This is a genomic window from Acidovorax sp. LjRoot66 (assembly GCF_964253305.1).
In the GTDB taxonomy this organism is placed as follows: Bacteria; Pseudomonadota; Gammaproteobacteria; order Burkholderiales; family Burkholderiaceae_C; genus Acidovorax.
This window is the reverse complement of the sequence record NZ_CAXUQU020000001.1, coordinates 55,211-109,037: the sequence shown is the minus strand read 5'-3', so window position 1 is coordinate 109,037 and position 53,827 is coordinate 55,211. Positions and strand designations below refer to the sequence as shown.

General features: G+C 68.1%; 57 protein-coding genes (2 of these 57 cut by a window edge). 38 read left to right on the top strand and 19 right to left on the bottom strand.

What is annotated here, in order from left to right; genetic code table 11:
* Window positions 1-2,615, bottom strand: the 5' portion of a protein-coding gene (locus tag ACSQ3Y_RS00550) for a DUF2339 domain-containing protein (RefSeq protein WP_436176094.1). 295 nt of this gene lie to the left of the window's left edge; 2,615 of the gene's 2,910 nt are visible here — the first part of the coding sequence; it begins with the start codon at window positions 2,613-2,615; the stop codon falls past the left edge of the window.
* Between the two features lie 358 nt (window positions 2,616-2,973).
* Window positions 2,974-3,456 (bottom strand): Lrp/AsnC family transcriptional regulator, encoded by a 483-nt coding sequence (locus ACSQ3Y_RS00545; protein ID WP_436176093.1) that lies wholly within the window; start codon window positions 3,454-3,456, stop codon window positions 2,974-2,976.
* Between the two features lie 188 nt (window positions 3,457-3,644).
* Here ACSQ3Y_RS00545 and ACSQ3Y_RS00540 point away from each other — a divergent pair, with 188 nt between their 5' ends.
* The 5 genes from ACSQ3Y_RS00540 to ACSQ3Y_RS00520 all read left to right on the top strand — a co-directional run bounded on the left by ACSQ3Y_RS00540 (window position 3,645) and on the right by ACSQ3Y_RS00520 (window position 13,202).
* Complete coding sequence (locus ACSQ3Y_RS00540; protein WP_436176092.1) at window positions 3,645-7,220, top strand: indolepyruvate ferredoxin oxidoreductase family protein; 3,576 nt, start codon at window positions 3,645-3,647, stop codon at window positions 7,218-7,220.
* A 301-nt stretch (window positions 7,221-7,521) separates the two neighbouring features.
* The gene (gene yajC / locus ACSQ3Y_RS00535) at window positions 7,522-7,857 is read left to right on the top strand and encodes a preprotein translocase subunit YajC (protein ID WP_436176091.1); all 336 of its coding nucleotides are present in this window, start codon (window positions 7,522-7,524) and stop codon (window positions 7,855-7,857) included.
* A gap of 84 nt (window positions 7,858-7,941) precedes the next feature.
* On the top strand, window positions 7,942-9,828 hold the full coding sequence (gene secD, locus ACSQ3Y_RS00530; protein ID WP_436176090.1) for a protein translocase subunit SecD: 1,887 nt from the start codon (window positions 7,942-7,944) through the stop codon (window positions 9,826-9,828).
* Between the two features lie 12 nt (window positions 9,829-9,840).
* Window positions 9,841-10,797, top strand: coding sequence for a protein translocase subunit SecF (gene secF / locus ACSQ3Y_RS00525; protein WP_436176089.1), 957 nt, complete (start codon window positions 9,841-9,843; stop codon window positions 10,795-10,797).
* Window positions 10,798-10,814: 17 nt separating this feature from the next.
* Window positions 10,815-13,202: a DUF1631 domain-containing protein gene (locus ACSQ3Y_RS00520; protein ID WP_057200658.1), complete on the top strand. Its 2,388-nt coding sequence runs from the start codon at window positions 10,815-10,817 to the stop codon at window positions 13,200-13,202.
* A gap of 27 nt (window positions 13,203-13,229) precedes the next feature.
* On the opposite strand, the gene dprA is transcribed toward ACSQ3Y_RS00520, so the two are convergent.
* Window positions 13,230-14,399 (bottom strand): DNA-processing protein DprA, encoded by a 1,170-nt coding sequence (gene dprA, locus ACSQ3Y_RS00515; RefSeq protein WP_436180068.1) that lies wholly within the window; start codon window positions 14,397-14,399, stop codon window positions 13,230-13,232.
* A gap of 95 nt (window positions 14,400-14,494) precedes the next feature.
* Entirely contained in the window at window positions 14,495-15,721 is a 1,227-nt protein-coding gene (locus tag ACSQ3Y_RS00510) for a LysM peptidoglycan-binding domain-containing protein (protein WP_057200659.1), read from the bottom strand.
* Window positions 15,722-15,921: 200 nt separating this feature from the next.
* On the opposite strand from ACSQ3Y_RS00510, the gene def reads away from it, so the two are divergent.
* The 12 genes from def to ACSQ3Y_RS00450 all read left to right on the top strand — a co-directional run bounded on the left by def (window position 15,922) and on the right by ACSQ3Y_RS00450 (window position 25,963).
* Window positions 15,922-16,428 (top strand): peptide deformylase, encoded by a 507-nt coding sequence (gene def / locus ACSQ3Y_RS00505; protein WP_436176088.1) that lies wholly within the window; start codon window positions 15,922-15,924, stop codon window positions 16,426-16,428.
* Entirely contained in the window at window positions 16,428-16,922 is a 495-nt protein-coding gene (locus ACSQ3Y_RS00500) for a hypothetical protein (protein ID WP_436176087.1), read from the top strand. Before def ends, ACSQ3Y_RS00500 begins: the two co-directional genes overlap by 1 nt.
* A 23-nt stretch (window positions 16,923-16,945) precedes the next feature.
* Window positions 16,946-17,935, top strand: a complete 990-nt coding sequence (fmt, locus tag ACSQ3Y_RS00495; protein WP_436176086.1) for a methionyl-tRNA formyltransferase — start codon at window positions 16,946-16,948, stop codon at window positions 17,933-17,935.
* A gap of 65 nt (window positions 17,936-18,000) precedes the next feature.
* Entirely contained in the window at window positions 18,001-18,765 is a 765-nt protein-coding gene (locus tag ACSQ3Y_RS00490; RefSeq protein ID WP_436180067.1) for an AzlC family ABC transporter permease, read from the top strand.
* Window positions 18,762-19,097, top strand: coding sequence for an AzlD domain-containing protein (locus tag ACSQ3Y_RS00485; RefSeq protein ID WP_057200664.1), 336 nt, complete (start codon window positions 18,762-18,764; stop codon window positions 19,095-19,097). Before ACSQ3Y_RS00490 ends, ACSQ3Y_RS00485 begins: the two co-directional genes overlap by 4 nt.
* 85 nt (window positions 19,098-19,182) lie before the next feature.
* Window positions 19,183-20,379, top strand: coding sequence for a phosphoglycerate kinase (locus ACSQ3Y_RS00480; RefSeq protein ID WP_436176085.1), 1,197 nt, complete (start codon window positions 19,183-19,185; stop codon window positions 20,377-20,379).
* A 137-nt stretch (window positions 20,380-20,516) separates the two neighbouring features.
* A complete protein-coding gene (pyrF, locus tag ACSQ3Y_RS00475; RefSeq protein WP_436176084.1) occupies window positions 20,517-21,341 on the top strand; it encodes an orotidine-5'-phosphate decarboxylase in 825 nt (274 codons plus the stop codon).
* Between the two features lie 45 nt (window positions 21,342-21,386).
* Complete coding sequence (locus ACSQ3Y_RS00470) at window positions 21,387-22,283, top strand: LysR family transcriptional regulator (protein ID WP_057267109.1); 897 nt, start codon at window positions 21,387-21,389, stop codon at window positions 22,281-22,283.
* A gap of 76 nt (window positions 22,284-22,359) precedes the next feature.
* The gene (locus ACSQ3Y_RS00465) at window positions 22,360-23,391 is read left to right on the top strand and encodes a Bug family tripartite tricarboxylate transporter substrate binding protein (RefSeq protein WP_369818179.1); all 1,032 of its coding nucleotides are present in this window, start codon (window positions 22,360-22,362) and stop codon (window positions 23,389-23,391) included.
* Between the two features lie 5 nt (window positions 23,392-23,396).
* On the top strand, window positions 23,397-24,398 hold the full coding sequence (locus ACSQ3Y_RS00460) for a succinylglutamate desuccinylase (RefSeq protein WP_436176083.1): 1,002 nt from the start codon (window positions 23,397-23,399) through the stop codon (window positions 24,396-24,398).
* A gap of 118 nt (window positions 24,399-24,516) precedes the next feature.
* A complete protein-coding gene (locus tag ACSQ3Y_RS00455; protein WP_436176082.1) occupies window positions 24,517-25,269 on the top strand; it encodes a tyrosine-protein phosphatase in 753 nt (250 codons plus the stop codon).
* 118 nt (window positions 25,270-25,387) lie between these two features.
* On the top strand, window positions 25,388-25,963 hold the full coding sequence (locus ACSQ3Y_RS00450; RefSeq protein WP_436176081.1) for a hypothetical protein: 576 nt from the start codon (window positions 25,388-25,390) through the stop codon (window positions 25,961-25,963).
* An 18-nt stretch (window positions 25,964-25,981) separates the two neighbouring features.
* Here ACSQ3Y_RS00450 and ACSQ3Y_RS00445 read toward each other — a convergent pair whose 3' ends face one another.
* The gene (locus ACSQ3Y_RS00445) at window positions 25,982-26,497 is read right to left on the bottom strand and encodes a hypothetical protein (RefSeq protein ID WP_436176080.1); all 516 of its coding nucleotides are present in this window, start codon (window positions 26,495-26,497) and stop codon (window positions 25,982-25,984) included.
* Window positions 26,498-26,626: 129 nt separating this feature from the next.
* Between ACSQ3Y_RS00445 and ACSQ3Y_RS00440 the strand changes: the two genes are divergently transcribed.
* Window positions 26,627-27,262 (top strand): class I SAM-dependent methyltransferase, encoded by a 636-nt coding sequence (locus tag ACSQ3Y_RS00440; RefSeq protein ID WP_057267114.1) that lies wholly within the window; start codon window positions 26,627-26,629, stop codon window positions 27,260-27,262.
* An 8-nt stretch (window positions 27,263-27,270) separates the two neighbouring features.
* Window positions 27,271-28,029 carry a tRNA-uridine aminocarboxypropyltransferase gene (locus tag ACSQ3Y_RS00435; protein WP_436176079.1) on the top strand — a complete coding sequence of 253 codons (759 nt, stop codon included), beginning with the start codon at window positions 27,271-27,273 and terminating at the stop codon, window positions 28,027-28,029.
* Between the two features lie 12 nt (window positions 28,030-28,041).
* Here ACSQ3Y_RS00435 and ACSQ3Y_RS00430 read toward each other — a convergent pair whose 3' ends face one another.
* The gene (locus ACSQ3Y_RS00430; RefSeq protein ID WP_436176078.1) at window positions 28,042-28,875 is read right to left on the bottom strand and encodes a hypothetical protein; all 834 of its coding nucleotides are present in this window, start codon (window positions 28,873-28,875) and stop codon (window positions 28,042-28,044) included.
* A 230-nt stretch (window positions 28,876-29,105) separates the two neighbouring features.
* Here ACSQ3Y_RS00430 and ACSQ3Y_RS00425 point away from each other — a divergent pair, with 230 nt between their 5' ends.
* The 3 genes from ACSQ3Y_RS00425 (at window position 29,106) to ACSQ3Y_RS00415 (ending at window position 30,888) form a co-directional block, all read left to right on the top strand.
* A complete protein-coding gene (locus ACSQ3Y_RS00425) occupies window positions 29,106-29,981 on the top strand; it encodes a PA4780 family RIO1-like protein kinase (protein ID WP_436176077.1) in 876 nt (291 codons plus the stop codon).
* A gap of 69 nt (window positions 29,982-30,050) precedes the next feature.
* Window positions 30,051-30,566 (top strand): GNAT family N-acetyltransferase, encoded by a 516-nt coding sequence (locus ACSQ3Y_RS00420; protein WP_436176076.1) that lies wholly within the window; start codon window positions 30,051-30,053, stop codon window positions 30,564-30,566.
* A 70-nt stretch (window positions 30,567-30,636) separates the two neighbouring features.
* Window positions 30,637-30,888 carry a hypothetical protein gene (locus tag ACSQ3Y_RS00415; RefSeq protein WP_436176075.1) on the top strand — a complete coding sequence of 84 codons (252 nt, stop codon included), beginning with the start codon at window positions 30,637-30,639 and terminating at the stop codon, window positions 30,886-30,888.
* Between the two features lie 9 nt (window positions 30,889-30,897).
* Here the strand turns inward: ACSQ3Y_RS00415 and ACSQ3Y_RS00410 are convergent, their stop codons facing one another.
* Entirely contained in the window at window positions 30,898-31,806 is a 909-nt protein-coding gene (locus tag ACSQ3Y_RS00410; protein ID WP_436176074.1) for a DMT family transporter, read from the bottom strand.
* A 70-nt stretch (window positions 31,807-31,876) separates the two neighbouring features.
* Window positions 31,877-32,761, bottom strand: coding sequence for a helix-turn-helix domain-containing protein (locus tag ACSQ3Y_RS00405; protein WP_436176073.1), 885 nt, complete (start codon window positions 32,759-32,761; stop codon window positions 31,877-31,879).
* Window positions 32,762-32,810: 49 nt separating this feature from the next.
* Here ACSQ3Y_RS00405 and ACSQ3Y_RS00400 point away from each other — a divergent pair, with 49 nt between their 5' ends.
* A complete protein-coding gene (locus ACSQ3Y_RS00400) occupies window positions 32,811-33,383 on the top strand; it encodes a DUF1439 domain-containing protein (RefSeq protein WP_436176072.1) in 573 nt (190 codons plus the stop codon).
* A 58-nt stretch (window positions 33,384-33,441) separates the two neighbouring features.
* Here ACSQ3Y_RS00400 and ACSQ3Y_RS00395 read toward each other — a convergent pair whose 3' ends face one another.
* A complete protein-coding gene (locus ACSQ3Y_RS00395; RefSeq protein ID WP_436176071.1) occupies window positions 33,442-34,410 on the bottom strand; it encodes a LysR family transcriptional regulator in 969 nt (322 codons plus the stop codon).
* Between the two features lie 125 nt (window positions 34,411-34,535).
* Between ACSQ3Y_RS00395 and ACSQ3Y_RS00390 the strand changes: the two genes are divergently transcribed.
* Window positions 34,536-35,321 carry an SDR family oxidoreductase gene (locus ACSQ3Y_RS00390; RefSeq protein WP_436176070.1) on the top strand — a complete coding sequence of 262 codons (786 nt, stop codon included), beginning with the start codon at window positions 34,536-34,538 and terminating at the stop codon, window positions 35,319-35,321.
* Window positions 35,322-35,415: 94 nt separating this feature from the next.
* Window positions 35,416-36,288, top strand: a complete 873-nt coding sequence (locus tag ACSQ3Y_RS00385) for a hypothetical protein (protein ID WP_436176069.1) — start codon at window positions 35,416-35,418, stop codon at window positions 36,286-36,288.
* Between the two features lie 13 nt (window positions 36,289-36,301).
* On the opposite strand, the gene ACSQ3Y_RS00380 is transcribed toward ACSQ3Y_RS00385, so the two are convergent.
* Complete coding sequence (locus tag ACSQ3Y_RS00380) at window positions 36,302-36,811, bottom strand: SRPBCC family protein (RefSeq protein WP_436176068.1); 510 nt, start codon at window positions 36,809-36,811, stop codon at window positions 36,302-36,304.
* 149 nt (window positions 36,812-36,960) lie between these two features.
* Window positions 36,961-37,935 carry a LysR family transcriptional regulator gene (locus ACSQ3Y_RS00375; RefSeq protein ID WP_057200683.1) on the bottom strand — a complete coding sequence of 325 codons (975 nt, stop codon included), beginning with the start codon at window positions 37,933-37,935 and terminating at the stop codon, window positions 36,961-36,963.
* A 154-nt stretch (window positions 37,936-38,089) separates the two neighbouring features.
* Between ACSQ3Y_RS00375 and ACSQ3Y_RS00370 the strand changes: the two genes are divergently transcribed.
* Window positions 38,090-38,959 (top strand): oxidoreductase, encoded by an 870-nt coding sequence (locus ACSQ3Y_RS00370; protein ID WP_436176067.1) that lies wholly within the window; start codon window positions 38,090-38,092, stop codon window positions 38,957-38,959.
* Window positions 38,960-38,977: 18 nt separating this feature from the next.
* On the opposite strand, the gene ACSQ3Y_RS00365 is transcribed toward ACSQ3Y_RS00370, so the two are convergent.
* Entirely contained in the window at window positions 38,978-39,736 is a 759-nt protein-coding gene (locus ACSQ3Y_RS00365; protein WP_436176066.1) for an SDR family oxidoreductase, read from the bottom strand.
* A gap of 114 nt (window positions 39,737-39,850) precedes the next feature.
* Between ACSQ3Y_RS00365 and ACSQ3Y_RS00360 the strand changes: the two genes are divergently transcribed.
* Complete coding sequence (locus ACSQ3Y_RS00360) at window positions 39,851-40,747, top strand: LysR family transcriptional regulator (RefSeq protein ID WP_057200686.1); 897 nt, start codon at window positions 39,851-39,853, stop codon at window positions 40,745-40,747.
* Here the strand turns inward: ACSQ3Y_RS00360 and ACSQ3Y_RS00355 are convergent, their stop codons facing one another.
* Together ACSQ3Y_RS00355 and ACSQ3Y_RS00350 are read right to left on the bottom strand one after the other, a co-directional pair.
* On the bottom strand, window positions 40,748-41,263 hold the full coding sequence (locus ACSQ3Y_RS00355; RefSeq protein WP_436176065.1) for a hypothetical protein: 516 nt from the start codon (window positions 41,261-41,263) through the stop codon (window positions 40,748-40,750).
* A 25-nt stretch (window positions 41,264-41,288) separates the two neighbouring features.
* Complete coding sequence (locus tag ACSQ3Y_RS00350; RefSeq protein ID WP_436176064.1) at window positions 41,289-42,023, bottom strand: NIPSNAP family protein; 735 nt, start codon at window positions 42,021-42,023, stop codon at window positions 41,289-41,291.
* A 125-nt stretch (window positions 42,024-42,148) separates the two neighbouring features.
* Here ACSQ3Y_RS00350 and ACSQ3Y_RS00345 point away from each other — a divergent pair, with 125 nt between their 5' ends.
* Entirely contained in the window at window positions 42,149-43,135 is a 987-nt protein-coding gene (locus tag ACSQ3Y_RS00345; RefSeq protein WP_436176063.1) for a helix-turn-helix transcriptional regulator, read from the top strand.
* 6 nt (window positions 43,136-43,141) lie between these two features.
* On the opposite strand, the gene ACSQ3Y_RS00340 is transcribed toward ACSQ3Y_RS00345, so the two are convergent.
* Entirely contained in the window at window positions 43,142-43,807 is a 666-nt protein-coding gene (locus ACSQ3Y_RS00340; RefSeq protein WP_057267153.1) for a TetR/AcrR family transcriptional regulator, read from the bottom strand.
* Between the two features lie 106 nt (window positions 43,808-43,913).
* Between ACSQ3Y_RS00340 and ACSQ3Y_RS00335 the strand changes: the two genes are divergently transcribed.
* The 7 genes from ACSQ3Y_RS00335 (at window position 43,914) to ACSQ3Y_RS00305 (ending at window position 47,710) form a co-directional block, all read left to right on the top strand.
* A complete protein-coding gene (locus tag ACSQ3Y_RS00335; RefSeq protein ID WP_057200691.1) occupies window positions 43,914-44,348 on the top strand; it encodes a VOC family protein in 435 nt (144 codons plus the stop codon).
* 29 nt (window positions 44,349-44,377) lie between these two features.
* A complete protein-coding gene (locus ACSQ3Y_RS00330; protein ID WP_057200692.1) occupies window positions 44,378-44,725 on the top strand; it encodes a GFA family protein in 348 nt (115 codons plus the stop codon).
* A 23-nt stretch (window positions 44,726-44,748) separates the two neighbouring features.
* On the top strand, window positions 44,749-44,853 hold the full coding sequence (locus ACSQ3Y_RS00325; RefSeq protein WP_436176062.1) for a DUF1579 family protein: 105 nt from the start codon (window positions 44,749-44,751) through the stop codon (window positions 44,851-44,853).
* Entirely contained in the window at window positions 44,850-45,236 is a 387-nt protein-coding gene (locus ACSQ3Y_RS00320) for a DUF1579 domain-containing protein (RefSeq protein WP_436176061.1), read from the top strand. The genes ACSQ3Y_RS00325 and ACSQ3Y_RS00320 overlap by 4 nt, the downstream gene beginning before the upstream one ends.
* 279 nt (window positions 45,237-45,515) lie before the next feature.
* Window positions 45,516-46,562 (top strand): pirin family protein, encoded by a 1,047-nt coding sequence (locus tag ACSQ3Y_RS00315; protein WP_057267158.1) that lies wholly within the window; start codon window positions 45,516-45,518, stop codon window positions 46,560-46,562.
* A gap of 117 nt (window positions 46,563-46,679) precedes the next feature.
* A complete protein-coding gene (locus ACSQ3Y_RS00310) occupies window positions 46,680-47,150 on the top strand; it encodes an FKBP-type peptidyl-prolyl cis-trans isomerase (RefSeq protein ID WP_057267162.1) in 471 nt (156 codons plus the stop codon).
* Between the two features lie 8 nt (window positions 47,151-47,158).
* The gene (locus ACSQ3Y_RS00305) at window positions 47,159-47,710 is read left to right on the top strand and encodes a prolyl hydroxylase family protein (protein WP_436176060.1); all 552 of its coding nucleotides are present in this window, start codon (window positions 47,159-47,161) and stop codon (window positions 47,708-47,710) included.
* Between the two features lie 12 nt (window positions 47,711-47,722).
* Here the strand turns inward: ACSQ3Y_RS00305 and ACSQ3Y_RS00300 are convergent, their stop codons facing one another.
* Window positions 47,723-48,139 (bottom strand): rhodanese-like domain-containing protein, encoded by a 417-nt coding sequence (locus tag ACSQ3Y_RS00300; RefSeq protein ID WP_057267164.1) that lies wholly within the window; start codon window positions 48,137-48,139, stop codon window positions 47,723-47,725.
* Between the two features lie 101 nt (window positions 48,140-48,240).
* On the opposite strand from ACSQ3Y_RS00300, the gene ftrA reads away from it, so the two are divergent.
* The gene (gene ftrA / locus ACSQ3Y_RS00295) at window positions 48,241-49,215 is read left to right on the top strand and encodes a transcriptional regulator FtrA (RefSeq protein ID WP_436176059.1); all 975 of its coding nucleotides are present in this window, start codon (window positions 48,241-48,243) and stop codon (window positions 49,213-49,215) included.
* Here the strand turns inward: ftrA and ACSQ3Y_RS00290 are convergent.
* Window positions 49,199-50,116, bottom strand: a complete 918-nt coding sequence (locus ACSQ3Y_RS00290) for a LysR family transcriptional regulator (protein WP_057267168.1) — start codon at window positions 50,114-50,116, stop codon at window positions 49,199-49,201. The genes ftrA and ACSQ3Y_RS00290 overlap by 17 nt on opposite strands.
* Window positions 50,117-50,226: 110 nt before the next feature.
* Here ACSQ3Y_RS00290 and ACSQ3Y_RS00285 point away from each other — a divergent pair, with 110 nt between their 5' ends.
* On the top strand, window positions 50,227-50,871 hold the full coding sequence (locus ACSQ3Y_RS00285) for a glutathione S-transferase family protein (RefSeq protein WP_057267170.1): 645 nt from the start codon (window positions 50,227-50,229) through the stop codon (window positions 50,869-50,871).
* Window positions 50,868-51,839 (top strand): flavin-nucleotide-binding protein, encoded by a 972-nt coding sequence (locus ACSQ3Y_RS00280; RefSeq protein ID WP_436176058.1) that lies wholly within the window; start codon window positions 50,868-50,870, stop codon window positions 51,837-51,839. The genes ACSQ3Y_RS00285 and ACSQ3Y_RS00280 overlap by 4 nt, the downstream gene beginning before the upstream one ends.
* On the opposite strand, the gene ACSQ3Y_RS00275 is transcribed toward ACSQ3Y_RS00280, so the two are convergent.
* Window positions 51,808-52,677: a TIGR03915 family putative DNA repair protein gene (locus ACSQ3Y_RS00275; RefSeq protein WP_436176057.1), complete on the bottom strand. Its 870-nt coding sequence runs from the start codon at window positions 52,675-52,677 to the stop codon at window positions 51,808-51,810. The genes ACSQ3Y_RS00280 and ACSQ3Y_RS00275 overlap by 32 nt on opposite strands.
* Before the next feature lie 11 nt (window positions 52,678-52,688).
* On the bottom strand, window positions 52,689-53,827 hold the 3' portion of the coding sequence (locus ACSQ3Y_RS00270; RefSeq protein ID WP_436176056.1) for a putative DNA modification/repair radical SAM protein. 139 nt of this gene lie beyond the right edge of the window; the window shows 1,139 of its 1,278 coding nt (coding positions 140-1,278); its start codon lies beyond the right edge, outside the window — the gene reads right to left on this strand; the stop codon is at window positions 52,689-52,691.

The following is a 53,827-nucleotide window of genomic DNA, read 5'->3' as shown; positions in this document are numbered from 1 at the left end:
CCGGTCTGCACCACGAAGCTGTCGAACAGCGCCGACGCACCCCAGGGCACGCCGAAGAAGTGGTGGGCCACACGCAACCACACGGTGTTGATCACGATGAACGCCAGCAGCGCCAACGCCTGCAGCGCATGGCGCCCGGTGACCCAGCCCGAGCGGGCCGGGAGCGGCAGCGCCGAAAGCAGTACCCGCCGCCAAAACACCAGGCCGCCCAGCGCGAGCGCGAGCGTCAGGTCGGTGGGGTTGAACAGTGGAATGTAGGGCAGCGGCGCGGTGTGGCCCGACGAATGCACTGCCGCTAACAGCGCGCCCCAGAACACCATCACCGCCAGGGGCAGGGCCGCCAGCCAGTAGTAGGCCTCGGCATGTGGGTTGAGCGGCCATGGCAGTGCTGCACGCGCTGCCAGCCGGTTGCCACGACCCGCCCACAGCGCCAGCAGCATCAACACCGCAATGGCGCTGACCAGCAGGACCACACCGGCCCAAGAGGTACGCCACAGCTCAGCCTTGCCGATGCCGGACCACAGGCAGTCGGCCAGCAGCAAAGTCACCAGCCACGCTGTGGCGGCATGGAACCAGCCAACGAGCGAGGTGGGCGCACCTGGCTTGCCATCCACATCGGCCGTCACCTGCAGGCGGTCCGTCTGCCGCAGCATCCACACATGCAGCGCCAGCACGATGGGCCACACGGCCCAGGCGGGGGTGGCGAGCACGCGGTAGCCGTCGGCCACCTGCACGACCAACCCCAGCGCCAGCACGGCAACGGTGCCGCGCGCCGGCCAGGTAGCCACTGCCCAGCGCGTGCGAAGGCCCAGCACCATCGACAGCGCGGCGCTGAGCACGACGGCCAGCATGGCCAACAGTCCGGTCACCTGTTCGGAGAACACCGATATGGGCCACTGGCCGGCTTCCAGGCCGGGCACACGCCGCGTGATTTCCATGAGCCAGGCCAGGCACCAGAACACAAAGCCGTAGAGATAGGCCGGGTTGGACAGCCGCGCCTCAAGACCCGCATAACCCCGGGTCCAGGCCGAGCCGCTGTGCGGCAGCGGCTGGCGCAGCCACCAGGCCAGCAGCAGCGAGGGCAGCGCGATCAGCAACGCGCCCAGGAAGGCAGGGTTGACCAGCGGCAGCGGCGAGATGCTGGAGGTGCTGCCTAGGAAAGCCAGCATGGCCACGACCTGCAGCACAAGCCCGAATGCGCGCGGCATCCAGCGGGCCTGGCGCATGCCCACCCAGAAAGCGCCTGCGCCTTCGAGCGCCCAGACCGCAGACGTCCATTGAGCGTCCAGCGCCAGCGGCACGGCCAGTGTGGCAAAGCCCACGCCAACGGCAATGAAACATTCGACGAGCAGGCGCCAGCTGTCCAGCGCGCGGCGCGCCAACACTGTCGCTGTCACCAGGTACAGCGCGGCAAAGGCCATTGAGGAGAAGGCGGCGCCCAGCTCGAAAGGCTGTACCAGCCCGGCCTGCAGACCAAAACCCACCAGCGGCGTACCGAAGACCAGCATGGTGTCGACGGCATTGCCCAGCTTGGTGGGTGTGTTGCGGGCATAGAGGATGGCAGCACAAAGGTAGATCAGCACAAAGCCCGCAAGGAAGGGCTGCGTGCTGGCGTAGTTCTCGGGCTGGTACTTGAGCGCACCCCATGCCGAGGCGACGCCAAAGGTGGCGACAAAGCCCACCACGTTGAGCATGCGCCAGGAGCGCTTGTGCGCAATGAAGAGAATGGCCAGGTTCAGCAGGGTGTAGTAGCTGAACAGGCCCACATGACTGCCCTGACCCGTGGACAGCAGGATGGGTGCGGCAAAGCCACCGGCAAACGCAGCCACGGCAAGTGCGCGCGAGTCCTGCAGCAACGCCAGCGCGCAGCTAGCCGCGCAGGCCGCGATCATCAGACCGAAGGCATAGAGCGGTGGCAGCAGCCCGTAGAGCCGGAAGGCGGCGAACACGGTGAGGTACATGACCGCCACGCCACCGCCCTGCAGGGCCAGCGCAAAAGCGGGCTTGTCAGCGCGCTTGCGAAAGCCCACCACCAGCAGCGAAATGCCCACAGCTGCGACCGCAGCCAGGCGGAATTCGACCGGCAACAGCCCGGCCGAAGCGGCATACCGTGCAAGGAAGGACAGGCCAATGAACAAAATCACCAGGCCTACCCGCACGATGGTGTTGCCGCCCAGCAGCCAGTTCCTGGCTGCAAGCACGGCCTGCTCCAAGGGGTTGGGTGGGGCGGGCTGGCGAAGTGCATCGGGCCGGGCAGGCACCGGAGCCAAGGTGGAGGCCGAGGTCGGGACGAGCGGCAGGCCGTGCGGCGTGAGTTCGCCCGTCCAGAACGGATCGTCCGTGTCCGGGCGTTCGTCCAGGGTCGCCGGCGGGGGGGGCGGTGAGGGCGAGGCCACTTGTGCCCGGTCTTCGGCCGTGGGCGCCGCCGCAGCCGGCGGTGCGACAGCCTTCGGAGCCTGCGCCTGCAACTCGGTACGAATGGCGGAGCGCACCGCCCAGCGCAACGACAGCGCGGCAAAAAAGCCCAGGATGGCGCCGACGAACGGTCCGAAGTCGCCATGGCCGCCAAACCACGAACCCAGCACCGCGCCCCAAAAAATGCCCCAGATGATCATGCCGCTCGCTCCCTCTTTGGGACTTCCTTCGACAGGCCGCCGGCCGGTACCAAAGAAGCCATCGTATTTTTAGCCCCATCGGCCAACGCGCAGCCCCTGAGCATTGCGGCAAAGCGCACCGATCGTGGAGAGGGTGCGCGCGCAGCTGGGTGGTTCCGCGGTGGTTGTGCCGTGGCGTCGCTGGCTTATACAGCACACCCTGTGGTGAGTCCACGCCCGAACGCCTTGTTACCTTGCAGTGCATCGGGCATCGGGCAGCGTACCAGCCCTGTGCGCAGCGGCATGTCAGCCCCGACGGCAAAAATAGGCCCTGGCGCATTTCCATCAAGCGCAATTTGCTACAAAATCAGTAGCATCATCATTTCGTCCGGGCCAGGTGCGTGAGCGGCAGCGCCCCGCTGGCCTTGACTTCGCCCAGGGAGAAGCTGGTGTGCATGTCTTTCACATTCGGCAGGTTGAGCAGCACGTTGCGCGCGAACTGCGAAAAGCTCTCCAGATCGCGCGCCACCACCTGCAGCTCGAAGGTGCCGGTGCCGCTGATGTAGTGGCAGGCCACGACCTCGGGGATCAGGGCGATCGCGTCTTCCATCTTGCGCGTGAGGTTGCCCGTGCTGCGGTCGGCGTCCAGGCGCACGAAGGCCAGTACCCCGAGGCCGATCTTGTTGCGGTCGATCTCGGCGCGGTAGCCTTTGATGAAGCCCTCTTCCTCCAGCGCACGCACGCGGCGCCAGCATGGCGCGGCCGACAGGCCCACACGCTGGGCCAGCTCGGCATTGGTCAGCCGGGCATCGGTCTGCAGCTCGTTGAGGATGGCGATATCGAATTTGTCGAGAGTGTTCACAAAATGGCCGTATCGAGAAAGATCCTTTCTCAGAATAGCCCAAATGCGGCACACAACGCAAAGACTTATCAGCGAAGCAGGCATACACTTATCTCACATTGGAGGCGCTGCACTCAACGTGCGGTGCGGCCGTGAACCCCGCCCTCACAAGGGGCGTACCCCACAAAAAAGCCATTGGAGACATAGCCATGAACGCACCACTGCCCGAGCACATCCGCAAGGCCCTAGAAACTGTCACTCTGGATGACAAATACGCCTTGGACAGTGGCCGGGCCTTCATGAGCGGGGTGCAGGCCCTCGTTCGCTTGCCCATGCTGCAGCGCCAGCGCGATGCGATGGAGGGGCTCAACACGGCCGGCTTCATCAGCGGCTATCGCGGCTCCCCCCTGGGTACCTACGACCAATCCCTGTGGGCCGCCAAGAAGCACCTGGCGGCGAACAACATCGTCTTCCAGCCCGGGGTGAACGAGGAACTCGGCGCGACGGCCGTGTGGGGCACGCAGCAGCTGGACCTGTACCCGCAGAGCAGGAAGTTCGACGGCGTCTTCGGCATCTGGTACGGCAAGGGCCCGGGCGTGGACCGCTGCTCGGACGTGTTCAAGCACGCCAACATGGCCGGCACGGCCAAGCATGGCGGGGTGATCGCCATTGCCGGCGACGACCACATCAGCAAGAGCAGCACGGCCGCGCACCAGAGCGATCACATCTTCAAGGCCTGCGGCACGCCGGTGTTCTTTCCGAGCAGCGTTCAGGAAATCCTGGACATGGGTCTGCACGCCTTTGCCATGAGCCGTTTTTCGGGCGTGTGGTCGGGCATGAAGACCATCCAGGAAGTGGTCGAATCGTCGAGCAGCATCTCGGTGGACCCGGATCGCGTGAAGATCGTGATGCCCGAGGACTTCGTGATGCCGCCCGGCGGCCTGCACATCCGCTGGCCCGACGCGCCGCTGGAGCAGGAGGCGCGCCTCATGGACTACAAGTGGTACGCAGCCCTGGCCTATGTGCGCGCCAACAAGCTCAACTACAACGTGATCCAGGGGCCCAACGACCGCTTCGGCATCATCGCCAGCGGCAAGGCCTACAACGACACGCGCCAGGCCCTGGTGGACCTGGGCCTCGATGACGACACCTGCCGCCAGCTCGGCATCCGCGTGCACAAGGTCAACGTGGTCTGGCCGCTCGAGGCCACCATCACGCGCGATTTTGCCCAGGGCCTGCAGGAGATCCTGGTGGTCGAGGAAAAGCGCCAGGTCATCGAATACCAGCTCAAGGAAGAGCTGTACAACTGGCGCTCGGACGTGCGCCCCCATGTGCTGGGCAAGTTCGACGAGCCCGAGGGCGATGCCACCGGCGGCGAATGGTCCATGCCCAACCCCAGCCAGAACTGGCTGTTGCGCGCCAAGGCCGACCTGACGCCCGCCATCATCGCCAAGGCGATTGCCAAGCGCCTCAAGAAGCTGGGCGTGTCGAGTGACATCATCGCGCGCATGGATTCGCGCATCGCCGTCATCGAGGCCAGCGAGCGCGCGATGACCGAGCTCAAGGTGGACACGGGCGAACGCGCCCCCTGGTTCTGCAGCGGCTGCCCGCACAACACCAGCACCCGCGTGCCCGAAGGCTCGCGCGCCGTGGCCGGCATTGGCTGCCACTACATGGCCAACTGGATGCCCGACCGCAACACCTCCACCTTCACGCAAATGGGTGGCGAGGGCGTGACCTGGGTGGGCCAGGCACCTTTCACCACCGACCAGCACGTGTTTGCCAACCTGGGCGACGGCACCTACTTCCACAGCGGGCTGCTGGCCATCCGCCAGAGCATCGCCGCGGGCACCACCATCACCTACAAGGTGCTCTACAACGACGCCGTGGCCATGACCGGCGGCCAGCAGGTGGGCGAGCGGCCCGAGGGCCATTCGGTGCTGCAGATCATGAACAGCCTGAAGTCCGAGGGTGTGGTCAAGCTCATCATCGTGACCGATGAACCGCAGAAGTACGACGGCGTGGCGCTGGCCGAAGGCGTGACGGTGCACCACCGCGACGAACTCGACATGCTGCAGCGCCAATTCCGCGAGATCAAGGGCTGCACGGTCATCATCTACGACCAGACCTGCGCCACCGAAAAGCGCCGCCGCAGGAAGCGCGGCACCCTGGCCACGCCCGACAAGACCGTGGTCATCAACGACCTGGTGTGCGAGGGCTGCGGCGATTGCTCCACCAAGTCGAACTGCCTGAGCGTGGAGCCGGTGGAGACGGAATTCGGCCGCAAGCGCCGCATCAACCAGAGCACCTGCAACAAGGACTACTCCTGCGTGAACGGCTTCTGCCCGAGCTTCGTCACGGTGGAAGGCGGCAAGCTCAAGAAGCCCAAGAAGGAAAAGAAGGGCGACCTGGCCAGCCTGCCGGCCATCCCGGACCCGGTACTGCCGGTGGCCGAGACGGCCTGGGGCATCGTGGTCGGCGGCGTGGGCGGCACGGGCGTGATCACCATCGGCTCTTTGCTGGGTATGGCCGCGCACCTGGATGGCAAGGGCGTCATCACCCAGGACGCCGGTGGCCTGGCCCAGAAGGGCGGCGCCACCTGGAGCCACATCCAGATCGCCAACCGCCCCGAGGCCATCTACACCACCAAGGTCGATACCGCCAAGGCCGACCTGGTGATCGGCTGCGATTCCATCGTCGCCGCGCACAAGTACACCCTGGCCGTGATGCAGCCGGGCCGCACCTTCGTGGCCCTCAACACGCATGGCACGCCCACGGCGGCCTTCGTGACCAACCCCAACTGGCAGTTCCCCGGTGCCAACTGCGACAGCGCCATCGAGGCGGCCGTGGGGGCCGGTGGCGTGGGCAGCTTCGATGCCGAGCAGGTGGCCACCCAACTGCTGGGCGACAGCATCTACACCAACCCGCTGATGCTGGGCTACGCATGGCAGAAAGGCCGTGTGCCGCTGACGTTCGCCTCGCTGATGCGCGCCATGGAACTCAATGGCGTGCAGGTGGACAACAACAAGGCAGCGTTCGAATGGGGCCGCCGCTGCGCCCATGACCTCAAGGCCGTGCAGTCGCTGTTCCAGGCCGCGCAGGTAATCGAGTTCGTCAAGAAGCCTTCGCTGACCGAGATGCTGTCCAAGCGTGTGGATTTCCTCACGGGTTACCAGAACGCCGCCTATGCCTCCGAATATACGGCCTTCGTGGAAAAGGTGCGGGCCGCCGAGGGCAAGCTGGGCGCCGGCACCCGCCTGTCGGAGGCGGTGGCCCGCTATCTGTTCAAGCTCATGGCCTACAAGGACGAGTACGAGGTGGCGCGCCTGCACACCGACAAGGCCTTCACGGACAAGATCGCGAACATGTTCGAAGGCGATTACAAGCTGGTGCACCACCTGGCACCGCCCATGACGGCCAAGAAGAACGACCGTGGCGAGTTGGTCAAGCAGCCGTTCGGCCCGTGGATGCGCAGCGCCTTCGGCGTGCTGGCCAAGCTCAAAGGCCTGCGCGGCACCGCGTTCGACGTGTTTGGCCGCACCGAGGAGCGCCGCATGGAGCGCGCGCTGATCGTGGAATACCGCGCCTCGATCGACGAGCTGCTGCAGGGCCTGACGGCCGACAACCTGGGGCTGGCCGTCGACATCGCGCGCATTCCCGAAGACATTCGCGGCTACGGCCATGTGAAGGAGCGCCACCTGGCCACGGCCCGCCCCAAGTGGGATGGCCTGATGGCCCAATGGCGCCAGGGCGGTGCCGTGCGGTCCGAGCGCCAGGCCGCTTGAAGTTGGGCGGTGTGGCCGCACCTTTCTCGCAGAGCCCGCGCTTGCGCGGGCTTTTTGCTATCAGGAGTGTAGCGTCACCTCCTTTGCTGCATTGCCCTTGGCGGCATTGCGCAGCGGGGCGTGGCGGCGACGCCCGGCAGGCCGGTGGCAGGCAACAAACACCCGCCGCCAGCTTGGGTCATACCCCTTGGGGGCGTGGCAAGGGCCCGCATACAATGTCCTGTTGCGCCCAGCGCGCGCCTTGGCGCTCGCTGCAGGCGGTTTTCAGTGTGTTTTGACCATCCGTTGTGGAGTTTCGTCCGTGTTTATTTCTTCTGCTTTTGCCCAGACTGCTCCCGCCGCCGCTGCGGGCGGTGGTGACATGATGTCCTCGCTCACCGGCATGCTGCCCCTGGTGCTCATGTTCGTGGTGCTGTACTTCGTCATGATCCGCCCCCAGATGAAGAAACAGAAGGAGCACCGCTCCATGATCGACGCCATTGCCAAGGGCGATGAGGTGGCGACGGCCGGCGGCATTGTGGGCAAGGTCACGCGCCTGTCCGAAGGTTTCCTTCACATCGAGATCGCCAGCGGCGTCGAAGTTCAGCTGCAGCGCAGCGCCGTGGTGCAGGTCCTGCCCAAGGGCTCGGTCAAGTAAGGCCTTCAAGCCCCCTGTATCCGGGGCGTTCCGGCCTGCAAGGGCGGCGCCCCCTGAAGCTTTCCAAGAGGCAAGAGCGCGATCATGAACCGATATCCGGTGTGGAAGTACGCGATCCTGGTGATCGTGCTGCTGGTGGGGACCCTGTACACCCTGCCCAATTTCTTCGGCGAGGCGCCTGCGGTGCAGGTGTCGTCCGCCAAACCCTCTGCCGTGAAGGTGGACTCCGCCGTACTGCAGCGCGTGGAAGAGGCGCTCAAGGCGGCCAATATCACGCCGGTGTCGGTGAGCCTGGAAGGCAATTCCGTGCGGGCGCAGCTCGATTCGGTGGAGACCCAGGGCAAGGCCAAGGACGCCATCCAGAAGGTCCTGGTTCCCAACGAGTCCGACGTCTCCTACGTGGTGGCGCTGAACATGTTCTCGTTGTCCCCCAAGTGGCTGACCTCAATCCATGCCATGCCCATGTACCTGGGCCTGGACCTGCGCGGTGGCGTGCACTTCATGCTCCAGGTGGACATGCAGGCCGCACTGACCAAGAAGGCCGAGTCGTATGCCGGCGACCTGCGCACCCTGCTGCGCGACAAGAGCATCCGCCATGGCGGCATCAGCCGCGATGGCCAGACCGTCGAAGTGCGCCTGCGCGACGAAGCCACGCTCACGGCGGCGCGCAACCTCATCAGCGACCAGTTCCCCGACCTGGTGAGCACCAGCGTGCCGGACGGCAGCGAATTCAAGCTGCGCGCCAGCATCAAGCCCGAGGCCACGCGCCGCGTGCAGGAGCAGGCGCTCAAGCAGAACATGGTCACGCTGCACAACCGGATCAACGAACTGGGCGTGGCCGAACCCGTGATCCAGCAGCAGGGGCTGGACCGCATCGTGGTGCAACTGCCCGGCGTGCAGGACACGGCCAAGGCCAAAGACATTCTGGGCCGCACCGCCACGCTCGAAGTGCGCATGGTCGATGAGGGCACTGAAGCCCGCGCCGCCGAATCGGGCCGCGGCCCGGTGCCGTTCGGCTCCGAGCGTTACCCCGAGCGCAACGGCCAGCCCGTGGTGGTCAAGAAGCAGGTCATCCTGACCGGCGAAAACCTGACCGATGCCCAGCCCGGCTTTGATGGCCAGACCCAGGAGCCCACCGTGAACCTCACGCTGGACGCCAAGGGCTCGCGCATCTTCCGCGACATCACGCGCGAGAACATCGGCAAGCGCATGGCCATCGTGCTCTTCGAAAAGGGCAAGGGCGAAGTGGTCACGGCCCCTGTGATCCGCAGCGAAATCGGTGGTGGCCGGGTGCAGATCTCGGGCCGCATGACCACGGCCGAAGCCAACGACACGGCGCTGCTGCTGCGCGCCGGTTCGCTGGCTGCGCCCATGGAGATCATCGAGGAATACACCATCGGCCCGAGCCTGGGTGCCGACAACATCGAGCGCGGCATCCACAGCGTGGTCTGGGGCCTGGCGGCCATCGCGGCCTTCATGTGCTTCTACTACATGCTGTTCGGCGTATTTTCCAGCATCGCGCTGGGGGTCAACGTGCTGCTGCTGATGGCCGTGCTGTCCATGTTGCAGGCCACGCTCACGCTGCCGGGCATTGCGGCCATGGCGCTCGCCATCGGCGTGGCCATCGACTCCAACGTGCTGATCAACGAACGCATCCGCGAGGAACTGCGCGCGGGCATGTCGCCACAGGCGGCTATCAATACAGGTTACGAGCGCGCCTGGGCGACCATCCTGGACTCCAACGTGACCACACTGATCGCCGGCCTGGCCCTGCTCGCCTTCGGCTCCGGCCCGGTGCGCGGCTTTGCCGTGGTGCACTGCATCGGCATCCTGACCAGCATGTTCTCGGCCGTGTTCTTCTCGCGCGGCCTGGTGAACCTGTGGTACGGACGCCAGAAGAAGCTCAAGAGCGTATCGATCGGCCAGGTCTGGAAGCCGGACGCCGATACCGCTGTGGCCAAAACGAACTAAGGGGCAACGGCCATGGAATTCTTCCGCATAAAAAAAGACATCCCCTTCATGAAGCACGCGTTGATCTTCAACGCGATCTCCTTCATCACCTTTGCGCTGGCCGTGTTCTTCCTGCTCACGCGCGGGCTGCATCTGTCGGTGGAGTTCACGGGCGGCACGGTCATGGAGGTGGCCTACAGCCAGCCGGCCGAGCTGTCCAAGGTGCGCGAGACGGTATCGGCGCTGGGCTACCCGGACGTGCAGGTGCAGACCTTCGGCTCCGCACGGGATGTGATGATCCGCCTGCCCGTGCAAAAGGGCGTGACCTCCGCGCAGCAGAGCGAGGGCGTTCTGAAGGCCCTCAAGGCTGCGGACGCAGAGGTGACGCTGCGCCGTACCGAGTTCGTCGGTCCGCAGGTCGGCGAGGAGCTCGTGCACGGCGGCCTGATGGCGCTCGGGATGGTGGTGGTGGGCATCATGATCTACTTGGCCTTCCGCTTCGAGTGGAAGTTCGGGGTGGCGGCCATCATCGCCAACCTGCACGACGTGGTGATCATCCTCGGGTTCTTCGCGTTCTTTCAGTGGGAGTTCTCGCTGTCGGTGCTGGCCGCCGTGCTGGCCGTGCTGGGGTATTCGGTCAACGAATCGGTCGTGATTTTCGACCGGATCCGCGAGGCCTTCCGCAAATACCGCAAGATGACAACGCACGAGGTGATCGACCACGCCATCACCAGCACCATGAGCCGGACCATCATCACCCACGCCTCCACCGAGGCGATGGTGCTGTCGATGTTCTTCTTCGGTGGCCCGAGCCTTCATTACTTTGCACTCGCGCTGACCATAGGTATCCTGTTCGGAATCTACTCGTCGGTGTTTGTGGCTGCGGCAATCGCCATGTGGCTGGGCGTCAAGCGCGAAGACCTGATCAAGACCACCACCACCAAAAAGGACGGCGATCCCAACGATCCCAACGCCGGGGCCACCGTCTGAACCGCTAATATTGGCGCATGCAAAACTCCCCTGCTCCCTCACCGCAGCGCCGCCTGGCACGCCTGGCACGCCAGCGGTTCGTCGAGGGGATGGGTGCAGGGATGGCGGAGCTGGACAAGACCGTCGCTGATTTCCTGGGCGCCCTGATCGCGCAGACCGGTACCGCGCGCGAGATGCAGTCCCGGCGCGACACCTGGATGCTGTACCAGCAACTGCATGCCAAATGGGTGTCTGCCACCACCCACGCCTGGCAGGAGGCGCTGGCGCCCCATGCCAGCGCGCGGCCTGGCCTGACGGCTTCGGCTGGCAGCAACAACAACCTGTCGTTCGAGCTGCTCAGCGACGACGTGGTGGAAAACAAGATCGTCGCCTCGCGCATGGCGCTGACCGTGGCCGAACAGGCGGGAGCGCAGTTCGATGCGCTGCGCCAGCGCACCCAGTCGCTGGAAGGCCAGGAGATCGACAGCAATGACATTCTTCGCCCCGAAACCATCTGCCTGCTGCTGGTGCAGCAGTGGGTGGATGCGGGGCTGCCGCGCACCGACCTGCTCATCGTGGTCGACCCCCTGCAGCGCGAGCTGGCGAATGTGCTGCAAAAGCAGTACCAGGCCGTGAATGCCTTCTACGTGGAGCAGGGCGTGGCCGTGCCGTCCGACCTGCGCTCGCGTGTCAAGCGCACGGTAGGTGGCGCTACGGGCGCAGGTGGTGGCATGGGCGGCGATTCCGGTGCCGGTGGCCTGGCGTCGCAGGCGCTGGCCCAGTCGCGCGAGGCGATGGCTGCAGGCCGCCAGGCGGCGGCAGGCATGTACCCGCAACAGATGCACCCCCAGCACATGCAGGCGCGCATGCACCAAGGCCAGGGTTACCCCATGCCCCCTGGTGGCATGGGCTTTGCAACCGGCATGACGCCGCTGATCCGGGCGCGCCAGCGGGCGCAGGGCGTCATGGGCCAGCTGCGCCGGTTGCTCACGCAGCCTGCCACGGGCTTCGACATGATCAAGGCGCCGCCGGCTTCGGCCGCCCTGGCGCATGCACTGTCGGCGCAGCGCGTGCAAGCAGACACCTACTACAGCGGCATCGCCACGCTGATGGAGGACTACAGCCCGGCGGCCGTGGTGCAGCTGGCCGGGGCCGTGCGCGAGCGCTCCACCGAGTTCAAGAACAAGGCCTCCACCGCCGGTGAAAAAGCCATCATCGAGGTGGTGGCCCTGATGTTCCAGAGCATCCTGGCCGAAGACCGCATCCCGCCCGCCGTTCGCGTGTGGTTCGCGCGGCTGCAGGTACCGGTGCTGCGCGTGGCGCTGGCCGAGCCCGAGTTCTTCAGCAACCTGGACCATCCCGCGCGCCAGCTGATCGACCGCATGGGCGCCTGCGTGATGGGCTTTGACTCCACCAGCATCAACGGAAGCGCCCTGGAGGCCGAGATCCGTCGGGTGGTGCAGGTGATCGAGCAGTACCCGGAAACCGGCCGCCGCGTGTTCCAGCTGGTCTACGACGAGTTCGAGAAATTCCTCTCCAAGTTCCTTACCGAAAAGCAGGCCACTTCGCGCCTGGTCTCCGTGGCCCAGCAGGTCGAGCAGAAGGAAACCCTGGCCATCCAGTACACCATCGAGCTGCGCACCATGCTCAAGGACATGCCGGTGCGCGACGAGATCCGCGAATTCCTGTTCAAGACCTGGGCCGAGGTGCTGGCCCTGTCGGCCGTGCGCGATGGTGCCCAGCATGCCGACACCATCACCCTGAAGCGCACCGCCGCCGACTTGGTCTGGGCCGCCAGTGCCAAGCCCAACCGCAGCGACCGGGCGCAGGTCATCCAGAACCTGCCCGGCTTGCTGCAGCGCCTGCGCCAGGGCCTGGCGCTGATGGGCATCCACGATGCGCCGCAGGACGCGCTGATCAAGACGCTGACCGACACGCTGGCAGATGCCTTCCTGTCCAAGACCGCGTCGATCCCGCAGGCGCACATCGACGCCATGGCCAAGCGCCTGGCCAATCTCGAGGATTTCATCAACGACGCCACGCTGGGAGACATGCCGCTCAATGCCGACAACATCGAGATGATGCTGGGCATCGATGCCTCGTCCATCCACGTGGTGGCCGACAACGGGGCCCCCGTGGACGAGGGCATGGTCGTATGGGCCCAGGAACTCAAGCCCGGCACCTGGTACACGCTCGACCACAACGGCTCTTCGGCCCAGGTGCAGTACGCCTGGCAGAGCCAGCGCAAGCAACTGCACCTGTTCGCCGCGGTGGATGGCAGCAGCTACCTGATCCAGCTGCGGCGCCTGGCCGCCTACCTGCAGGCAGGCCTGCTCGTGGCACAGGACGAGGAAGGTATCACCACCCGCGCCACGCGCGATGCGCTGGCCAAGCTGGACGCCAACCCGGAACGCCTGCTGGGCTGAACTGTCCAGCCGCTTCGGCGGTTGGGGTCACGCCATGCCCACGCGCTGGAACAAGCCGCCCGGCAGGCGCGCGACGTTGCCCGCCAACTCCAGCTCCAGCAGTTGCACCTGCAGCCCTGCGGCATCCATGCCGGTGCGGGCGAGCAGTGTATCCAAGCCCATAGGGTCATATCCCAGGGCCTGCAGCAAGGGGCTGTCCTGCCGCGAATGCTCGCGGCCAAGGCCTTGCGGGCCAGAGGCGGCGGCCGAGGAGGTGGCCGCAGCAGGCAGGCTCAATTCCTCCAGCACGTCCTGGGCGGACTCCACCAGCTTGGCGCCCTGGCGGATGAGCGCGTGGCATCCCCGGGACTGGGGTGAGTGGATGGAGCCCGGGATGGCGAACACCTCGCGGCCCTGCTCCGCCGCCAGCCGGGCCGTGATCAGCGAGCCCGAGGCGAGGGCTGCCTCGACCACCAGCGTGCCCTGCGAAAGCCCGGAAATGATGCGGTTGCGCTTGGGGAAGTTGGGTGCCAGCGGTGGTGTGCCCAGTGGGTACTCGCTCACCAGCAGTCCCTGCCGGGCGATGCGGTGTGCCAGCGCCCGGTTGGCTGCCGGGTAGACCCGGTCCAGGCCCGTTCCCACCACGGCGATGGTCGCGGGGTGGTCTTCCTCCAGGTCTGCGCTCTCCAGTGCGCCCTCATGGGCGGCAGCGTCCACCCCCAGCGCCAGGCCGGAGACGATGGTGAGGCCGGCACCTTGCAAGGCCCTGGCGAACTGCCGGGCATGTTCCGCGCCCTGGGCCGTCGGATTGCGGCTGCCCACCACGGCCAGGCAAGGGCGTTCGCCCAGCGGCTGCTCGGATGACAGGCGTGCCGCAGGACCCATCAGGTACAGCAGCAACGGGGGATCATCGGTGTTCAGAAGGATGCGGGGATAGCCGACATCACCCAGCGTGAGCAGGGTCCGGGCGGCAGCCCCGGGCTCGGGCGCATCCTGCAGCCATTCCCAGGTGGTTTCCACCAGGTCGGCCAGGGTGGGCGGAATGGCGCGCAAGGCCTTGGCCTGGGCGGGGGTCACGCACTCCAGCAAGGCCGCTTCCGATTGCTCGAAGATGGCCTGCGGCAGACCGAACCGGGCCAGCAGAAGGCGCGCGGCGGCATTGCCTACGCCGCGCGACAGCGTCAACCTGAGCCAGGCCTGCAACTCATCGTGGTCCATGGGCATGGCGTTGCCTGGATGGCTTCAGGGAGAGGGTTGGCGCCATCCTCCCGTGCACCTGGGCGATAGCACCCAGGTGGGGGAGGGATGGCAGTTCACTCCTGCGGGCTGACCAGCCGGTCGCCCACGCGCACGCCGGTGCGGATCTCCAGGATCAGCGCGTACGAGACCCGGTCGAAGGTGCGGAACACCATGGCCAGGCCATTGATCTCGCTGGGCAGCTTGACCATGGGGAGCTTGGGATCGGTCTTGTCCTTGATGGTGTCGCCCTTGGTCATCAGGCGCATCACATGGCCGACTTCCATGCCGTTGCGCGTGCCCAGGTTGATGGCCACCACCTGGTTCTGGCCCGCCGAGCCAGCCGAGGCCCCGGAGGCGGAGCTGCCGTAGATGGACACCACGCGGGCCTCGACACCGTCCTGGGGTGCACGGGGCACATAGCTGATGAATTCGCGTGCGGGCGCGGGCAGCAGCCGGTCACCGGCACGGATTTCTTCCTTGGCGCCCGTCAGGTCCACGGTGGCGGGGACGTAGTCGGTCTGGATGCCGCCCTTGCCGTTGGAGGACTTCTCGAAGCTTTCGCCGCGCACCAGTTCGGCCTTGCCCAGGTACTGGGCTTCATACCCCAGGACCTCGCCGGTCTGGGGGTCCTTGAGGGCGACCGCATCACGGAACACGCGGAACTGGCGCGGCTCGCCCGGCTCCATCGTCAGGGGCGTGGCCGCGTCGCCGCGCACATAGGCGCGGTCGCCGCTGGCCATGAGCACGCGCTCTTCCACGGTGGCAATCACGCGCGGGGCGCGCTGGAGCACGCTGGCGTCCACCACCATCGGCTCCACGAGGAAAGGCTCGATCAGGTGCGGCTTTAGCGTAGGCAATGCCGTGCTGGACAGGCTGTCGCTGCGGGTGCTAGGGGATACGCGCACGGTGTCCGAGGATCCGCTGCCGCCCGGTGCCGTGGTGCGCAGGCGGGCAAAGCCACCGTCCTTGTCCAGGTACAGCGTCTGGCCGGGGAAGATCAGGTGCGGGTTGGGCAGGGCCTGCATGTTCATGCCCCACAGTTCGGGCCAGCGCCAGGCGCTCTTGAGGTACAGGCCGGAAATGCCCCACAGGGTGTCACCGCGCTTGACCACGTACACGTCGGGCGCATTGGGTGCCAGATCGGCCACGGGAATGCCGCGCTGCGACACCTCCTGCGCCTTGGCACGCTGCTGGCCGGAAACGGGGTGATTTTGCGCCTGGACCGGTGCGACGAGCAAAGCGCCTGCGGCCACGGTCAGGGCGCCCAGGGCGGTAAGCCGCGCGCTGGTGAATGCCGTCATGTTGTTCCTTTTCTGATGCATTGTGAAACGCCCCCTCACTGGCGTCCGCGCTGCACAGCACATGCAGGCAGCCGGACAAATACGTTACAAACCATCTGAGATTCTCTGCTCAAGCCCTTGATTCGGCAACGATTATTGAGTTGAGTATCTGCAGCATGGGGTAAAAGTGGCGAAAATAGCGACATCTATTACCCGATTCCATGGCAATTCTCCCCATTCTCTGTTATCCGGACCCCCGGCTTCACAAGGTCGCCCGCCCGATCGAAGCCGTGGATGCGCGCCTGAAGACCCTGGTGACCGACATGCTGGCCACCATGTACGACGCCAATGGCATTGGTTTGGCGGCCACCCAGGTGGACGTGCACGAGCGCCTTGTGGTCATCGACGTCTCCGAAGGGCGCAACGAGCCCCTGGTGCTGATCAACCCCGAAATCGTCTGGGCCAGTGCCGAGAAGCACGTCAATGACGAGGGCTGCCTCTCGGTGCCCGGCATCTACGACGGGGTCGAGCGCCACGATGCCGTGCATGTGAAGGCGCTGGACGCCGAGGGCCAGTCGCGCACCATCGAGGCCGAGGGCCTGCTGGCGGTCTGCATCCAGCACGAGATGGACCACTTGCTGGGCAAGGTCTTCGTCGAATACCTCTCGCCCTTGAAGCGCAACCGCATCAAGACCAAGATGGTCAAGCAGCAGCGGGAGACCCGCTGATGCGTCCACCCCGCCTCCTGCGCGGCGCCGCTGTGCTGGCGCTGGTGGCGGGCCTGGCCGCTTGTGCCGTGCCCTCGCGCGAGCCCCTGGGGAGCCCGCGCGACCAAGTCGTGGCGCACCTGGGGCCGCCCACCGCGGTCCACACCCTGCCGCAGGGCGAGCGCCTGCTGTATTCGCAGTTGCCTGCCGGCACCGAGGTGTACAACCTGGATTTCGACGCTGCTGGCCGCCTGGTGCGCACCGAGCAGGTCCTGACCCAGGCCCGGCTCGAAAGCATCCCGCTGGGCCAATGGACCCGGGCCGACCTGCAGCGCACCTTCGGCCCGCCGCTGCGCGTGGAGCGGGTGGCCCGCTGGGACGGTGATATCTGGACCTACCGCTTCAAGCAGGGGTCCGATCCGCGTTTTGCCCACGTCCACCTGGACCCTGCAGGCACAGTGCGCCGCATCGGCTTCACCGACGACATTCCCAATACCGACAAAGGACGAGACTGATCGTCTGTGTTGCAGAAAGCCCCATGAACGTCATTTTTGCCGGCACGCCCGAGTTCGCCCGCGTGGCCCTCGAGCGCTTGCTGAAGGCCGGCTTCACCGTCCCTCTGGTTCTGACCCAGCCTGACCGCCCCGCCGGCCGGGGCATGAAATTGCAGGCCTCCCCCGTCAAACAGTGCGCCCTGGACCACGGCATCCCCGTGGCGCAGCCCAGGAGCCTGCGGCTGGACGGCAAGTACCCCGAGGATGCCGCCGCCGCGCGCGAGGCCCTGCTGGCCGCCCGGGCCGACACCATGGTGGTGGCCGCCTATGGCCTGATCCTGCCCCAATGGGTGCTGGACCTGCCGCGCCTGGGTTGCCTGAACATCCATGCCAGCCTGCTGCCGCGCTGGCGTGGTGCGGCGCCCATCCACCGCGCCATCGAGGCCGGGGATGCCGAGACCGGCGTCACCATCATGCAGATGGATGCCGGGCTGGACACGGGTGACATGCTGTTGACCGAACGCACGGCCATTTCCGTCACCGACACCACCGCTGCGCTGCATGACCGGCTCGCGGACCTGGGTGGACGGATGATCGTGGAAGCGTTGGAGATGGCCGCCTGCGGTGGCCTTGCCCCTGTGGTGCAGCCTGCCGAGGGGGTGACCTATGCGCACAAGATCGAAAAAGCCGAGAGCAGCGTCGACTGGTCGCTGCCGGCCCAGGCCATAGACCAGCGCATCCGCGCCTTCGATCCCTTCCCCGGTGCCAGCACCCGTCTGGGGGCTGAAACGATCAAGCTGTGGGGTGCATCGCCCGAGTCGATGGATGCACCCGCAGGTGCCGTGCCCGGGCAGGTCCTGGCCGCCGATGCTTCCGGTGTCATTGTGGCCTGCGGCATAGGCTGCCTGCGCCTGACCACCCTGCAGCGCGCAGGCGGCAAGCGCTTGGCGGCCGCCGATTTCCTGCGCGGTTTCGACGAGCTGCAGCCCGGCGCCGTGCTGGGCAGTGCCTCTGACGCCAGCGGCACGCCATGAGCACGCTGGCGCAGAAGGTCTCCCGCACGGTCCGCGATCCCCATTTCCGCCTGGCTGCCGTGGACATGGCGGGCACCTCCCTGGGCATTGCCGCCTGGGGCCTGGTGACCGGCGTGGCCATGGTCAAGAGCGGCATGTCCGTGTCGCTGGCGCTGTTCATGTCGCTGGTGGTCTATGCGGGCAGCGCCCAACTGGCCGTGATCCCGCTGCTTACCGTGGGAGCGCCGCTGTGGGTGATCTGGCTCACGGCCTCGTGCGTGAACCTGCGCTTCGTCATTTTCAGCAGCATGTGGCGCAGCTATTTTGCCCACCGGCCCCTGCGCGAGCGCCTGGCCATCGGCTACTTCAGCGGCGATGTCATCTACGTGGCCTTCATGAAGCGCTTCCCCGAGCCCAGGCCCCAGCCCGAACAGATGCCTTACTTCTGGGGTGCCGCCGCGACCAACTGGGTGGCCTGGCAGGTGCCTTCCATCGCCGGCATCCTGCTGGCCAATGCCGTGCCGCTGTCCTGGGGCCTGGGCTTTGCGGGTGTGCTGGCGCTGCTGGGCGTGCTGCTGTCGCTGCTGTTCGACCGGGCCACCTGGCTGGCCACCGGCGTGGCGGCCACGGCCGCCGTGGCCGCCTTTGCATTGCCGCTCAAGCTCAACATCCTGGTGGCCATTGCGGCTGCCGTGGCGGTGGGGCTGATGATCGAGGCGGTGGACCGGCGCCGCAAGAACCGCCACCCCGAAATGTTGCTGGTGCCCGCCAACAGCGTCATGCCGCCCGAGGAGCGCCAGCACATGAAGGATGGCGACGTGGTGCCCCTGCGCGAGGAGCGCCACCCATGAGCGGCCACTGGATCGAGACCACCATCGCCATCCTTGGCCTGGCCATCATCACCGTGGTGTCGCGCGCCTTCTTCATGATCCCCGAGCGCGAGCTGCCCCTGCCCGACTGGCTCAAGCGCGGCCTCAAGTACGCACCGCTGGCCGCACTCACGGCCGTGATCGCGCCCGAAATCCTCATGACCCAGGGCGAACTGCTCGACACCTTCAAGGACGCGCGCCTGCCGGCCGTGCTGCTGGCGAGCGCCTACTACTTCTGGAAGCGCGGCATCCTGGGCACCATCGTCGTGGGGATGGTGGTGTACCTGCCGCTGCACATCGGCTGGGGCTGGTAGGACAGGGATCCGGCAGGGGCGGACGGGCCGCCCGCCTAAAATGGCGGCCCTGATCTCAGTGCCCCCATCCAGGAATCCTTTTCCCATGAACATCCTCCGCTTTTCCGATCTGTGCGCCCAGGGCAAGGCCCAAGGCCAGCGCGTCTTCATCCGTGCCGACCTGAACGTGCCGCAGGACGACCGTGGCGCCATCACCGAGGACACGCGCATCCGCGCCTCCATCCCCTGCATCCAGATGGCGCTGGACGCCGGCGCCGCCGTCATGGTCACCAGCCACCTGGGCCGCCCCACCGAAGGCGAGTTCAAGCCCGAGGACACCCTGGCCCCTGTGGCCGCGCGCCTGGGCGAACTGCTGGGCCGCGAGGTGCCCCTGGTCTCCAACTGGGTCGACGGCGTCAGCGTGGCCCCCGGCCAGATCGTGCTGCTGGAGAACTGCCGCCTCAACGTGGGCGAGAAGAAGAACAAGGAAGAGCTGGCGCGCAAGATGGCCGCACTGTGCGATATCTTCGTGAACGACGCCTTTGGCACGGCCCACCGTGCCGAGGGCACCACCTACGGCATCGCCCAGTTCGCGCCCATCGCCTGCGCCGGCCCGCTGCTGTCGGCCGAGATCGACGCGCTGACCAAGGCCCTGGCCCAGCCCCAGCGCCCGCTGGTGGCCATCGTGGCGGGCTCCAAGGTGTCGAGCAAGCTCACCATCCTCAAGGCCTTGGCCGACAAGGTGGACCAGCTCATCGTGGGCGGCGGCATCGCCAACACCTTCATGCTGGCCGCGGGCCTGCCCATCGGCAAGAGCCTGGCCGAACCCGACCTGGTGGAAGAAGCCCGCGCTGTCATGGCTGCGATGAAGGCCCGTGGCGCCGACGTGCCGATCCCCACCGACGTGGTCACGGCCACGGCCTTCTCTGCCGACGCTCCCGCCACGGTCAAGGCAGCCGCCGATGTCGGTGCCGACGACCTGATCCTGGACATCGGACCCGAAACGGCCGCCCGCCTGGCCGAAAAACTGAAGTCGGCCGGCACCATCGTCTGGAACGGCCCGGTGGGGGTGTTCGAGTTCGCTGCCTTCGAAAATGGCACGCGCGCGATTGCCGCTGCCATTGCTGAATCGCCCGCATTCAGCATTGCCGGGGGTGGAGATACTCTGGCCGCCATCGCCAAATACGGTATCGAGAAGCAGGTGGGCTATATCTCTACCGGCGGGGGCGCGTTTCTGGAAGTGCTGGAAGGCAAAACGCTGCCGGCTTTCGAGATATTGGAAAAACGCGCAGTTACAAATTAATGAATTTGGTTGCATTTATCGCGCGCTGAAAAAGGCCGTTTCGACGGCCTTTTTTTGCGCCCGTGCGAGGGGTTCGCAGGGATGAAGGCACCACCGCCAGCCCTTTCCCGGGCCGGGCCCGCCTAAAATCGGGCCCCATGACCTTTCTAGACATGCTGCGCGACGCGTCCGCACAGAACAACTCCATGCTGTGCGTGGGCCTGGACCCCGAGCCCACCCGCTTTCCCGCCGCGCTCCAGGGCGATGCGCGCAAGATCTACGATTTCTGCGCTGCCATCGTCGATGCCACGGCGGATCTGGTCTGCGCCTTCAAGCCCCAGATCGCCTACTTTGCCGCCCACGGAGCAGAAGACCAGCTCGAACGCCTGATGCAGCACATGCGCGCCAATGCGCCGCATGTTCCGGTGATCCTGGATGCCAAGCGCGGTGACATCGGCTCGACGGCCGAGCAGTACGCCAAGGAGGCGTTCGAGCGCTACGGTGCCGATGCGGTCACGCTGTCGCCCTTCATGGGCTTCGATTCCATCGAACCCTACCTGGCCTACCACGGCAAGGGTGCCTTCCTGCTGTGCCGCACCTCCAACCCCGGGGGGGACGACCTGCAGATCCAGCGCCTGGCCAGCGTGGAAGGCCAGCCCCTGCTGTACGAGCATGTGGCGCGCCTGGCCCAGGGCCCGTGGAACCGCAACGGCCAGCTCGGCCTGGTGGTGGGCGCCACCTACCCGCAGGAGATCGAGCGCGTGCGCGCCATCGCCCCCACGCTGCCCTTGCTGATCCCGGGCGTCGGTGCCCAGGGTGGCGACGCTGTGGCCACCGTGCGTGCCGGCCTGCGCGAGGGCGGGCCGATCATCGTGAATTCGTCGCGCTCCATCCTCTATGCCTCGGGCGGCGAGGACTTTGCCGCCGCGGCGCGCACCGAAGCCGAACGCACCCGGGCGGTGCTGGAAGCGGCCCGCGGCTGATCGCCCTGCGCGCCCCCGGCGCGCACTGACCGCAAGGATCCCTCGATGCAACTGAAGTGGCTGGAGGATTTCATCGTGCTCGCGCAGGAGCGCAGCTTCACGCGCGCAGCCGAGCTGCGGCATGTCACCCACCCGGCCTTCGGGCGGCGCATCCGGGCGCTGGAGGAATGGGCCGGAACCCCCCTGGTAGAAAAGGGTGGCGGCCCGGTGACACTGACCGCTGCCGGCAAGCGCTTCCTGGAGACGGCGGGTCAGATGGCGCGCAGCCTGGCCCAGTCGCACGAAGAAATGCAGAGCATGGCCGGGCGCACGGCGCGCACCGTGACCATCGTCACGGGCCGCACGCTGGCGCGCACCCTGCTGGCCGACTGGCTGGTGCGGCTGCCGCGCGCACTGCACGCCAGCGAGCTGTGCATCCGCACCGGCTCCCTGGCCGAGACGGTGGCCCAGCTCGAACGCAGCGAGGCCGACTTCTCGCTGGTCTACCACCACACCGCCCTGGCCGTGCGGCTCGATGCCCGGCAGTTCAGCCACGTGACGGTGGCCAGCGACCGGATGGTGCCTGTGTCGCGCGCTACCACCCAGGGCCTACCGCAACACCGTTTTGACCCCGAAGGTCCCGCCACGGCCTACCTGGCCTATGCGCCACAGCTTGCCCTGGGCCGGCTGGTGGAGGACCACCTGGCCAACCACCCCCATGCGCCCCGACTGCAGCGCGTGGTGGAATGCGACTCGCCCGATGCCCTGTACGAATACACCTTGCGTGGGGTCGGTGTGGCCTGGCTGCCGTGGTCCCTGGTGCATGCCGACTGCAAGGCCCAGCGCCTGGCGCTGGCAGGCGATGCGCGCATGGAGGTGCGCTTCGATGTGCGCCTGTACCGCCCCAAGCGCCGATTGATGCCGCTGGCCGAGGCGTTCTGGCAGGCGTTCGCGCAACGCTGAGCGCAACTGCAGTCGAGCCAAGACGGCACGGATCGGTGCCATTTCGGCACCATGATGGCATGGCTACTTTCTCACAATGGCTTACATACCAAGCCCCAAACCCCACCCGATCAGGAGTCCCATTGTGAAAAACCCGACCCATTTCGCTCGCCGCACCGCACTGTTGTGTGCCCTGGCCTCCTGCTTCGCCGTGGCCCCGGCTCTGGCGCAGGACGCTTTCCCCTCCAAGCCGATCACCATCGTCGTGGGCTATCCGCCGGGCGGCAGTACCGACCTCACAGGGCGTGCGGTGGCGCAGGAACTGGGCGCCAAGCTGGGCGTGCCGGTGGTGATCGAGAACATCGGCGGAGCCGGCGGCTCCATTGGTGCCCAGAAGGTGGCCAGCGCCGCGCCCGACGGCTACACGCTGCTGGTCGGTGCCAGCAACGAGATTGCCATCAACAAGCTGGTGACCAAGAAGGTCAAGTACGACGTCAAGGATTTCACGGCCATCGGTCTCGTGGCCTCCCAGCCGTTGGTGCTGGTGGCATCCACCGGTGCGGGCGTGAAAAACGTCGCCGAATTCACGCAGAAGGTGGCCAAGAGCCCTGGCAAGTACAGCTACGGCAGCTCGGGCGTGGGCACCTCGCTGCACCTGGCCGGTGAAATGGTCAAGGAGCAGGGCAAGCTTTTCATGGCCCACATCCCCTACCGGGGCGTAGCGCCGCTGACCAACGACCTGCTGGGCAACAACCTCGAGTACGGCGTGTTCGTGCTCTCCAGCGGCCTGCCCCACATCAAGAGTGGCAAGGTGATCGCGCTTGGCACCACCGAGGCCAAGCGGTCCGCTGCGACCCCGGATATCCCTGCCCTGGCCGAATCGCCCCAGTTCAAGAGTGTGGACATCGGCGTGTGGTTCGCCCTGCTCGGCCCGGCCAACCTGCCCAAGCCGGTGTTCGACAAGATCAAGAAGGCGCTCAACGAGACGCTGCAATCGCCCGACTTCCGTAAGAAGATGGAGGCCAGCGGCTCCACCGTGGCGGCCACGAATGTGAACCTGGACCAGTACTTGGCGGCCGAGGTGGCCAAGTACAAGAAAATCGTCGAGTTCGCCAAGATCGAGGAATGATGGGCATGACTGCAGTGACGACATCCCCGCAGCCCCTGGTCTTCGAACTGCCCGCGCCCGACATCAGCGCCTGGCGCGCGGGCAATACCGGCACCGAAGGCGTCTGGCACTTCGATTCGGGCCTGGGCGGCCGCCACGTGATGATCAGCGCCCTGGTGCATGGCAACGAGCTGTGCGGTGCCTGGGCCCTCAAGGGCCTGCTGGAAGCCGGGCTGCGCCCCGCACGCGGAAAGCTCACGCTGGCGTTCTGCAACATCGAAGCCTTCGACCGGTTCGACCCGCTGAGCCACGATGCTTCGCGCTTCACCGACGAAGACCTCAACCGCCAATGGCTCGACGAGCGCATTGACGCTGGCGACACCATCGAGCGCCGCCGTGCCGCAGCCCTGCGCCCCTTCGTGGCCCAGGCCGACTGGCTGCTGGACATCCACTCCATGCACGAGCCCTCGGCGCCGCTCCTGCTCACCGGCATACAGCCGCGCAACCTGCAACTGGCGCGTGCCATGCGCTCGCCCGAGCACATCGTGGTCGATGCCGGTCACAAGGACGGCGTGCGCATGCGCGACTACGGGCGCTTCGGTCTGGGTGACGGGGATGGCGTGGGCCAGGGTGGGGACACCCGCTCCCTGCTCATCGAATGCGGCTTCCATGGAGACCCGGCGAGCCGCGCCGTGGCGCAGGACCAGTGCGTGCGTTTCATCGAACAGTCGGGTGTGCTCGATGCCGATGCGCTGGCCCGGCAGTTTCCCGGCTGGCGCCTGCCCGATGCGCCGCGCCAGTGGGCGCTCGAAGTCACCGGGCCGGTGGTGGCCACCAGCAGCGCCTTCCGCTTCGTGGAGCCCTACACGGGCCTGGAAGTGATCGCCAAGGCCGGTACCGTGATTGGCGACAACGACGGTGTGCCCGTCACCACGCCCTACGACGACTGCGTGCTGGTGATGCCCTCGGTGCGACAGGCGCGTGCGGGCGTGACGGTGGTGCGCTACGCGAGCCGCCGCGCGCTTTAAAGGCCGCCCTCTCAGGCCGTGGTCCTGAGCCGCAGGGCTACTGCCTGCGCGACAGGCAGGGGGCCTGGGTGTCGTATAAGCTCAGGCACCCTCCCCAGCCCTTCCTGTCCGAACTGCCATGCAACAAGACCCCGCCCGTTCTCTTCCCATGGCCGGCGCCACCAACTTCCGCGATCTGGGCGGCTACGCCGGGCAGGATGGCCGGACCGTGAAATGGCGCCGCATCTTCCGCTCCGACCACCTGGCCGGGCTGACCCCGGCCGACCAGGCCCTGCTGGCCGAACTGGGCGTGACCCGCGCCATAGACTTTCGCGGCAAGGCCGAGGGCGCGGCCTATGCCTATGCGATCCCCGGCGTGGCCTACCACCCGCTGGTCATCGAGCCCACCGTGGTGCAGCGCGCGCTGGAGCTGCAGGCCACCGGCCGTGCGCTCACCGCGCAGGACGCCGTGGTTCTCATGCAGGACACCTACCGCGGCTTCGTGCACGAGAACGCACCGCGCTTTGCCGAGCTGTTCCGCCTGCTGCTGGCCAGCGACGCACCCACGGTGTTCCACTGCACCGCCGGCAAGGACCGCACCGGCTTTGCAGCCGCCCTCATCCTGATGGCCCTGGGCGTGCCGCGCGAAACCGTGATGCAGGATTACCTGCTCACCAACAACCTCTACCGCCGCCCCGCCGGCATGGGCAGCCACGCGCCCGAGGAGGTGCTGGCCGTGCTGTGGCGCGTGCAGGAGGAATTTCTCGACGCTGCGCTGCACATGGTGGACCAGGACTATGGCGGCGTGCAGACCTACCTGGTGGACGTGCTCGGGGTGGATGCTGCGGCGCAGCGGCAACTGGTGGAGCAGTACCTGCAGCCTGCTGCGTGAGGGCCATCGGCTGCGGGGGAGTTCGTTACACGCGGATACTTGAGTCGCTCTCGCAGCCACTGCAGCGGTGGCATAGTGCACGACTTTCTCGCTGACCGACTCTCGAAAGAATCTCCGAATGAATTTCCGCAAGCAATGCCTGCGTGCCGGCCTGGTCCTTGCCCTGTCGTTTGCCGCCCTGTCCCCGGTGGCCATGGCGGCGCAGACCGACGCCGAGCGCCAGACCGTGATCATGTCCATGTTCAAGGAAGGTGCCGTGCTGACCGAAGAGGTGCACCGTGAATTCTGGTCCGGCCTTCAGGACCCCGAGGCCGCAGTGAGCCGCAGCGCCATGGAGCGCGTGGCCTTTGCGCTCAAGAACAACATCGAGCTCGAGCGCGCCACCGTGGTGAGCTACAAGGCCAGCATCAAGCAGCGCAAGCCGGTGGTGGACAAGAGCTACGAGTCGGCCCTCAAGACGCGCCTGGAGATGATGCGCATGCGCAACCTGGCCACCGACTCCGTGCTGGCCCGGGACAAGGAGTTCCGCGATTCGCTGGTGGCCGTTTCCAAGGGCAAGCCCGTGGAGGCCAACGGCACCAGGATCACCATGACCAACGAGCTTATCGACCAGGCGCTGGTGCGGCTCGAAGCCTCCTACGCACGGCTGGAACGTCTGCTCAATCCCGTCTGGACGGCCTCCCCGGGAAAATAGCCTGCAACAGGCCCCGGGTCAGCGCGGCATGGACGCCGCTCTCTGGGCCTCTTGGGCCTCTCGGGCCCATTGCGGCTTCGCCGCCCTCACCGCTTCGGTGAAGCGATCCACCGTGGTGCCCACGTTGCGCATCGAGGCCAGCAGGTCCTTGTCTTGCTCGCCACTGCGCGCCAGGGGCTCCAGTCCGTCCACGTAGATGCGCACGGCGTGCTGCATGCAGTCGGGCATGGGTTCGGTCAGGAAATACTGGCGCAATTGCAGATGCAGGTCGCGCATCCGGCGCATGGTGGCAAGAGGGTCCGCCGCCTCGGTATCGTGTGTGCTGGTCAGGTGTTCCACGGCCGCGAAATTGTCTCCGATGCGGGCGCGCCAGACCCGCAGCTGGCGAGTGTCCTCGCACGAGAAGGCCTGGGCCGCGTTCGCAGGCGGTGGCCTGGAGCAGGCGGCCAGCAGCATCAGCGACCACACCAGCAACAAGAGCGTGCAGTGCCTCGCAATGGACAGGTGCGGGGAGCGGCAATTGATCAGGTGCATCGGCGGTCAGGCGTGATCCATGAAGGGCTGTGTCCCATTGTGCCGTGGCGCAGGGAGTGCGAACCACGGCGGGTGGCCACCCTCGGCGATACTCCAGCGCAAGGCGGTCCCTCCGCCAAGGAACAAGGAATGGCAGTGACATCTGCAAGCAGTGCAGGCCAGAGCGCCGACGCCGATGGTTTCGATGCGGCGTACTACGAGCGCTTTTACTTCAACAAGAAGACCAGCGTGGTGGACCCCGCACACACCGAGCGGCTTGGTGCCTTCGTCTGCAGCTACCTGCAGTACCTGCGCGTGCCGGTGAAACGCGTGCTGGATGTGGGCTGCGGCATCGGCCTGTGGCGCGACCTGGTCGCGCGCCACTTTCCGCAAGCGACTTTTCACGGCGTGGAATTCAGCGAGTATCTGTGCGGCCGCTTTGGCTGGGAGCAGGGCTCGGTGGTCGACTACAAGGCGCGCACGCCCTACGACCTGGTGATCTGCCAGGGCGTGCTGCCCTACCTGAACGAGACCGACGTGCAGACGGCCCTGCGCAACCTGGCCCGGCTCAGCCGCGGTGCCCTGTACGTGGAGGCGGTCACGCGCGAAGACTGGGAGCAGGACATCGTGGACGAGACGCTGACCGACCCGCGCATGTTCCGCCACCCTGCGCAGCTGTACCGCCGCACGCTGGCCGAGGGCTTCACCGAGCTGGGTGGCGGTGTGTGGCTGAGCCCCAAGACCGAGTTGCCGCTGTTTGCGCTTGAGCACGCGGGCGGCCAGTGACGGCTGCCATGCCCGTGCCGGCGATGCCCCACGCCGTGTCGCGCCTGCGTGCGGCGCGCCTGGCGCGTGCGGCCAAGCCTTTTCTCGCCCGGGGCGGACCGCGCGGCGAGCGCTGCCCGGGCTGCCGCCTGGTGCCCAGCCACTGCCTGTGTGCCCTGCGTCCGTTGCTCACTCCGCAGGCAGGCGTGTGCCTGCTGATGGCCGACATCGAGCCGCTCAAGCCCAGCAACACCGGCTGGCTGATCGCCGACGTGGTGGCCGACACCTGGGCCTTCGGCTGGGCGCGCACCGAAGTCGACCCGGGGTTGCTCACCCTGCTGGCCGATCCGCAGTGGCAACCCTGTGTGGTGTTCCCCGGTGAGTTCGTGGCGCCCGAGCGCGTGGTGATGGCCGTGGACAGTGCCCAGGGCGGCAAGCGCCCGCTGTTCATCCTGCTCGATGCCACCTGGCCCGAGGCGCGCAAGATGTTCCGCAAGAGCCCTTACCTGGACCGCTTCCCCGTGCTCAGCCTGGCGCCCGAACAGCTCTCGCGCTACCGGCTGCGCCGCTCCACGCGCGAAGACCATTTCTGCACGTCCGAGGTCGGTGCCCTGTGCCTGGAGCTCGCGGGTGAGGCCCACGCCGCGCAGACGCTAGAGGCCTACCTCGACGTGTTCACCAACCACTACCTGCAGTCCAAGCACCAGTTGCCCGTGGACCCGAGCGACGAGGTGCACCAGCGACTGAGCGCGCTGCGCCAGCCCGGCGGTGCAGCTGCGCCGGCCTGAAGCTGTCGTGTTTTACTTCGTGGTGCCTGCAGCGGCGCTGCGCTCCTTGACCGACTGGGCAATGCCGTCGGGCTGCAGGTAGGCGCTGCACGACTCGTACAGCGCAAACTTCTTTTCTGCCGAGGACCCGACGAGCTCGGCCGAGACGAGCGGTGCCGACTTCTTGAGCTCGTCCATGTGGAAGCTGCCTTCTGCGGGGTACAACTCCACGGCGGCTTCGAGCATGGCAGCGGCGGCAGTGCGCATGCCGGCCTGCTTGCCTTTGGCCACCGTGAGCGAAAGCCCGTTGAACACATGGCCGCAGCGGATCAGCTCGATGGCCACCGCCTTGCGCGCTCCATCGGCCTGTGCAGGAGCACCCATGCCATGGGTGCCATCAAGGTACGCCCATTCGTCCAGCGGCGGGGTGCTGGCCGTGCAGGCGCCCTGGTAGGTGCCCAGAAAGGCGTTCTTCATTTTCAGGTCACCAGCAGCGTCTGCCATCCGGCTGTCGATGACGATCTGCTCGCTGTTGGCATGCACGGTGAACTGGTACAGGTGCCGGGCGTCCTTGCTGCGCGGGTCCGTGCACGCGGCTTTCCAGGTCTCGTGGCCCGCCATCGGTTTCGCCGATTCGGTGATGGTGCAGTCCATGCCGCGCTGCTTCATCGCGGGCTTCCAGGCCTGGGCCGTGAAGTTGTCCATCTGCTTGCGGCCGACGCAGACCGCCGCAGTGCCGGGTGCCTGTGCATAGGCGCCCTCCCGGAACCCCGGGGCCGCATGCGACGCCAAGGCCCATGCCGACAGGCCCGCGAGCAAGGCGCCGTGCCATGCCGGGGTGGAAAAGGGGATCGAAGCATGGTGCACGGTGTGGTGTCCTGGGGATGTTGCCAGCGCCAAATGACGGTGGCTGGCGGTGGCGGTCTCGTGCGCTGGTGCCGCCAAAGCGGCGCGGCAGGGATGCGGGCGGCGCGGGCTGCCCTGCGGCGATTGTCGCCCACGACCGGCGGGTCCGTGGGTCCATTGGGACCTTGGGTTCGAGGAATGCTGCCCGCCCGGCGACAATGGAGCGGTATTCCTTCTTCACCACAGGCCAGATGAAAGCACCCCCCCGACTCCAGTCCCTCATTGAGGAAGGCCTGATCGACACCGTGGTCCGGCAGCTCATGAGCGGCAAGGAGGCCATGGTCTTCGTGGTGCGAAGCGGCGACGACACGCGCTGCGCCAAGATCTACAAGGAGGCCAACAACCGCAGCTTCCGCCAGGCGGTGGACTACACCGAGAACCGCAAGGTCAAGAACTCGCGCTCGGCCCGCGCCATGGCCAAGGGCAGCAAGTTCGGCCGCCAGGAGCAGGAGGCCGCCTGGCAAAGCGCCGAGGTGGATGCGCTGTACCGCCTGGCTGCGGCCGGGGTGCGCGTGCCCCAGCCCTACAACTTCCATGAAGGCGTGCTGCTGATGGAGCTGGTGACCGACGCGCACGGCGATGCGGCGCCGCGCCTGAACGACGTGGCCTTCACGCCCGAACAGGCCCGCGCCCACCACGCCACGCTGATCGCCGAGGTCGTGCGCATGCTCTGTGCGGGCGTGGTGCACGGAGATCTGTCGGAGTTCAACATCCTGCTGGCGCACCTGCCCGGGGTTGGCGGCGAAGAGGGCGAGGACGGGCCGGTCATCATCGACCTGCCGCAGGCCGTGGACGCCGCGGGCAACAACCATGCGCCGCGCATGCTGATGCGCGACGTGGCCAACCTGCGCGACTTCTTCGGCCAGTTCGCTCCCGAGCTGCTCACCACCCAGTACGGCCCCGAGATCTGGAGCCTGTACCAGGGCGGGCTGCTGACCAACGATACGCCGCTCACCGGCATCTACGCGCCCGAGCATGCCGACGTCGACATGCAGGGCGTGCTGCGCGAGATCGACGATGCCCGCGCCGAAGAGGCGGCACGCCGCCTGCGCATGGCAGCCGGCTGACCCCGGGGGCGCGGCAGGGCACAATCGGCGCCCCCTGCCTTTTGCCTGCCATTCGCCAGCCCTGCCGCCATGCCTGTCCTCATCCGCGACTTCCGCCCGGGCGACGCGCCTGCATTGCGAGCCCTGTTCCATGCTTCCGTGCAGGGCCTGACCGGTGCCCAGTATTCTCCGGAGCAGCGCAATGCCTGGGCGCCGCTCGCGTACGACGTGGCTCAGTGGGACGCGCGGCTGCAGGCCAATCAGCCCTTCGTTGCTGAAATGGCATCGAGCACCTGCACGCACATCGGCACGGAAATCGCCGGCTTCTCTGACCTGCAGGCCAGTGGCTACATCGACCATTTCTTCGTCGCGCCCGCCCATGCGGGGCAGGGCGTGGCGCACGCGCTGATGGCACATATCCATGCCCAGGCAGCACTGCGCGGCATCGCCCGCCTGTGGGCCGACGTGAGCCTCACGGCCGAACCGTTCTTCGCAAAAAGCGGCTTTGCCGTGGAGCTGCGCCAGCAGGTGGAACGCCACGGCGTGGTGCTGGCCAACGCGCGCATGGCCAAAACGTGGCGGGGCGCCAGCGCGGTGGGACAATAGCGGGGTCGGCCCTGCCAGGCGCCCCACTTTCCCACCACTTCCCCCATTCCAAGAACGGCAAGGCTTTCCCATGACCAAACAACACGAACGGCAGACCGAGCTCAAGCCCATGGAGCTGTGCGACTCCTGCAAGGGCATCCAGCGCAACTGGCGTCGCGCCCCCGGCCACGCCGAGCTGGTGCAGCGCAGCAACCGCAAGGAAGACCGCGAGCACGGCCAGGTCACCTTCACCCGCTACCAGTGCGATCGCTGCGGCACCGCCTGGGAGTACGAGAACGACAAGACCAACCTGCATGCAGGCTGGTCGGTGGTGGGCCGCTGACCACTGCCTTCATGCCTGCGGGCCCCGCCCGCCGGGCAGCGCGGCCAGCAGCACCGCTGCCACCACGCAGCCCAGGCCCAGCCACTGCCAGGCACGGACAGCTTCCCCGAGGAACACCACCGACAGCAGCAGCGCCGACACCGGCAACCACACGGTGGCCAGCGATGCACGCACGCCGCTGGTGCGGGCGCTGCCCGCGTACCACAGCAGAAAGCCGCCCACCGTGGGCACCCAGGCGTAGTACAGCACGCCGGCCAGTGCCGCCGCGGTGAAGTGGGAGGGCGATGCCCCGGCCACCAGCCATGCCGGCAGGGCCGACAGCAGCAGGCCACCCGCCGACATCAGCGTGGACAGGGCCAGCGCCGGGATGGGTTGAGACAGGCGCTTGCTCGGAAGGATGAACACCGCCTCGCAGGCCACGGCCGCCAGCACCAGCGCGATGCCTGCCAGCCGGGTGCTGGCGCCCCCCGCACCGGTGTCGCCGGGAGCGGCCGCTACCGCCATCACCCCGGCCGTCGCCAACGCGATGGCCACCACCAGGCGCCCGCCGGGCCGCTCGCCCAGCAGCAGGGCCGAGAACAGCGCGGCCGCGGCAGGCAGCGTGCCGGCGACGATGCCCGCGTCCGACGCGCTGGCCAGTTTCACCCCCAGTATCAGCAGCACCGAGTAGCCCACGCTGCCCGCGGCCGCCTGCATGGTGAGCAGCAGCGCATCGCGCCGGCCCACGCGGGGCAGCCGCAGGCCGTGCCAGCGCATCAGCGCCAGGAACACCGGCAGGGCCAGCGCATGGCGCAGCACCGTGGCCGCAAAGGGCTCGATGTCCTGCGCGATGGTTTTGCTGACCACGACCGTGCTGCCCACCAGCACCATGGCCAGGCTGCACAGCAGCTGGCCCCTCCAAGACTCCGATATTCCCATCGCCTGCCGCCTTGCCTGTGTGTGGAAACTGCAGGCAGTGTGGAGCGTCCGGCGCAGCGGGTCTTGAACGCTATTGCGGCAGCGGCCGGCGGGCTTTTCCTGCCGTGGCCTTTTGCCAGGCCCCGGGTGTGAAGCCGAACTGCCGCGCAAAGATGCGCGTCATGTGGCTCTGGTCGGCAAAGCCGCAATCGGCCGCAGCATCGGCCAGGCTGGCGCCGCGCAGCACGCGGTGGCGGGCATGCTCGGCACGCTGCTGCAGCAGCCAGGCATGGGGCGGCAGGCCATAGGCCTGGGTGAAACGGCGCAGCAACTGGTACTTGCCCAGCCCGGTCATGGCGGCCAGTTGCGTGAGCGTGGGCGGTGCCAGCAGCGTGTCCGCCAACCGGTCGCGCACCTGGCGCACCTCGGCCGATGCATCGGCAGCGGGCGCATGCAGGCGCGCGGCGTTGGCGTGGCGGCCCAGCAGCAGGGCGCAGGTGTGGATCAGTGCCTCCTCGCACGCCAGGGGCACCACGCTGGCGGCAGCCTGCGGTGCCGTGCTCCAGTGCGCCAGCCGCTGCAGCAACTGGTGCAGGGCATCGCGCAGCGCCGTGTCGTTCTGGATCACCGGGCGGGCCAGGGCGAGCCCCTGGGGCGACGCCGAGGCCAGGTCGCCGGCCATGGCGTGCAGCACCGGCGGCTCCAGATAGACCATGCGCCAGCGGCGCGAGGGGCCGCCCAGCGGCTGGCCGTCATGCACCTCGCCGGGGTTGGTGGTGATCAGGTCGCCTGCGTAGGCATCCACGGTGCCACGTCCGCTGGCGGAGCTTTGCGCCCCCTGGTCGAGAAGCCCCAGGCCATAGACCGCATGCCAGTGTCTGCCATAGTGGCGGGAACTTTCGATGTGCGTACCGTACACCCCTTCCCAGGGCGAGCCGAAGACCTGGCATTGGTGGGCGGGCGCTGCGGGTGTCATTCGGCCATTATGGCCACGGCCGCCCGCCACACACCAGAGGAGCCACTGCATGCATCGCCGATTCTTTCTTGCTGCCGGGCTGCGCCACGGGGCGCTGGCCAGCCTTGCGCTGGTGGCCACCCGCAGCGCCCAGGCCCAGCCGGCCTACACCGTCTCGGCCGAGCAGCTGCAGGAGGCGGTGGCGCAGCGCTTTCCGCTGCGCTATCCCGTGGCGGGCCTGGTGGATGTGGACGTGCAGGCCCCGCACCTGTCGCTGCTGCCTGAGAGCAACCGCCTGGGAGCGGCTTTCGCGCTGAAGGCCGCAGGCCCGGCGCTGCGGCGCAGCCATGGCGGCACCCTGGAGGTGGAGTTCGCCTTGCGCTACGAAGCCAGCGACCGCAGCCTGCGGGCCCACCAATTGCGCGTGGGGCGGCTGGATTTCCCCAGCCTGCGGCCGGAGGTGGTGGCCATGCTCAACAGCTATGGCCCTGCCCTGGCCGAGCAGTCGCTGCGCGAGGTGGTGCTGCACCGGCTGCGCCCGCAGGACCTGGGCGTGCTCGACGGCCTGGGAATGCAGCCCGGTGCCATCACCGTGACGCCCAGGGGCTTGTCCATCGCGTTTGTGAACAAGCAGGCACCGTGACGGGGCCTGGGCCTTTGCGCCCCGAATCGCTGTGCGCAAGGCCGTGCGCGCCAGCCGCCTAGGCCTTGCGCCTCGGCGAGGACGGCGCAGGGGCGGCCAGCGCCAGATCACCCCGCACCCGCTGTGCAAACCCGCGCTGCCCGAACTGCTCAATGATGAAGTCCACGAACACCCGGGTGCGCGCGGGCAGCAGCTTCTTGTCCGGGTAGTACAGCGAGGTGGGCCCGGCATCGGACCACCAGCCCGGCAGCAGACGCACCAGGTCGCCGCTGGCCAGCCAGGGCTGGGCAAAGGGCATGGGCAGCAGGGCCACGCCCAGGCCCATGAGCGCGGCCTGGCACATGGCCTCGGGGTCGTCGAAGACGATGCGCGGGCGCAGCTCGGCCGCAGCCGCATCGCCCGCCTTGTTGCGCAGCGTGGTGACGTGGATGCGCCCGGTCTGGATCGAGCGGCGCGCAATGCCGTCCCACTGCGCCAGATCGGAGGGATGGCGCGGTGCCTTGCGGCCCTGCAACTGCGCGCGTGACGCCACGGCCACGATGTGGATGGTGCCCAGCGTGCGCGCCACCATGCCGGGGTTCAGGTTCAGCCCGCCGCCGATACCCGCATCGAAGCCCTCGCCGATCAGGTCCACCTGCCGGTTCTCGAAGCGCCAGTCGGGCTGGATGGCCGGGTAGCGCGCGAGGAACTCGCCGAGCAACGGCACCAGGTAGGCACGGCCGAAGGCCTGCCCCATGCTCACCTTGAGCGTGCCAGCCGGCTGGCGGTCGGTCTCGGCCGCGTGCTCCACGGCGTCTGCCAGGGTCGCCAGCGGAGTGCTGATCTGCTGCAACAGGCGCAGGCCGCCCTCGGTCAGCACCAGGCGCCGCGTGCTGCGCTGAAACAGGCGCACGGAGAGGTTGGCCTCCAGCCGCGCCACGTTCTTGCTCACGGCCGCAGGGGTCAGGCCCATGAGCCGGGCAGCGGCCGAGAAGCTGCCGGACTCGGCGGACTTCACGAAGGATTCGAGGTGGCTGAGCGGTTGCATGCTTGTTATTTTCAACCCATGGTTGAAATCAGTACAGCCCATTCATGGCTACCAGCAATGCAATGGTTCCCAGACACTGCAGGTGTTGCCAGTGCATTTACTGGTCCACTTACCGGAGTTTCACCATGTCTGTCGTCTCTTCTGTTTCCCCTGTTTCCACCACCGGCGTCCTGGCTGGCAAGGCCGCTTTCGTCACCGGCGGTTCGCGCGGCATCGGTGCCGCCATCGTGCGGCGCCTGGCGCGTGATGGCGCTGCCGTGGCCTTCACCTACACCAGCAACGGTGCACCCGCCAAGGCCCTGGCTGCCGAGATCGAGGCTGCCGGCGGCCGCGCGCTGGCTCTGCAGGCGGACAGCGCCGATGCGGCGGTCCTCACGGCCGCCATCGATGGCGCCGCACGCGAACTGGGCCGCCTGGACATCCTCGTGAACAACGCCGGTGTGGCGGTGATGGGCGAGGTCGGCAGCGTCACGCTGGAAGACCTGGACCGCACCCTCGCCGTCAACGTGCGCGGCGTGTTCGTGGCCACCCAGGCCGCCGTGCGCCACATGGGCCAGGGCGGCGCCTATGGCCGCGTGATCACCATCGGCAGCACCAACTCCGATCGCCTGCCCTGGGCGGGGTTCAGCGTCTACGGCATGAGCAAGGCCGCCATCGTCGGGCTCACCAAGGGCCTGGCGCGCGACCTGGGGCCGCGCGGCATCACCGTGAACAACGTGCAGCCCGGCCCGGTGAACACCGACATGAACCCCGCTGACGGCCCCATGGCCGGCGACATGCACGGCATGATGGCGGTCAACCGCCATGCCGACCCGGCCGAGATCGCTGGCATGGTGGCCTACCTCGCCGGGCCTGAGGCCGGCATGGTCACCGGCGCCAGCCTGCTGATCGATGGTGGTTTCGCCGCGTGAACAGGCGCCCTCCGGGTCGCTTCGCGATTTCCCTCTGAGGGGGGCGCTGGCCCGGGCCTATATAGTGGCCTACCAATCCATCTGGGACCTTCCCGTGCACCACCTCCTTCGCCCCTTGCGCCATGCGCGCACCACCGCAGTGGTGTCGGCCGCCCTGATGGCCGCCGTCACCACCCATGCCGTCACACCCGCCGAGTCCGGCTACGTGGGCGAGTACCGGGGCGGTTCGGTGGACACCGTGGCCCAGCTGGCGCTGCTGGACGACAACACCTACTGCTTTGCCTTCACGGGCGGTGCGCTGGACCTGCTGGCCGCAGGCCGCTGGAAGGCGGAGGGCGGGGGTATCCGGCTGCAACAGGTACGGCAGGAGCAAACCCTGTTCCCCGCGTTTTCCAGCAAGGTGGAGGCGCAGGGCGCCATGGTGGAGTTCGACTTCCATGGCTACACGCTGTCCAATGCCCGCGCGCCGGTGTTCGCGGTGTCGGCGGACGACAAGGTGCCCGCCACGCTGCGCCCCCTGTTCACCGAGGGCAACAGCAACTGGTCCGAAAGCTACAAGCTGCCCGCCATGCCTGCCGAGTCGGTGCGATATTTCTACCTGGGTGACCTCGTGGAAGAGAGCCCCGGCAAGCCGCCGGTGGTGAAGGTGGTGCAGTACCGGCTGGAGAGCGGCAACTCCGTGCGCGTAGGCTTCGACGAACTGCAGGCCATGCCCCTCATGGACCAGCGGGCCGAGCTCAAGGGCCAGATGCTGTTCCTGTCCGGCAGCCGCCTGGGCCAGCGTCGGCCCTTGAACCCCGAGGTGCTCAAGGCGGTGCGCAGTGGCTGCATCGATCCTGCGCTGAAGCCCGGTGTCCCGCGTCCGCTCAAGCCAGGCCAGAACAGGGGCCTGGAGCCTGTGAAGACCTTCACCGTCAGCCCTTCAGCCGTTCAGGGCAAGCCCTTCTTCGAAGCCAAGGCCAACTGACAGGCTCGTTGGGTCAGGCCGACAGTGCTCCCGCCGGGATGCGGGGCGCGGTTTCGATCTGCAGCTTGGCCAGGCGCAGCGCCTTGCGCATGTAGCCGCGCCACAGCACGCTGGCCAGCAGCCACAGAACCGGTGCGGCCCACTTCGAGCGGGCATGGAAGGCATGGCGCCAGCGCACCGTGGTCTGCGTGCCGCCGGCCTGCGGGTCGAACCACCAGGCGCCGTCCGCCCCCGTCGCCAGCCAGCGCAGCACGCCCGTGAAGCCGCTGACCGTATAGGCGAAGTACTGGGCCGGGCGGTAGTGCTTGAGCCCCTCCTGCGCGCTGCTGCCGTCGGACATGGCCACCGTGCGCGTCTGACCCGGCGCATCCCAGGCACCCGTCTGGTCGCGCGTGCCCGTCACCGCCGGCAGGGGGCCGTAGCCGGTGAACAATGTCGTGGGATCAATGGGCGCGATGTGACCGAACGCCTGCGCGGGCGAGGCCTTGATCTGCGTCTGGACCGTGGTGGCAAAGGTGGTCATGGGGCGTTGTCCGGTTCGTGCCTGGGGGGAGTGAACCGAATGTATTGTGGAAGCCCGAAACGATAAATACCGTTTTTCACAACGGACTGTTTGCCAAACCGTGAACAATTGCCCCTTTCCGCAGCGAAAGAACCGTGTGCAAGGCCGGTTCAGGTGGCGGGTTGTCGTCGCCGCCGGGGTTTCCGGGCTGTTGCGGCCAGTTCCTGCGCGCTCAGGCTGAACACCGGGTTGTCTGCCAGCATTTCCACCGCCAGGTCGATGAAGGCGCGCACCCGCGCCGGCTGCGCCGCACGGCTGCCGTAGTACACGTACAGGCCCAGGTGCTGCGGGACGAAGTCGGTGAGCACCGGCACCAGTTGCCCGCTGCGCACCAGCGGGGCGGCCGTGACACCCACCAACTGGCCGATGGCATGGCCACCCAGCACGGCGCGCGCCTCCAGCTCGATGTCGTTGGCGCAGAAGGCGGGCGGGATGGCGTGGGCCACGATGTCCTCGCCCACGCGGAACTCCCAGGGCATGGGCTTGCCCGTGGTCGGGTGGCGAAAGCCGCTGCAGCGGTGCTGTGCCAGATCTTCGATGCGCGTGGGCGTTCCATGGCGCGCCAAGTAGTCCGGCGTGGCGCACACCACCAGCTGCAGCCAGAGCAGGCGCCGGGCAATCACCCCGCCCTCGGGCGGGTAGCCCGAGCGAAAACCCACGTCCACCCGGTCCTCCACCCAGTTGCCGATGCGGTCCTCGAGCTGCACATCGGGCTCCACCAGCGGGTAGCGGCGCACGAATTCGTCTACCACGGGCCAGATCACCTCCAGCATCATGGAGCGCGGCGCAGTGATGCGCAGCGGCCCGGCGATCTCCTCGCGCCCGCGCCGGGCGCCGTGCACGGCGCGCTGCAGTGTGGCCAGCCCGGGCTGGGCGGCGTCGAGGAACTGGCGCCCCTCCTCGGTCAGGCTCAGGCTGCGGGTGGTGCGGTGGAACAGCCGCACGCCCAGGTGCGATTCGAGCTGCCCCAGCGCCAGGCTGGCCGCCTGCGGCGTGATGCCCTGGGCTGAGGCCGCCTGGCGCAGGCTGCCCAGCTCGGCCGCCTTGGCAAAGGTGGAAATCGCACGCAATTCGTTCATGGCCATGGCGAAACCCCCGTTGATTGACAAGAATTGCTTGTGAATGAATCGAGTGATTATGGGCTAGTGCGATGGCAATGGCGTGCCTACAGTTCATCCCCATGGCAACGCACCGCGTCTGCCAGAACCCCGAAATTCATTCTCTCCAAGGACTTTTGCCATGACCGCTCACGCTTCGCCCTCCTTTCCCCGTATCTGGCTCATCACCGGTGCCTCGCGTGGCATCGGCGCCCGCATTGCCGAGGCCGCGCTGGCCCAGGGCGATGCCGTGGTGGCCACCTCGCGCAGTGCTGACTCCGTCACAGAGCGCCTGGGCGCCAGCGATGCGCTGCTGCCCCTGGCCCTGGACGTGACCGATGAGGCACAGGCCCGCCACGCCGTGGGAGCGGCGTTGGAGCGCTTCGGCCGCATCGACGTGCTGGTCAACAACGCGGGTTACGGCCTTCTGGGTGCGGTGGAAGAGGCCACCGCCGACGAGGTGCGCCGCCTGTACGAGACCAATGTGTTCGGCCTGCTGAACGTGACGCGCGCCGTGCTGCCTTCCATGCGCGCACGCCGCGCCGGCCATGTCATCAACATCTCGTCGCTGGGCGGCGTGCGGTCGGCCGCAGGCTTCGGGGTGTATTGCTCGACCAAGTTCGCGGTGGAAGGCCTTACCGAGGCGCTGCACGCCGAACTGGCGCCTCTGGGCATCCATGCCACGGTGGTGGAGCCGGGCTACTTTCGCACCGAGTTCCTCGACACGGCCTCGCTCTCGGTATCCCCGTTGGTGCTGGAGGACTACGCCCCCAGTGCCGGCGTAATCCGCGAAGCCGCTCGCCGCATCAATCTGAACCAGCCCGGCGACCCTGTGCGCCTGGCCCAGGCCATGATGCAGCTGGTGGCCAGCCCCACGCCGCCGCTGCGCCTGCCGCTGGGCAGCGACACGCTGCAGACCATTGCCGACAAGCATGCCTTTGTCGAGAAGGAAACCGCGCAGTGGCGTGCGCTGGCGGCGTCGACGGACTTCCCGGTGCAGGCTGCGGCCTGAGCCTGCACCGACGGTGGGTCAGACCATGCCGCCGTTGGCGCGCAAGGTTTGTCCGTTGATCCACGCGCCATCGGGCCCGACCAGAAAGGACACGGTGCCCGCGATGTCATCCGGCGTGCCCAAACGGCCCAGCGGGCTCATCTGCGCCAGGCGCTCCACCAGCTCGGGCGTCTTGCCGTCGAGGAACAGGGCGGTGGCCGTGGGGCCGGGGGCCACGGCGTTCACGGTGATGTTCTTGCCGCGCAGCTCCTTGGCCAGGATCAGCGTCATGGTTTCCACTGCGCTCTTGGTGGCGGCGTATACCGCGTAGCCCGGCATGGCGGTGCCGACCACGCTGGTGGAGAAGTTGACGATGCGACCGCCTGGCTCCAGGCGGCGCGCGGCCTCGCGCAGCGTGTTGAAGCTGCCCTTGAGATTGATGGCGATCAGCCGGTCGAAGGTGACATCGTCGGTGTCGGCCAGGTGCGGCGTGTGCGAGGGCATCACGCCCGCGTTGTTCACCAGCACGTCCACACGGCCGAAGGCCTCGGTGGCCTGGTCGAACAGGCGCGCCACGGCGGCGGCATCGGCCACGTCGGCCTGCACGGCGATCGCCTGGCCGCCCGCTGCGGTGATCGACTGGGCCACCACCTCGGCCTCGGCGGCGCTGCCCGCGTAGTTGACCACGACGTTGAAGCCGTCGCGCCCCAGTCGCTGGGCAATGGCGGCGCCGATGCCGCGCGAAGACCCGGTGACGATGGCGACGGGGCGGTGGGTGGATGTGTCGTTGGTGGCCATGAAAACTCCTGAACGGTGGTGATGGGTGTATTGTTCTGTTGGCGGCGGGTTTGATAAACACCCGTTGATTGCCATGACTGTTCAATAAAAACCAACAATCAAGCCCTGCTCCCCATGGACCGATTTGACGCCATGCGCCTGTTCACCCGCATCGTGGAGCTGGGCAGCTTCACCCAGGCCGCAGAAGACCTGCAGCTGCCCCGCGCCACGGTGACGCTGGCCGTGCAGCAGCTGGAAAAGCGCCTGGGCGCACGCCTGCTGCACCGTACCACGCGCCATGTCGGGCCGACGCAGGACGGCGAGGCCTACTACGCGCGCTGCCAGCAGCTGCTGGCCGACCTTGATGAGACCGAGGCGGCGTTCGCAACGGCCGGCCAGCACCCCAAGGGCAAGCTGCGCGTGGACCTGCAGGGTACCCTGGCCCGCTATTTCGTGCTGCCGCGCATCGGCGAGTTCTTTGCACGCTACCCCGGCGTGGAGCTGGAGCTGGGGATGGGCGACCGCCTGGTGGATCTGGTGCGCGAGCGCGTGGACTGCGTGATGCGCGGCGGCGAACTGGTCGACTCCAGCATGGTCGGCCGCCGGGTTGCACAACTGGCCCAGGTGACCTGCGCGAGCCGCGCGTACCTGGCGCGCCATGGCGTGCCGCGCACCGTAGAGGAACTGCGCGGCCACCGCGCGGTGAACTACCTGTCGTCGCGCACGGGCAAGCCCATGCCGCTGGACTTCGTGGTCGATGGCGTGCCGCGCAGCGTGCAGCTCAAGGGCGCGGTGTCCGTGACCGATGCGTTTGCCTATGTGGCCTGCTGCACGGCCGGGCTGGGGATCATCCAGGTGCCGCGCTACCACCTGGAGCCGCAGCTGGCCGATGGCAGCCTGGTCGAGGTGCTGGTCGACTGCCGCCCCGCACCCATGCCGGTGACCGTGCTCTACCCGCACAGCCGCCAGCTCTCGCCGCGCGTGCGCGTGTTCGTGGACTGGCTGGCCGAGGTGATGCAGAACGCGCGCTGACTACGCCGGTGGGCGCGAGAACTCCATGACCCAGTTCGTCTCCCACGTGCAGCCCTCGTCGTCGGAGAAGGCCTGCTGCCAGCGCGGAGTGCCGGTGGCGAGGTTTTTCGTCCACTCGAAGCGCACCAGGACCGACCGGCCCTCGAACAGCTCCTGGCCAAAGAACACGCCCTGGTCCGTGCCCGCGAAGCCGCCACTGACGGGCGGCCGCAGCAGGCCCGTGGCCGTGTCCAGGCCTCCCGTCACGTTATCGAGCCAGTAGATGCTCCAGCACCGTGCCTCGGGGTTGAACAGGCGCAGGGCCATACCCACGTAGCCGGCATTCCAGGCCTCGGGGATGAAGTCATCGCAGTTGCCGATGCCGCCCGACAAGGGGCGCGCGGTGCCCGTGGCCTCGAAGGTTTCCCAGTCGGTGCAGCCCGCAAGCCGCTTCACGAGCCGGGTGTTGCGGATGCGCCAGGGGCACATGAGAAAGTCGAAATCGTGGACATCGCCAGTGGGTGGGGTGATCGGCATGTGGTGTCTCCGGGATGTGTGTGCGTCATGCGTGCAGGGCCGAACGCGCCGTGGGCTGCAGCCGGTGGGCTTCGGGCGCACGCGCCAGCCAGGGCGCCAGGCCCGGTGCCACATCGCGTTGCCACGCTCCGCCCTGCGCAAAGGCGTCCAGCGCGCCGGCATCTTCGAACAGCGCCAGGCCCAGCAGCACGGGCTCGCCCTCGCGCACCGGCAGGCGGGGAAAGGTGTTGGGGCTCGCTTCACTGGCATACCAGGCGGTATTGCGCGCACCACCCGCGCGCAGCGTGGGGTCCATGCGCTCGCGGCAGTGGTCCAGCAGCGCGGGCGTTGCAGGCTCCTTGAGGTAGAACACCGTGGCATCGAGCAGGCCCGGGGCCGGGCCGCTGGCACCGGGGGCCGCACGTTCGGCAGGCAGGTCCGCCGCGGCGCCCGGCCATGCGGGGCGCAGCAGCAGCACGTTGTCCGAATCGACCATGGTGGCGTTGGCTGCGTTGCTATGCGCAGCCCACACCGGGCCGCTGTAGAACGTTTCGAGCGCCCGCTGGCGCGCCGCCATGTCGGCAAAGCCGCGCAGCCAGGCGAACAGGTCCGGCCGCTCCAGGTCGCGGAACTGGCCGATCACGCGCATGCCTTCGCGCTCCTGGCTTTCGAGGAACTCGCGGTCGAACAGGTCAATCAGCACATCGCGCTGGCCGGGGTGCAGGGTGTACTGGCGCAGTTCGACGATGGCGCAGTCGGCAATCGAGGGGGTTGTGGGCATGCGGGGCTTCCTTGGTTGGTCAAGCGAAAACAGAGAAGTCCGCAGTCTGCGGCGCAATACCTGCCAAGGCATGGCAGGTATTCGCTGCATACTGGTACCAGTCGCTTTTTCGTTCCTTTTTCTCCATGCGTGCCAGCCGCCTGTTGTCCATCCAGATGCTGCTCGAAACCCGGGGGCGCATGAGCGCGCAGGCGCTCGCCGATGCGCTGGAGGTCTCGGTGCGCACGCTGTACCGCGACGTGGACCAGCTCACGGCGGCGGGCGTTCCCATCTTTGCCGAGCGCGGGCGCCATGGCGGCTTTGCGCTGCTGCCGGGCTGGAAGACCACGCTGACGGGGCTCACTCCGTCCGAGGCACAGGCCGTGTTCCTGAGCGGCTTGCCTGGCCCGGCCGGCGACCTGGGCCTGGGCGATGACGTGGAAGGCGCGCGCCTGAAGCTGCTGGCCGCGCTGCCTGCACCCTGGCGCGAAGACGCCCAGCGCGTGAGCGGCCGCCTGCACCTCGACCCGGTGGACTGGTACCGCGAGAGCGAGCCCACGCCCCACCTGGCCACCGTCGCTGCCGCCGTCTGGAGCGGCCAGCAACTGGCCCTGCGCTACGAGAGCTGGGCCGACACGGTGGAGCGCGCCGTGGGCCCGCTGGGCCTGGTGCTCAAGGCGGGTGTCTGGTACCTGGTAGCGCAGCCGGTGGACAAGGCCTCCGACGGCGCAGGGCCGCGCACCTACCGCGTGTCCAACATCCGCGCGGCGGCGGCGCTCACCACGCCTGTGCGGCGACCGGCGCGCTTTGACCTGCCCAGGTATTGGGGCGAGTCCATCCGCCGCTTCGAATCGGGCCTGTACACCGGCGAGGCCGAACTGTTGGCCACGCCGGCGGGGCTCAAGGGCCTTGCCGCACTGAGCAGTGCCGTTGCGCGGGCGGTGGCAGCGGCCCCGCCCTCGCGCCGCAAGGACGGACGCGTGGCGCTCACGATTCCCATCGAATCGGTGGCCCACGCCTGCGGCCAGCTCATGCGCCAGTCGCCCGAGGTGGAGGTGCTGCGGCCGGCCGCGCTGCGGAGCGCCCTGGTGGAGCGCATCGAAGCCACGGCGCGGCTTTACGGCCTGCGCTGAGCCGCGCTACAAACCGCGTTCCACCATGTCCAGCAGCCGCTGGCCCAGCAGCTGCAGCATGTCGGCGGGCGTGCCGCGCAAGGGCCCGTCGATGCTCAGCAGGGCCATGCCGTGCACGGTAGACCAGGCGAGGTACTCGGCGCCCTGGCGGCGCTCGGGTGGCAGGGCGCCAGCGGTCACCAGGTCGTCCAGCGCGGCCGACAGGTGCTCGAAGGGGTTCAGGCCCGTGAGGCCGCCCATGGCGGGGTCGGGGTTCTGCTCCACGCTGAACTGGCCGCCGAAGGCGGTGCGGAACAGCCCCGTCTCGGCATGGGCAAAGCGCATGTAGCCGGCCCCCACGGCGCGCACCCGGGCATGGGCCTGTTCGGTGGGCGTGCCGCCCGTGGGCACGTCGGCCATCTCGGCCTCCATGGCCTGGGCCACGGCGGCCACGGCGGCGGCGCGCACCGCCGCCAGCAGGTCCTGCCGGTTGGCGAAATGGCGGTAGGCGGCATTGGGCGCCACACCTGCGCGGCGCGTGGCTTCGCGCAGTACCACGGCGTCGGGCCCTCCCTGGCGCGCCAGTTCGATGCCGGCGTCCAGCAGGGCGCGGCGCAGGTCGCCATGGCGGTAGGTGCTGCGCGGCGAGGATGGGCTGCCTGGTGTGGCGCTGTTGCGGGTGGTTACGGACATCGGGATTTCAATGTGGACACTGTTCATTATCTTTGGTATTGTTTGTGAACGGTGTCCACAATGCATGGATGTCCGCTTTTGACCCACCTACCCAAGGAGATCCGCCATGAAAGTCGAGCCGTATCTGTTCTTCGAAGGCCGCTGCGAAGAGGCCCTCACGTTCTACCGCACCGCCCTGGGTGCCGAGGTGACCATGCTCATGCGCTACAAGGACAACCCCGAGCCCGCCGCCGGCCCGGGCTGTTCTGCCGACGGCAGCCCCGGCGCAGGGCCCCAGCCCGAGATGGTCATGCACGCCTCGTTCAACGTGGGCGACACCCAGGTCATGGCGTCGGACGGCATGGGTTCGGGAAAGCCCAGCTTCCAGGGCATCTCGCTGTCGCTGAGCCCCGAAACCGAGACCGAGGCCAAACGCCTCTTCGATGCGCTCGCTGCGGGCGGCCAGGTGCAGATGCCGCTGGGCAAGACCTTTTTCTCGCCCGCCTTTGGCATGGTCGCCGACCGCTTTGGCGTGTCGTGGATGGTGGTGGTGCCCCAATGACGGACGCCTCCGCACCAGGAGCTGGACCCGTGCGGTACCGGGGAAGCTGCCACTGCGGCAAGGTGGCGTTCGAAGTGGAAGGCACCATCGACAGCGCTTTGGCTTGCAACTGCACCATGTGCCGGCGGCGCGGCTCGCTGCTGTGGTTCGTGCCGCACGGCCAGTTGCGGCTGACCACCCCCGAGGCGAACCTGGCCAGCTACACCTTCCACAAGCACGTCATAGAGCACCGCTTCTGCCCGGCCTGCGGCATCCATACCCATGGCGAAGGCACGCACCCCGCAGGACACAAGATGGCGGCCGTGAACCTGCGCACGCTCGACGGCGTGGACCTCGACGCCATCCCCGTGCACCACCACGATGGCCTGGCCATGTAAGCCAGCCCCCAAGGAGACTCCCCATGCTGAATCCCGAACCCCAGGCGCAGCACCGCTGGCTGCAGCAGTTGCTCGGCGACTGGACCTGCGAATCACCTGCGACGCTGGGCCCGGTGAGCCGCCCATGACCAGCACAGGCACCGAGCATGTGCGCCAGCTCGGGGAGCTTTGGGTGCTGGGCGAAGGCACGGGCACCATGCCCGGCGGCGGCGACGCGCGCATGCTCATCACCCTGGGCTACGACCCCGAGAAGGCGGTCTTCATCGGCACCTGGGTCGGCTCGATGATGGCCCATATGTGGGTCTATTGCGGCACGCTCGATGCCACCGAAAAGGTGCTCCCGCTCGAGACCGAAGGCCCGAGCTTCGCCGGCGACGGCAGCACCGCTAAATACCGCGACACCATCACCCTCCTGGGCCCCAACGAGCGCACATTGACCTCCTCCACCCAGCAGCCCGATGGCAGCTGGAAGGAATTCATGAAGGCGACATACCGCCGCAAGGCCCCCTGAGCCTGCACCCGACATGGCGTGGCGGCGGGCGTGGCCGCCGCTCTGGGCGGGCTGGCGCTGCGTTGCCCGCCGAGGGCGCGCAAACGGTGTTCGCGTGAAGTGAGGGCGCTGCCAGCGGGCCGGTGCGCTTGTCCCTAGAATCGCGCGGTCAGCCCGCAGATTGTCCTGCGGCATGCACCGCACCGTTCCACCGCTGGCACTTCTGTGGCGCTGCAATGTCCCCATCTGTTGCGGGCATGCCGCTCACGATCACGACGGCGCACCACCGAAGGAGGCCCCATGTCGAACAACCACCCCACGCCCATCCTGCAAAGCCAGCCGCTCGGCCCGCTGTGGCCTACGCTCGACCCGTTCCTGTTCTGCGCGCACCACGACGACGCCTACCCTGCCGGCAACGCGGCCTTCGGCCCGGCCGTGCCGGTGGACGACCGCCAGATCGGCAGCGACTTCAGCCGCAAGGACGGCTGGAGCATGTACCACGGCGACACCGTGCCCGGCTTTCCCGGCCACCCGCACCGAGGCTTCGAGACCGTGACGCTGGTGCGCAAGGGGCTCATTGACCATTCCGACTCGCTGGGTGCCGCCGCGCGCTTCGGCGGCGGCGATGTGCAGTGGGTCACAGCCGGCAAGGGCATCGTGCATTCCGAGATGTTCCCGCTGCTGAGCGCCACCGAGCCGAACCCGCTGGAGCTGTTCCAGATCTGGCTGAACCTGCCTGCACGCCACAAGATGGTGGAGCCGCACTTCACCATGCTCTGGAACGAGCGCATCCCGCGCCTGGTGCACCACGACGAGGCCGGCCGCACGACCACCGCCACCGTGGTGGCCGGCGCCCTGCCCGCTGCGCCGGAACCGCTGGCGCCGCCACCCGAGTCCTGGGCCTCGCAGCCCGGCGCCGACGTGGCGATCTGGACGCTGCGCCTGGACCCCGGTGCCCAGTGGCCCATGCCGGCCGCGCTGGGTGCGGGCACGCGCCGCATGCTCTACTTCTTCGTGGGCGATGGCCTGCGCGTGGGCCCGCAGGAGGTGCAGGGCCATGCCGCGCTGGAGATAGACGCCCGCCAGGAATGGCTGCTGACCAACACCGGCGCCACCGTGGCCGAGTGCCTGGTGCTGCAGGGCCGCCCCATCGGCGAACCCGTGGCGCAGTACGGCCCCTTCGTGATGAACACGCAGCAGGAGATCATGCAGGCCATGCAGGACTACCGCCGCACCCAGTTCGGCGGCTGGCCCTGGCCCGACAGCGACCCGGTGCACGGTACCGAGGCACGGCGTTTTGCGCGCTACCCGGGCCAGGCCGAGGACGAGGTGCCTGCGGCCGTTTGAGGGGCGCCACCCCTGCTTGGGCAGGGGTGGTTCGGGTCGTGGACAATCCTGCATTCCGATCCGCAGGGCAGCGGCCATGCCGCCCCCTGCTATTCCTTGCATGAAAGCGCGCCATCCATGAACATCGCCAAAGACACCGCCGTCACCATCGCCTACAAGGTCACCACGCCCGAGGGCAAGCCCCTGGACGCGGGCAACCTGTCCTACCTGCACGGCGGCTACGAGAACATCTTCCCCAAGGTCGAGGCCGCCCTCGAAGGCCAGGCCGCCGGCTTCAGCACCACGCTGGACCTGGCCGTGGAAGAGGCCTTTGGCGCACGCGACGAAGGCCTGGTGCGCACCATCCCCAAATCAGAGTTCCCCCCGGGCGTGAAGGTCGGCGGCCAACTGCAGGGTGTTGGCACCGATGGCCAGCCCGCCGTGTTCAACGTGGTCAAGATCAAGGGCCCTGAAGTGCTGCTGGACGGCAACCACCCGCTGGCCGGCCAGGCGCTGCGCTTCTCGTGCAAGGTGGCCAGCGTGCGCGCCGCCAGCGCCGAGGAAATCGCCCACCGCCATGTGCATGGTGACCACGGCCACCACCATTGAGCCTTGCGATGGCTGGCCTGCAGGCGGTTGGGCATTCAGACCGGGCCTTTTCCATCCCCGGCTTCCTGTCGCGTGGCGAGTGCGATGAGCTCATCGCGCTGGCCGAGCGCGAGGGCTTCGAGGCTGCCGGCGTGCGCACGGCCGGTGGTCCCAAGGCCATGCCCCTGGTGCGCAACAACGACCGGGTGCTGGTCGAGTCTGCCATTTGGGTTGCGCGCCTGTGGCAGCGGCTGCAGGGTGTGGCCTTGCCGGCGCTCGCTGGCGAGCGTGCGCAAGGCCTGCCCAAGGACCTGCGCTTTTACCGCTATGCCCCAGGCCAGCGCTTCAAGATGCACAAGGACGGGCCCTGGACCGAATCCGGCATGACCAGCCGGCTCACATTGCTGGTCTACCTCAACGCGGGCTTTGCGGGCGGGGACACCGATTTCAGGGATTTCGTGGTGCAGCCTGCCACCGGTGCGGCGCTGCTCTTCATCCACGACACCTGGCACGAAGGCCAGGCCGTCACCGAGGGCACGAAGTACGTGCTGCGCTCGGACGTGCTCTACGCGCCGGGCTGACCTGCCGGGCGTTCAACCGCCCTGCGCACCCTTTTCCAGGCTGAAGCCTTCGTCGAGCCAGCCCGTCACCCCGCCGATCATCAGCTTCACCGGCCGGCCCAGCCGCGCCAGCCGCACGGCGCTGCGGTGCGCGCCATTGCAGTGCGGGCCTGCGCAATAGACGACGAACAGCGTGCCGGGCGCATAGGCGGCCATCTTCGCTTCGATGATCTTGGCGTGCGGCAGGCTCACCGCGCCAAGCACATGGCCGGCCTCGTACAGCGCGTGGCTGCGCACGTCCAGCAGCACGAAGTCCTGCACGCCGCGGTCCATGGCGTCGTGCACGTCCCAGCAATCGGTCTCGAAAGCGAAGGCGGCCTCGAAATGCGCCAGCGCTGCGGTGCTGTGGGCTGCGGGGATGGCGCCCACGGCGCTGGGGGAAGAGGTCATGGCAACTGGCTCCTTGAATGGCGTTTCAGATGCCTCCAGTGTCGCCAGGGGGGGCCACTCCGGCCAGTGGCCGCAATGACAATCTTCGGTAACATTGCGCCATGCCCCACCTTGTCGCGATCCTGGCCTACGACCGCCTGTGTACCTTCGAATTCGGCTGCGCGGTCGAGCTCTTCGCGCTGGAGCGGCCCGAGCTGGAAGCGGTGGACTGGTACCGCTACGCCGTGTGCGCGGTGGAGCCCGGCCCGCTGCGCGCCATGGGCGGTGTGCAGGTGCAGGCGCCGCATGGCCTGGCCATGCTGGCGCGCGCCGACACCATCGTGGTGCCCGGCTGGCGCGATGCGGCCGAGCGCCCGCCCGAGGTGCTGCTGCGGGCTTTGCAGCGTGCCTGGCGGCGCGGCGCGCGCATCTGCTCCATCTGCTCGGGCGTGTTCGTGCTCGCGCATGCGGGGCTGCTCGCAGGCCGGCGCGCCACCACGCACTGGCGCCATGCCGAGCGCTTGGCCAGCGAGTTCCCCGACATCACGGTGGATGTCTCGGCGCTGTATGTGGACGAAGGCCAGGCCATTACTTCAGCGGGTTCCGCCGCGGGCCTGGACATGCTGCTGCACCTGGTGCGGCGCGACCATGGCGCGCATGTGGCGAACACGGTGGCGCAGCGGCTGGTGATGTCGCCGCACCGCGACGGCGGGCAGGCGCAGTTCGTGCCGCGGCCCATGCCCAGCGCCGAGGTCAGCAGCATCGCGCGCCTGCTCGACTGGCTGCGCGAGAACGCGCGCCAGGCGCACACGGTGGATTCCATGGCGGCGTTTGCGCAGATGAGCCGGCGCACACTGCAGCGCCGCTTCAAGGACAGCACGGGCCTGTCGCCGCAGGACTGGCTGGTGCGCGAGCGTGTGGCCATCGCCAAGGAACTGCTGGAAACCCACCCGGCCATGCCCATCGACGCGGTGGCCGACCTGGCTGGCCTGGGCTCGCCCGAATCGCTGCGCCGGCATTTCCGCCTGCACCGGTTGCCGGCGCCCTCGCGCTACCGGCAGACCTTTTCAGAACCTGTTCTCAGGCCCTTCGGGTGAGGCCTCGGCCCTGCAGCACGGGCTCGGCTGACAGCCGCTCGCGCGCGAATTCCACGAAGGCCCGCACCTTGGCCGGCGCGCGCCGCCCCGCCGGGTAGACGATGTGCACGGGCACGGGCGGCGGCTCGTGTGCGGCCAGCACCACGCGCAGCCGGCCCGCGCGCACGCCCTGCGCCGCCTGGTAGGCGAGGCAGCGCGTGAGGCCCAGGCCCGATTCGGCGGCGGCGATGTCCACCTCGTTGCTGTTGCTGATCCAGCTGAAATGCGGCTGGCCCACCACGCCCCCCTTGAACTTCCACGGCGAGACGCTGTTGTTGTCGAACGAGAAGCCGATGGCGCGGTGAGCTACCAGTTCATCGGGGTGGCGCGGCTCGCCGTGCTGCGCCAGGTAGGCGGGCGAGGCCACCACCAGCCGGCGCAGCGCACCCACCTGCACGGCGGTGAGGCCCGAGTCCGGCAGGTGGGCGATGCGGATCGCCACGTCCATGCCCTCTTCAAGCAGGTGCACCAGCCGGTTCACGAACAGCGTGCGCACCTGCACGCGCGGCTGCGCGTGCAGGAAGGCCTGCACGACGGGCGCCACATGCCGCATGCCGAACATCTGCGGCGCGGTGATGGCCAGCAGGCCCCGGGGCTCGGCCTGCCCGCCGCTGGCGGCCTGCTCGGCCTCCTGCAGGTCGGTGAGGATGGGGCGGCAGTCGGCCAAGAAGCGCTCGCCCGCCTCGGTCAGCCGCACGGTGCGCGTGCTGCGCTGAAACAGCAGCACCGACAGGCGCGCTTCCAGCGCCGCAATGGCGCGCGTGACGGCCGTGGCCGACACCCCCAGGCGCCGCGCGGCGGCGGCAAAGCCCCCCGCATCGGCCACGGCGACGAAGCAGCGCAGGGTGTCAAGATGGTCCATTGTTGCGACATCCGCAATTTTGATTGCCGCACTATGGCTATTCACGGCAGGTTTGGCAATGGATATCGTGGAGTCCTCTGTGTTTCCCCCTCTGACAAGGACCTTCCACCATGGCACCCTCCGCACCCCTCACGCTCTACCGCATGCCCATCTCGGGCCACAGCCACCGGGTCGAGCTCATGCTGTCCATGCTCGGCCTGCCCCATGCGCTGGTCCATGTGGACGTGATCGCCGGCGAGCACCGCCAGGCCGCCCACCTGGCGCGCAACCCGCTGGGCCAGATCCCGGTGCTGGTCGATGGCGATCTGGTGCTGTCCGACAGCAACGGCATCCTGGTCTACCTGGTGCAGCGCTATGCACCTGGCAGCCACTGGATCCCGCAGGACCCGGTGGGCCAGGCCGCCCTGCAGCGCTGGTTCAGCCTGGCGGCCGGCATGCTGGCGCCCGGGGCATCGAGCGCACGTTTTGCCGCCATCACAGGCCGCGAACCCAGCGAGGCGGCACTGGCCATCGGCCGCCGGCTGTTCGACTTCATGGAGCCCGCGCTCGAAGGCCGCGACTGGCTGCTGGGCGGTGGCGCTCCCACGCTGGCCGACATCGCCATGGTGAGCTACACCTCGCAGGCGCCGATCGGCGGGCTCTCGCTGGCGGCGTACCCACGCATCGCCGCCTGGGTCGCGCGGGTCGAGGCTCTGCCGGGCTATGTGCCCCTGGCCGACCGCCTGCCAGCCCCTGACGCTGCGGTGCCGGCATGAGCGCCGCGCCCGCCGCCGCCTTTCACGTGGGCGAGCAGGCCCTGCAGGAGCGTGTGGGCGTGCGCGAGCGCATGGCCGCCGTCGGGCCCGTGGTGCTGCGCGACCAGATGCCCGACCAGCACCGCGAACTGTTCGAGAAACTGCCCACCTTGCTGCTGGGCGCGCTCGACGGCCAGGGCCAGCCGTGGGCCACCATGGTGGCCGGGCCGCCCGGTTTCGTGCACACGCCCGATGCCGGGTCCATGCACCTGGCCGTGGCGCCCGATGCCGCCGACCCGGTGCTGGCCCGGCTGGCGCCCGGTGCGCCGGTGGGCGTGCTCGGGCTGGAGCCGCACACCCGCCGGCGCAACCGCATGAACGGGCGAGTGGCTGCGTTCGGTGCCCACGGGCTGGAGGTCAGTGTGGCGCAGAGCTTTGGCAACTGCCCCAAGTACATCCAGGCGCGAGCGCCCGGCCTGCGCGCGGTGGTGACGCCCCCGGCACCGGCCCAGGTGCTGGGCGCGGGGCTCGATGCCGCCGCGCTAGGCCTGATTGCGCGCAGCGACACGATGTTCATCGCCAGTGCCTCGGCCGCGCACCCGGGCACACGGCGCAACGAAGGCGTGGACGTGTCGCACCGCGGTGGCGAGCCGGGTTTCGTGCATGCCGAGCACACGGAGCAGGGACAGGTGCTCACCCTGCCCGACTACCCTGGCAACCTGTTCTTCAACACCCTGGGCAACCTTGCGCTGCACCCGCAGGCCGGGCTGCTGTGGGTGGACTACGAGGACGGTGGCCTGCTGCATGTGGCCGCCCGCGCCGAATTGCTCTGGGACGAGGCGTCGCTTGCACGCTGGCCCGGCGCGCAGCGCGTGCTGCGGCTGCAGGTGCTGGGCGGCATCTGGCGCGCGAATGCCTTGCCCTGGCGCTGGACGGCGGCCGAGCCGGCGCCGCAGTTCAGCGCGATGCGTGCGCGTGTGACGGGATAAGGGGTGCGATGGCCTTGCGCGGCGTGGTGGCCTCGGCCTCCACCATGCGCGCGCTGCGTTCGTGGGCACCGCGCGTCAGCTCGGTGATCAACGCGGCCTCGGGCAGGTTGTGCCAGTAGCGCTGCGGCATCTCCTTGCGCATCATGTCGGTCTTCAGGCGCGCGGGGTTGAAGATGTGGCGGTAGTAGGTCAACCACAGGGCCTCGCCGGCGTCGGGCGGTGGTGCGTCGCTGCGCTGGCCACCGGGGCCGGTGTGCAATTGCGCGCCGTCCCAGCGCACGCTGGCATCGGGTGTGAGGATGGCCCAGTGCATCTGCGTGAAGCGCCGCACGAAGAAGCCGGCGTTGGCCTCGGTGATGAAGTGGTCGGGCTCGAACCAGGCCACCTGCACGGTGCGGCCCTCGCCGTCGGTCACCGGCCGAAAGCGCACGAAAGCGTGCATCTTGTGCATGTCGCGCGCCACGGCGCGCACCATGTGGTGGGCTTGCATGCGGTCGGCGTCGAGCGGGTCGTGGCGCAGCCCGCGTTCGCGCGCCATGCGCCACAGCAGCCGGTACATCAGCGCAAAGCGTGCTGGGTTGCGGTGCAGCACCAGGCGTTCGCACAGGCGCAGAAAATCCTCGGGCACCCGCGGCGCCGGGCCTACTGTCTGCTTTGGCGGCGCATCCAGGGGCAGGCCCGATGGCGAGGGGGCGGCGAACAGGTCCTGCGCAGCGCCTTGCGCGGTGAACCATTCCACCTCCTGCGGCGGCACGCCGGCCTGGACCAGCGTACGTGCCGCCTGGCGAAAGCCCGGCCAGTCGGTGGCATGTGCGAGGGTGATGGTGTGCAGTGCCATGGTGGCTTGCCTCAATCGAAAAGGCCGCGCTGCGCCGGCGGCGGGGCCATGCGGGCGGCCAGATCGGTCGCATCCAGCGTGCGGCCGGGCCGGTAGTCGGCCGCTTCCACGAAGGGCAGCACCTTCTTGAGCGGTACGTGCAGCCGCGCCAGGTCGGCGTGCCGCAGGCTGCGCACGCGGCGCGCGGCCAGCAGGCGGTCCACCGTCTGCACGCCGAAGCCGGGCACGCGCAGCATCAGCTCGCGCGGCGCGGTGTTCAGGTTCACAGGAAAGCGCTCGCGGTGCGCAATCGCCCAGGCGAGCTTGGGGTCCATGTCCAGTGCCAGCATGCCGTCCTGGCCTGCGGGAACGATCTCGCCGTGTGCGAAGCCGTAAAAGCGCATCAGCCAGTCGGCCTGGTAGAGCCGGTGCTCGCGCACGGTGGGCGGTGCAATCAGCGGCAGCGCGCGCGCCGCATCGGGGATGGGGCTAAAGGCCGAGTAGTACACGCGCCGCAGCCGGTGCACGCCGTACAGCCCGGCGCTGGTGGCCAGGATGGTGCGGTCGTCGGTGGCGTCGGCGCCGACGATCATCTGCGTGCTCTGGCCGCCCGGCGCGAAGTGCGGTGCCGGGGCCCGGCGGGCGCGCACCGAAGCGGGCATGGACACTACCTTGGCGGCAGCCTGCTCCTTGCGCGCCTGCCGCGCGTCCTCGATGTGCACCGCCATGCGCGCCATCGAGCGTGCAATGGCCGCGCCGTCCTTTTGCGGCGCCAGGGCCGTGAGCCCTTCGGGCGTGGGCAGCTCCACGTTGATGCTCAACCGGTCGGCATGGCGGCCGGCGCGCTCCATGAGCTCGGGCGAGGCATCGGGGATGGTCTTCAGGTGGATGTAGCCGCGAAAATCGTGCTCCTCGCGCAGCACGCGCGCCACCTCCACCACCTGCTCCATGGTGTAGTCGGGGCTCTGGATGATGCCGCTCGAGAGGAACAGCCCCTCGATGCAGTTGCGCCGGTAGAAATCGAGCGTGAGGTCCACCACCTCCTGCACCGTGAAGCGGGCGCGCGGCACATTGCTGCTGACCCGGTTCACGCAGTACAGGCAGTCGTACTGGCAGAAGTTGGTCAGCAAGATCTTGAGCAGCGAGATGCAGCGCCCGTCGGGCGCATAGC

Bases quoted from the DNA above. Each gene is read 5' to 3' on its own strand.
- secD (WP_436176090.1), top strand. From the start codon at position 7,942: ATGAACCGATATCCGGTGTGGAAGTACGCGATCCTGGTGATCGTGCTG.
- ACSQ3Y_RS00415 (WP_436176075.1), top strand. From the start codon at position 30,637: ATGACCAAACAACACGAACGGCAGACCGAGCTCAAGCCCATGGAGCTG.
- ACSQ3Y_RS00395 (WP_436176071.1), bottom strand. From the start codon at position 34,410: ATGCAACCGCTCAGCCACCTCGAATCCTTCGTGAAGTCCGCCGAGTCC.
- ACSQ3Y_RS00285 (WP_057267170.1), top strand. From the start codon at position 50,227: ATGGCACCCTCCGCACCCCTCACGCTCTACCGCATGCCCATCTCGGGC.
- ACSQ3Y_RS00425 (WP_436176077.1), top strand. From the start codon at position 29,106: ATGAAAGCACCCCCCCGACTCCAGTCCCTCATTGAGGAAGGCCTGATC.
- ACSQ3Y_RS00405 (WP_436176073.1), bottom strand. From the start codon at position 32,761: ATGACACCCGCAGCGCCCGCCCACCAATGCCAGGTCTTCGGCTCGCCC.
- ACSQ3Y_RS00455 (WP_436176082.1), top strand. From the start codon at position 24,517: ATGCAACAAGACCCCGCCCGTTCTCTTCCCATGGCCGGCGCCACCAAC.
- ACSQ3Y_RS00350 (WP_436176064.1), bottom strand. From the start codon at position 42,023: ATGCCCACAACCCCCTCGATTGCCGACTGCGCCATCGTCGAACTGCGC.
- ACSQ3Y_RS00520 (WP_057200658.1), top strand. From the start codon at position 10,815: ATGCAAAACTCCCCTGCTCCCTCACCGCAGCGCCGCCTGGCACGCCTG.
- pyrF (WP_436176084.1), top strand. From the start codon at position 20,517: ATGACCTTTCTAGACATGCTGCGCGACGCGTCCGCACAGAACAACTCC.
- ACSQ3Y_RS00310 (WP_057267162.1), top strand. From the start codon at position 46,680: ATGAACATCGCCAAAGACACCGCCGTCACCATCGCCTACAAGGTCACC.
- ACSQ3Y_RS00370 (WP_436176067.1), top strand. From the start codon at position 38,090: ATGACCGCTCACGCTTCGCCCTCCTTTCCCCGTATCTGGCTCATCACC.
- ACSQ3Y_RS00375 (WP_057200683.1), bottom strand. From the start codon at position 37,935: ATGGCCATGAACGAATTGCGTGCGATTTCCACCTTTGCCAAGGCGGCC.
- fmt (WP_436176086.1), top strand. From the start codon at position 16,946: ATGAACGTCATTTTTGCCGGCACGCCCGAGTTCGCCCGCGTGGCCCTC.
- ftrA (WP_436176059.1), top strand. From the start codon at position 48,241: ATGCCCCACCTTGTCGCGATCCTGGCCTACGACCGCCTGTGTACCTTC.
- ACSQ3Y_RS00305 (WP_436176060.1), top strand. From the start codon at position 47,159: ATGGCTGGCCTGCAGGCGGTTGGGCATTCAGACCGGGCCTTTTCCATC.
- ACSQ3Y_RS00290 (WP_057267168.1), bottom strand. From the start codon at position 50,116: ATGGACCATCTTGACACCCTGCGCTGCTTCGTCGCCGTGGCCGATGCG.
- ACSQ3Y_RS00440 (WP_057267114.1), top strand. From the start codon at position 26,627: ATGGCAGTGACATCTGCAAGCAGTGCAGGCCAGAGCGCCGACGCCGAT.
- ACSQ3Y_RS00390 (WP_436176070.1), top strand. From the start codon at position 34,536: ATGTCTGTCGTCTCTTCTGTTTCCCCTGTTTCCACCACCGGCGTCCTG.
- ACSQ3Y_RS00340 (WP_057267153.1), bottom strand. From the start codon at position 43,807: ATGTCCGTAACCACCCGCAACAGCGCCACACCAGGCAGCCCATCCTCG.
- ACSQ3Y_RS00275 (WP_436176057.1), bottom strand. From the start codon at position 52,677: ATGGCACTGCACACCATCACCCTCGCACATGCCACCGACTGGCCGGGC.
- ACSQ3Y_RS00540 (WP_436176092.1), top strand. From the start codon at position 3,645: ATGAACGCACCACTGCCCGAGCACATCCGCAAGGCCCTAGAAACTGTC.
- ACSQ3Y_RS00315 (WP_057267158.1), top strand. From the start codon at position 45,516: ATGTCGAACAACCACCCCACGCCCATCCTGCAAAGCCAGCCGCTCGGC.
- secF (WP_436176089.1), top strand. From the start codon at position 9,841: ATGGAATTCTTCCGCATAAAAAAAGACATCCCCTTCATGAAGCACGCG.
- ACSQ3Y_RS00400 (WP_436176072.1), top strand. From the start codon at position 32,811: ATGCATCGCCGATTCTTTCTTGCTGCCGGGCTGCGCCACGGGGCGCTG.
- ACSQ3Y_RS00435 (WP_436176079.1), top strand. From the start codon at position 27,271: ATGCCCGTGCCGGCGATGCCCCACGCCGTGTCGCGCCTGCGTGCGGCG.
- ACSQ3Y_RS00420 (WP_436176076.1), top strand. From the start codon at position 30,051: ATGCCTGTCCTCATCCGCGACTTCCGCCCGGGCGACGCGCCTGCATTG.
- ACSQ3Y_RS00450 (WP_436176081.1), top strand. From the start codon at position 25,388: ATGAATTTCCGCAAGCAATGCCTGCGTGCCGGCCTGGTCCTTGCCCTG.
- ACSQ3Y_RS00445 (WP_436176080.1), bottom strand. From the start codon at position 26,497: ATGCACCTGATCAATTGCCGCTCCCCGCACCTGTCCATTGCGAGGCAC.
- ACSQ3Y_RS00360 (WP_057200686.1), top strand. From the start codon at position 39,851: ATGGACCGATTTGACGCCATGCGCCTGTTCACCCGCATCGTGGAGCTG.
- ACSQ3Y_RS00300 (WP_057267164.1), bottom strand. From the start codon at position 48,139: ATGACCTCTTCCCCCAGCGCCGTGGGCGCCATCCCCGCAGCCCACAGC.
- ACSQ3Y_RS00345 (WP_436176063.1), top strand. From the start codon at position 42,149: ATGCGTGCCAGCCGCCTGTTGTCCATCCAGATGCTGCTCGAAACCCGG.
- ACSQ3Y_RS00320 (WP_436176061.1), top strand. From the start codon at position 44,850: ATGACCAGCACAGGCACCGAGCATGTGCGCCAGCTCGGGGAGCTTTGG.
- ACSQ3Y_RS00500 (WP_436176087.1), top strand. From the start codon at position 16,428: ATGCGTCCACCCCGCCTCCTGCGCGGCGCCGCTGTGCTGGCGCTGGTG.
- ACSQ3Y_RS00355 (WP_436176065.1), bottom strand. From the start codon at position 41,263: ATGCCGATCACCCCACCCACTGGCGATGTCCACGATTTCGACTTTCTC.
- ACSQ3Y_RS00335 (WP_057200691.1), top strand. From the start codon at position 43,914: ATGAAAGTCGAGCCGTATCTGTTCTTCGAAGGCCGCTGCGAAGAGGCC.
- dprA (WP_436180068.1), bottom strand. From the start codon at position 14,399: ATGGACCACGATGAGTTGCAGGCCTGGCTCAGGTTGACGCTGTCGCGC.
- ACSQ3Y_RS00365 (WP_436176066.1), bottom strand. From the start codon at position 39,736: ATGGCCACCAACGACACATCCACCCACCGCCCCGTCGCCATCGTCACC.
- ACSQ3Y_RS00325 (WP_436176062.1), top strand. From the start codon at position 44,749: ATGCTGAATCCCGAACCCCAGGCGCAGCACCGCTGGCTGCAGCAGTTG.
- ACSQ3Y_RS00465 (WP_369818179.1), top strand. From the start codon at position 22,360: ATGGCTTACATACCAAGCCCCAAACCCCACCCGATCAGGAGTCCCATT.
- ACSQ3Y_RS00485 (WP_057200664.1), top strand. From the start codon at position 18,762: ATGAGCGGCCACTGGATCGAGACCACCATCGCCATCCTTGGCCTGGCC.
- ACSQ3Y_RS00470 (WP_057267109.1), top strand. From the start codon at position 21,387: ATGCAACTGAAGTGGCTGGAGGATTTCATCGTGCTCGCGCAGGAGCGC.
- ACSQ3Y_RS00510 (WP_057200659.1), bottom strand. From the start codon at position 15,721: ATGACGGCATTCACCAGCGCGCGGCTTACCGCCCTGGGCGCCCTGACC.
- def (WP_436176088.1), top strand. From the start codon at position 15,922: ATGGCAATTCTCCCCATTCTCTGTTATCCGGACCCCCGGCTTCACAAG.
- ACSQ3Y_RS00410 (WP_436176074.1), bottom strand. From the start codon at position 31,806: ATGGGAATATCGGAGTCTTGGAGGGGCCAGCTGCTGTGCAGCCTGGCC.
- ACSQ3Y_RS00480 (WP_436176085.1), top strand. From the start codon at position 19,183: ATGAACATCCTCCGCTTTTCCGATCTGTGCGCCCAGGGCAAGGCCCAA.
- ACSQ3Y_RS00280 (WP_436176058.1), top strand. From the start codon at position 50,868: ATGAGCGCCGCGCCCGCCGCCGCCTTTCACGTGGGCGAGCAGGCCCTG.
- ACSQ3Y_RS00380 (WP_436176068.1), bottom strand. From the start codon at position 36,811: ATGACCACCTTTGCCACCACGGTCCAGACGCAGATCAAGGCCTCGCCC.
- ACSQ3Y_RS00460 (WP_436176083.1), top strand. From the start codon at position 23,397: ATGACTGCAGTGACGACATCCCCGCAGCCCCTGGTCTTCGAACTGCCC.
- ACSQ3Y_RS00490 (WP_436180067.1), top strand. From the start codon at position 18,001: ATGGCGGGCACCTCCCTGGGCATTGCCGCCTGGGGCCTGGTGACCGGC.